This window comes from Rhodococcus huquni (assembly GCF_055231055.1).
Genome location: NZ_JBUYWE010000002.1, coordinates 344,679 through 398,544, shown reverse-complemented (window position 1 = coordinate 398,544; position 53,866 = coordinate 344,679). Strand labels below are relative to the sequence as shown.

The following is a 53,866-nucleotide window of genomic DNA, read 5'->3' as shown; positions in this document are numbered from 1 at the left end:
CGGAGAATAAGATTCGATGGTGACTGACACCGATCGCGGAGAACAAGACCGCTACGGTCGCTGGTTCCCTCCCTTCCCACCTGTCCCGGCACCGGCTTCGGCTGCCCCCGCCCCTGGTCCGGACGCTGCGGAAACGAATCCCCAGGACGCGTCCTGGTCGGATGCCGACGAAGCGACCGGGATGATGTTCTCTCCGGACAACAAGGCGCCGGCCGCCGCGAGCGACCCACGTGCGTCCCGTGATGCCCCGACCCCGACGTGGCTTTCCGCCGATCAGGGTCCGGACACCACGGTGTCCCCCCGCAAGCCTCGTAAGCCGAAGAAGCAGAAGCCTGCGAAACCACCCAAGGCAACGCCCACGCCGACTCCCGCTCCGTCGTCGGCCCCTGCTCCCACCCCTGCGCCGGAACCGGCCCCCACACCCGCTGCCGCTGTGCCGCTCGAAGCACCGCAGAGCAGCAGCGGACGAAACAAGCGGCCATTGATCATCGGAGCCGCCGCGGCCGCCGTCGTCGTGGCGGTGGGCGCGCTCGTGGTCGGCCTGGTTCTCCGACCGGACACGCTCAGCAGCAGCGACGCCGATGCCGCCCAGTCGACCGCAGCGGCGGGCGGCTTCTGCACCGAGTCCGACTCGAACGGCACGATCGTGAGCAACCAGCCGGGCGATCAGTCCAGTGGCGCCAACGCGATCCTGGCGTTCGAATACGCCTACTACGTCGAGCGTGACGCCGAGAAGGCGCGCGAGGTGGTTACTCCGGACGCCAAGGTGAGTACGGCCGACCGGCTGCAACCGTTCATCGACGACATTCCCACGAACACCGAATACTGCGCAGAGATCGAACAGACCGCGTCGGATCAATTCCTTCTGAACCTCCGGGTGAAGTCGCCGGGCCTTCCCGAGGACAAGTACCCCACGGGTGTGGGAACGACCGAGATCGACGGCAAGACATTCATCACTTACATGGGGGCACCCGAATGACCCAGACCCAGTCGACACTGACTCTCGCGCCACTCACGCTCGTACTCGGCGCGTGCGGCGGCGCAGGCGGCACCACGACAGCTCTCGGTCTCGTGAACGTGACTGCGGCACACGGTTTTCCGGTGGTCGCTGTGGACACCACGCCGGCCGGGGGTGATCTGGCCGATCGCGGTGCAGACGATCGACTGTCGAAGGGCAATCTCGAGCAGTTGGTTGCGACGTCCTCGGGCGGGCCGATCAAAGACGACGTCTTCGAGGCCTGCAGCTCCCGCACCGCCGCCGGTGCCCGCGTGCTGCAGCGCGTCGGTGAACACACGGCCGGCAATGCCGACTACGGCGCCGTCGATCTGTACCTGCGCTCGCGCGCCGTTGCCGGGGTGTACGACGTCGGGCACCGCCTTCGGCCCTCGTACCTGGCTCCCCTTCTGACCGACCCGCGCGCACCGATCGTGCTGGCCGTCCCGTGCCGGGCGGACGCATTCAATCGGATGCGCAGCGCCCTGGAAACCATCGCGAACACGCTGGGTCAGGCCGGTTTGGCACGCACCGTCGTCACGGTTTCCAACCAGGATGCGGCCGGCTGGCAGGTCGACGTGGACCTGCTCCGTGAGCACCTGGCCGGTCAGGTGTGGGGCATCGAGCAGATTCCCTACGACGAGCACCTTGCATCGGGTGTGGTGCTGAATCACAGCGCTCTCGCGCCCCAGACCGTGGCAGCGTACGAGCGCCTCTCGGCGGCGACAGCAGCGATCTCCGCGCAGTAACGTATGTGTGAACCAGTTCACACATACGAACGGAGCCGTCATGCCCACACTGCTCAACCCGTATCTCAGTTTTCGTGACACAGCCAGGCAGGCCATGGAGTTCTATCACTCCGTTTTCGGCGGCGAGCTGAACCTGAACACGTTCGCGGAGTTTCACGCGAGCGAGGATCCTGCCGAGGCGGACAAGATCATGCACGGGATGCTGACCGCAGAGAACGGCCTGGTCATCATGGGCGCGGATACTCCCGCCGGCATGGACTTGAACGTCGGAGACAACATCTCCGTATCGCTGAGCGGCGACGACGAGGCCGAACTGACCGGCTACTGGAACAAGCTGCCGGACGGCGGGAACGTGGTCATGCCACTGGGGGATGCTCCGTGGGGCGCCAAGTTCGGGATGCTCACCGACCAGTTCGGCATCAATTGGATGGTGAACATCGGCTAGCGAGCCGCAGCCTCGATCACGTCCGCTACTCGGGCGGCCGCATTGGAGTCGCCCGAGGCGAGCGTTTCCGCGAACCGGCGCGCTCGCTCTGCCGTCCCCGGTGACATCACCGTTTCGATGCCCGTCTTCAACGTCGTGCGATCGAGCTCGGCGAACTTGACGTGCGCTCCCACGCCCAACTTGGTCACCTGCACGCCCCACAGCGGTTGATCGAACGACACCGAACACACGAGGGTCGGCAGACCGGCCCGCAGACTTTCGTACGTCGTGCCGATGCCACCGTGGTGCACCGCAGCGCGGCAGTACGGGAACACGAGATCGTGGGCGAGAGGGCCGACCACCCTGACGTGGTCACCGGTCGAATGGTCGGCAACCTCGAGATCGCTCCACCCGGCACTGACCAACGCACGTACTCCGAGTTCCGCCGTGATCTCCTCGACCATGTCCAGGACGGCCGCGGTGTCCCTGATCGGCATGCTGCCGAACCCGAAATAGACCGGGGGCTCGCCGCTCTCGATCCACTCGAGCACGTCGGCATGCTCGTCTGCCAACTCCCCCACCGCTTCGCGCGCAGAGCGCGGTAGGTCCAGAAAACCCATCAACGGACGATCGTCGCCCCACTCTTCGGCCAGTCCGGGAACGAATGCCGTGTCGTACAACTGAAGTTCGGGGACTCCGTCGCGGGCCAGCAGTGACTCCACGTTGGCCCTGGTCTTGCTCAGTCCCAGCTTCGTGCGCAGTGCGTTGATGTACTTCATGAAGGCGAGGCCGCGAAGCTTCTCCGTCGCGACCCAGCTGGCACGGATCACCGGACCCGGCAGATTCCAGTCGTGAGGTAGTCCGCCCGGGAGGGTGTACAGGCTGTTTCTGCGGCACGGAAAGCTGTGCATCGTCACGAGCGGCACGTTCATCGCTTCGGCGATGGACTGGGACCGGTCCTCGGTGAGCATGGTCGAGACGATGACGTCGGCGCCCTTGCACACGTCGATCATCTCGTCGTCCATCTGCTCCGCGTACTCGGACATCTGTTTGGCGACCATCGGCATCAGCTTGAACGAACTACCCGAGGCCAGCGCCTTCTGCCCCTGCTCGGACGAGTAGAGCTTCTGCACGTCGGGGCCACACTGCCTGGCCTGCAACCCGGTTCGGGTGACGAAGTCGACGAGGTTGGGAGGCGCACCGACAACGACGTCGTGTCCCCGACCTGCCAGTTCCAGCCCCAGAGCAACCGCGGGTTGTATGTCACCGCGTGTTCCGGCGAGAGGGAGAACCACCTTCATTACCAGCCCCTTACTGCATTGTGGTACCAACCATAGTGACAGCGCTCACGCACGCAACCGTGACAGGAGCAGGCGCCCATGCCGCAACACGTGTCGGCCGTACCCACTGCCCGCGGTCGGTTGCCGCTCCTCGGGCACAGCATCTCCGCGCTCCGGGACCCGCTGGCGTTCATCAGGACGCTGTCGTCGTACGGGCCCGTCGTGCGCATCTACCTGGGTCCCACGCCCGCCTACGTCCTCACGACGCCGGACCTGATCCGTCAGGTGAGCTTCGGTGAGGCGGGCCCTTTTCATCGCGACGAACTCCGTGAAGCCATCAAGGTCATCGTCACCGGATCGGTGAACGTACTCAGCGGCAGTGAGCACGATCTGCGCAGACGAATGATCGCTCCGGCATTCCGGCAAGCTCGCCTCGGCGTGTACGCCACCGTGGCTGCTTCGGTGGCCGATCAGTGGGCGGACGGTTTCACGGACGGCGCGGAGGTCGACCTCGCGAGCGAGGCGCACAGCCTTGTCCTCGACACCATTTCGTCCACCTTGTTCACCGCGCGATTCAGCTCCGATGCCCAAGATGCCATCCGCGACAACATTCCGTGGCTGCTCGGCGAGGTGATTCGCCGTGGCGCCCTGCCCCCGCAGATCACCAAGCTGCGGCTGATCGCCAATCGCAGATTCGCGGCGAAGTCGGCGCATCTGCGGTCGGCCATCGGCAAGGTGGTCACCGAGTACCGGAATGCCGGCGAGGACCGCGGCGACGTGCTGTCCGCCCTCATCGGCCACACCGATTCCGAAACCGGTGCAACGCTTTCCGACCCCGAAATCGTGGACGAACTGATTCTCGTCCTGGCCGCCGGCGTCGGCTCCGAGGCGTCGATGCTCGCGTGGCTGATCCACGAACTCACTCGGCACCCGGACATAGCCGCGAAGGTCTACGCGGAACTCGACATGGTGATCGGCACCGATCCCGTGTCCGCCGAGCACGCCCAGTCGCTGCCGTATCTGCGTCAGGTGCTGCAGGAGACGCTGAGGTTCTGGGCTCCGTGGGTGAGCATGTTGACCGCCGGCAACGACGTGGTCGTCGGGGACGTCCCGATACCCGCGGGAACCAATGTGGTGTTCAGCCCCTTCATGATTCATCACGACGCTGCGTACTTCGACCGCCCGGAGGTGTTCGATCCCGAACGCTGGGCACCCGAACGCGCGGACGACATCGACAAGAAGGCCACCATGCCGTTCGGTGTCGGCAAGCGCCGCTGCCCGGGCAATCACTACGCCCTCATGGCTATCACGCTTCAGGCCGCGGCCCTGCTGTCGCGGTGGGAGCCGATTCCCGATCTTCGCACGAAGGTGAAGCCGTCCAACCAGGACTTCGTGATGTCGCCGTCGCGCGTGCCCGTCACCCTCAGAGCACGAATGCCTGCGCGGACAGAGCCGAGTACACAGTCACGATAAAGTGGTCGGGTCCCACGAGTTCCATTGCACCGGAACAGGATTTCGTCGGGAGCGGCCACCCGCGTCCGATGTCAGGTACGCGACCGGGAGCAGGGCCACCTGCGTCACGTCGTCGCAGGGAATGCCCAGCGCATCGGCAACCTCACGTTCGTATGTGAGGTGGGCCGTGGTGAAGCTCGAACCGATCCCCCGGCTCCGAAGCGCCACCATGAAACTCCACACCGCCGGGTACACCGAACCGTAGAAGCTCGCCAGCTGCTTCGCCGAGGCGTCCGCGGGAAGTCGACCGTTCTGGCACGCGAGAACCAGCGCGGGAACCTCGTGCAGGTGTTCCGCCAGGTAGGCGGCCGATTCGAGCTCCACCCTCTGCTGCGGGGTCGGAGTCCGTCCGGAAATGTTGTCGGCAAACCCTCTGCGATAGATCTGCGCAACGGCGTTTTTCGTATCCGGTCGATCGACGACGACGAATCTCCACCCTTGCCGATTCGATCCCGTGGGCGCATGCGATGCCACGTTCAGACATTCTTCGATCACCTCGCGCTCGACCGGACGAGTCAGGTCGAGCTTGCGCCGAAATGCCCGCGTCGTAGTCAGAGCCTCGTCGACGCTCTCCCTGTGCGATGCCGTCATGAACGGCGTTCTTCCGAGAAGTGGAGTTCGACCACGGCCAGCGAATCGCCCTGCTGCGTCACCTCACAGCGCGTCCCGGTGTCGGTCACCTGCACTGCGCACGAGGCGGGTACATCGAACTCCACGAACCCGGTGAATCGGCTGCACACCTTCTCGAGGCGAGGTATCGAACCCGTGCGCCGGCTCGACACGGCGATGCTCGCCTGCCGACCCGCCTCGATCAGCAGGTTTCCGGGCACATGATCGAGCGGGTGGTCGAACAGGCTCGGATGCGTCTGGTCCACGACCAGCGGGAACTCGGAATCGACGCCTTCGCCCACCACTACGTTGCGCGCGTTCTCTCTACCCACCTTGCGGGCGGAGGTGCGGGCTCCGCCCGGCAACGACTCCGGCGACTCTCCGAGGTTTCTGGCGGACCGGGTAGCGCGCCGTATGCCTGCCCACTCCTTCGGCGCGTGCCAGGAGAACGAGCCGTCCACCACCATCATCGGCGCGCCGTCACGTGAGATGGAGAGTTCCATCGCAACACCGGTGAGAACATCCTGGGTTCTGAAGTGGCGCAGAATCTTTGCCTCGATCACCAGATTCGCCGCGTCGACCCCGACGTTCCACACCGAACCCGGTTCGGCACTACCGTTGAAGGTCCGAACCAGGAACTGGTGATCTATCGGGACGTCGAAGTACTTGTGGATCAACGCTATCGACGCTTGACGGGATGCCTCCATCACGATCAGCGGGTCGTGTCGATCCTGCGCGTCGCCGAGATGGTCTCCGTAGTACGCGTGCATGCGCGGAAGCTGCGCGCCGACGACGAAGGTATCGCCGTCACGATCGAGCGAGGTGAGGAACACCTCGGATACCGCGATCTTGTGCACGAGACGCCGCGGGATGGTGTGCTGGTGAAGCTGTGGCGTAGGTGCGCTTCCGGTGCGCATCGGCAGCACAGACGAGCCCACCACGATCACCGCCCACGGGTCGAGCTTGGCGTCGCTTTCCCACGCATCGCGCAACAACGTCGCCCACCCGGCGTCCGTGTCGTCACCCTGGTCGTTCTCGTCCACCCTCAGTTCGCCGCGCAGCACGTCCTCGGCCTCGCCCCGCTCGAAGCTTCGCTGGGGCGTCTGCGAGTACAGGTGGTGCCCGATGTCGCGGGCCTCGGCACTGCGGTCCAGCCCCGACATCGCCTCTTCCAGGACCGTCTTGCGGGCGTCGTTTCCGAAGTAGATCGCCAGCTCACGAACGACGTCGGCGGGATCGTCCGGCGTGTGCACCATGTTGAGGAGGAAGGTGTGCAGGCCGAGCAGATGGCGCAGCTGTCCCGGCTGCCGATCGACCGGGTTGGTCGGGCCTTTCAACTCGGTGAGCAGCACGGAGGCGGGCGTCTTCGCAGTGTCGTGGGTGACCACCAGAACCAGCGAGTCGGAGATCTCCAAAAGCAGGTCGGCGAGACGGCGACGTTCGGCAGAGGCGATGTCCCACTGGAAGTACCAGAGTGCCCGCACGAGATTGCGGTCCACGCCGACCTGACGTGCGCACACCACCCGAAAGCCGTTCTCCGCCAGCCAGTCCAGTGTGGGATCCACTGCGCGGGCGACGATTGCGTCCGGTTTGAGCAACAGGATCGCGTTGCGGTGGGCGAAATCGGCAACATCCGAAGTGTATTCGGAGAGCTGCTGCAGGCCCTCTTGGAAATAAGTGTCGCGCGAGAACGCCTCACGCTTGCTGGGTGAATCGAACAGTCCGGCCGGCATCATCCAACCGCGGGTCCTGTCGATGCTGCCGTCATTCGGCATCCCTATCAGTCCCATCGGAGAGTACGACGACGACGCCCCGTGCCCCGTCTACTCTCAAGTTCATCCCCGTTCGGACGAGTTTTGTTACGTCCTTCACTTGCACCACGGTGGGAACGCCGAGTTCGCGGGCGATGATCGCGACGTGCGTGAGCGGGCTCCCTCGCTCGATGACCAGGGCGGATGCGGACGGAAGTGCCGCCACCCAGCCGGGGTCGGTGCGATAGGCGACGAGAATTCCCCCTGCGACGTCCCGAGGCTCGTCCACCACGACCGCGCGGCCCTCCACAACACCCGAGGCCGACGGCGTTCCCTCGAGAACGGCACCGCTCTCGGCCGCCTCGGTGGCTTCCAGCGGAATCCATCCTTGCTTCTCGAGCGCATCGGCGCTGAAGTCCACGCCTTCCGTGACGAAGCGCGGGGGCGCGACCAACAACGAATCCCGGGTCTTCTGAGCCTTCCGGCCGGCTACCAGATCCCGCAGCGTGTCCGTGTCGGTCGCGCCTTCGTAACACCCACGGAGTTCGTCCAGGCGCAGAAAGAAGACGTCCGAGAACTCGTCGAGGATGTCGCGCCGAACCAGATCGCGGCCGAGTGCGCGCAGCATTCGCTTGACCATGCCGAACGCCCTGGTACGACAGAACCGCAAGCGTTCTCGGTTGGCCAGCGAACGGCTCGTCTTGCTCCGCAGCTTCTCGTAGATCCGCCTCCGGACGCCGCTACCCAGGTGCTCCTCCAGATAGCCGTCGGCGTCGCCGCGCCTGCTCCGCTGAGCTTCCGGCAGCGCACTGCGCAACATCACGAAGAGGCTCGAGGGATCTTCACGCAGATCAGGGGTTTCGAGCTTCAGTTCGTCGAGACTGCGATAGCCGTAGCGGTCGATGTAGTCGTCGACCTCGGCCGCGAACTCGGTCCACTCGCTCGATTTCAATTTCTCGTAGGCCGACCCGGGATCAGTGGTGTTCACGAAATCCAGCAGCGCCGGGTCCGCGCGCACGTGCTCGGCCATCAGGCTCATTGCCCGCGCAGGCTCCGCCGATTCCACGTCGGAACCCGGGCTGACCACGGCATACGTGAACCATTCCGGCGCATTCGGCAAGAACGCCTTGGTGAGCAGATACAACAGGCCCGACGAGGTGAGGAGGATGGCGTCGAGAACCATCATCGGCCCCCAGCGGTCGACCAGATCGCGCTCCATGCGGCGATAGCGCGCGTAGACCTCGTCGCCGGTCAGCGAGTCGTAGTCGATCACGTCGTACTTGTCGTAGACCCGGTAGAAGCCCCGCATGAACTTCTCGGTCTTCTTGTCGATCTCGACGAAACGCTTGACGTAGGTCGCCGTCGTCACTGCACGGGACGCGATTCTGGCCGGCACCGACTCGAACGTGAAGGGCTTCAACGTCTTCGCCAGCGCATCGTCGACCGGCTCGTCGACCCCGAGCGCCACTTCGAGGACGCGACGGTTGAGCGGGTACCCGGGCGCGATCCCGACCATCCGATACCAGTGCAGCAGGTTGTAGTAGACGCGGCCGTGGAAGTAGCCCAGCATCACCGGGTTCCACGATTCCATCTGCCGCAACTGCGCTGCCGGCACTCGGAGTGATTTCGCGTAGCTGAGGTAGACACGCCCGTAGACGTCCGAGGCTGTAGTGAAGGTCAGAGGCGAGCTGATCCCACTGAAACTCTCGATGATGTTGGAGTTGTCCCAGATTCGGAGTTCTTCGGCCGGAACGTCCTCGTCCGCGCCCTGCAACTGCACGCCGGACAGATTCGTGGAAACACCCGCCTGCGACTCGCCCAACGTCGTCACCGGCCTGGACTGCACGATCCAGACGTCGTCACCGTCGAGCAGCCATTCGATGTCCTGCGGTGCGCCGTAGAGTTCCTCGATCCGGTTGCCCACCTCTACGAGACGACCGATCTCGTGGTCGGTGACGGCGGGCTTTCGTCGCAGGTCGTCGGGTACGTCGACCGGCACGAGGCCGTGGTTGCCGTCCGCGACGTACTGCTGTTCCTTCTCGCCGACCACACGGTCGCCGAACACCCCGGTGTGCTTGTTCACCACCACCGAATCAGCGTCGACGGCGCCCGACACGAGTCCTTCACCCAGTCCGAGGACGGAACTGATCACGATCTCTTCCCGAGAACCGGTGATGGGGTTGGCCGTGAACATGACTCCGCTCGCCCGGGCCGCGACGAATTGTTGGATGACCACCGCGATGCCGGACGACGATACGGCCGATCCACTGCTCAGCAGGTAGCGCACCGATCGCTCGGAATATGCCGATACCCAGCACCGTCGCACGCAGTCGAGGACGTCGTCTTCGCCGGTGACGTTGAGGAAGGAGTCGAACTGGCCCGCGTGCGAGAACTCCGAGCCGTCCTCGGCAACCCCAGAGGAACGGACCGCAACAATCCCGCCGCCGACCGACTCGTAGGCCGTCACGACGGCCGCCCGGACAGCCTCGGGGAACGGCGCCTCGGCGATCCCGGCGCGTAGCTCGGCTGCCAGTGCGAGCGCGTGATCGAGGTCCTCCGCATCGGCGATCTCCCCGATCAGGCCTTCCAGGTCGTGTGCCACGACGAATGCAGCGAAGGAGTCGACCCCCACCGCCGTCCATCGAGGCACCGGAAGCCCCGCCGTGCTCAGACGGAGCAGGCCCGCACCCTTGCCACCCGTTCGATAGACGTCGTCGTCGCTCCCCACCATGGCGCCACCATAACCGCGGATCGGCCGATGGGCACCGGGTTGATCGAAGACGCTCCCGGGGTGGTAAGCAGACCTGATTATGAGCAGCAGCGAAACGAGTGCCCGAGACGACGTCGTACTGGCCGTCGACGACGTGACCGTCGTGCGGCAGGGCAGGGCCCTGGTCGATTCGATCAGCGTCGATGTACGGGCCGGCGAGCAGTGGGCCCTTCTCGGACCGAACGGTGCGGGCAAGTCCACCCTGCTCGCCCTCTGTGGCGCGCGGTTGCATCCCACGACCGGAACGGTGCATGTTCTCGGCCACCGGTTGGGCCGGGTGGACATGCGCACTCTGCGCACTCACATCGGCCATGTCGATCCCCGCTCCCGAATCGAGCCTTCGATCACCATCCGGGAGACCGTCTTCAGCGGTCTGCACGCGGCGTCGGACGTCCCCAAACGGTGGGCACCCTCGGCGGAAGAAGAAGCACGTGCCGACGAGCTGATAGACGCGCTCGGCCTCTCACCTCGCTCATCCAGCCAGTGGGCTGTGTTGTCGCAAGGCGAGCGCGGCCGGGCACTCATCGCTCGCGCATTGATCACCCAGCCCGATTTGCTTCTGCTCGACGAGCCGACCACCGGACTCGACGTCGCTGCCCGAGAAATCCTGCTCGGTGTCCTCGCCGAGCTTCGGGTGCTTCGTCCCGAGCTCTCGTCCGTGCTGGTCACGCATCACCTGGAAGAGCTGCCCAGCACCACCACCCACGCACTCGTGATCGCGGATGGCGGAGTGGTCGCGAAGGGGGACGCCGAGAGCACCCTGACTTCCGAGGTCGTCACCAAGGCTTTCGACTACCCGATCCGCATCGAGCGCCACAACGGACGATGGTCGGCCACCGGGGCGGAGTCCACCTCGGCGGCCGACCATTCGTCGGCGTTGCGGCTCAGCCGCCCGCTCTCGTAGCCACCAACTCGTCGTCCGGATCGCGCGGTGCGGTCCGGTCGCCGAGCTTGGCGCCCTCGATGTCGATGTTGGGCAGGATGCGATCGAGCCACTTCGGAATCCACCATGCCGATTCGCCCATCAGCGCCAGCAGTGACGGAATGATGATCATTCGCACGATGAACGCATCCAGCAGGACACCCGCAGCCAGTGCGAAGCCCATCGACTTGGCGACGACGTCCTCTTCGAGCATGAAGGCGCTGAACACCGAGATCATGATGATCGCGGCCGCGGTCACGACGCGGGCCCCGTGGTGATAGCCGTTGACCATCGCATCCTTCGGCGTTGCTCCGTTGACGTACTCCTCTCGCATTCGGGTCACCAGGAAGACCTGGTAGTCCATCGCGAGTCCGAATACCAAGCCGATCAACATGATCGGTAGGAAGCTGACGATCGGGCCCGGATCCGAGATCAGGCCGAGCGCACCCTCCTGGAAGATCAGCACCGTGGCACCGAAGGTCGCGGCCATCGACAACAAGAATCCGAGCGCGGCGGTCAACGGCACGAGAATCGATCTGAACACGAGGATGAGCAGCAGGAACGCCGCCCCCGCCACGATGCTCATGTACGGCACGACGGAGCCGAGGAGTTTGTCGTCCACGTCCGCGTAGATGGCCGTGGTGCCCGTGACGCCGTACTGCATTCCGAACTCTTCCTGAAGTCCGGCCTCGGCACCGCGAACGTCTTTCACCAGATCCTTGGTGTCCTGGTTGTTAGGGCCCGACAACGGAATCGCCTGGAACAGCGCACCTGCGCCGTCTTCGCTCCGGGTCGGACCGACGACGTAGTCCATGTCGCCGTAGGACTCCATCTCGCCCTTCAACCGATCGAGCGCGGTATCCCTGTCCTGTTCGGGAACGTCGGCGAGATCGACCGCCACCTGAAGCACGCCGTTGCTGCCTTCACCGAAGCCCTCGGTTCGCAGTTCGTAGGCCTGCCGCACCGTGGATTCCGCCGGCGCGCTCTCCTCGCCCGGCAGACCGAGGCTGAGGTTGAGTGCAGGAGCAGCGAGCACGCCGAGCACGACAACGCCGACCACCAGGGTCAAGGCGGGTGCCTTGCTGATGAATCGAGCAACTCGCTGGCCGTTGCTGACCGACGTGTCGTCCTCCGGATCGTGCTTGGCGACGAACGGGATCTTCGGTTTGAACAGGTATTTTCCGAATGCCCCCAGCAGGGCAGGCATCAGCGTCAATGCGACCAGGACCGCGAACGCCGCCGCAATGGCACCGCCCAGACCCATGAAGGTCAGAAACTCGACCCCCACGATGCTGAGTCCGCTCAGTGCGATCACCACGGTCAGGCCTGCGAAGACGACTGCCGAACCCGCGGTTCCCACTGCGCGGCCGGCGGCCTCTTCCGGATTCTCCGAGACCACCAACTCGTGTTTGTACCGCGAGACGATGAACAGGGCGTAGTCGATCGAAAGGGCTATGCCGATCATCGAAGCCAGGAACGTCGTGAACGTGGGGATGGTCAGAACGGACGTACCCGCCATGATGAGCATGGTGGCGGCCGCCAATCCGACGATCGCGGTGATGATCGGGACGAATGCGGCGATGAGAGCGCCGAACGCGATGATCATCACGATCAGGGCGACACCCATACCCATCAGTTCGGCGGTGCCGCCCGGAGCACCTTCCTCCATCGCGATGGAGCCGCTCAACTCCACCTCGAGGCCGGCATCACGGGCAACATTTCCGGCGTCGTATGCGGCCTCGCGGTCTTCGGGAGTGATGTCCTCGAACGATGCGATGGAGAACGGAACCTCCATGAACGCGACGGTGTCGGGCTTGTCCTTGTTCAGGACGTTGAGTGGTGCTGCCGTGCAGGTGGAGGCGAAATCAGGACTCGCCCGATCCCCGGACACACACCCCATCTCCTCGGCCGCGGTGACCGGATTCTGGAGCGGCTTCTCCTTGTCGACGATTCCCAGGCCGTTCAACTCCGTGACCAGTGCGTCGACGGCGGCGCGGTTCTCCGGATCCGTCAATCGCGTGCCTTCCGGCGCGCCGATCACGTAAGTGCCGGTCACAGCATCGAAATCGAAGGCGGCGGACATGCCCGGGAAGTGCTCGTCCATGATCTCCGTCGCCCGCTCGGACGGGAGATCGGGCATCGTGAAGTTGTCTTCCATGGGTTTGGAGATCGCGGTCGCAAGGCCGCCGAGCAGGATCACCAACATGAGCCACACGGGCAACACGATCCATTTGCGCCGGAACGCGAACTTGCCGAAACGATAGAGATAGACGGACACGAGATTCCCCTCGGTTGCAGTGACACAGGCACCGACCGACCGCTGGCTCGCTCACAGTCGACCACCTGATCATCGATCCTCGGTGGTGACTTGTCATCAGGGTTTCCCCGGAGATGCGCTAGCGCCTGGACTGCCCACAAATAACAGAGCAGATGCTCTGTTATGGTCGTGTCATGCCTCGCCCCCGTACCCACGATCTCGAAGAATTGATGAACGTGGCCGAGACGCTGGCCGTCGAGTCCGGCGCCTCGGCGGTCACGGTGCGAGCGCTGTCGGACCTCACGACCGTGTCGAACGGGGCGATCTACCACGCGTTCGGTTCCCGTTCGGGTCTCGTCGGCGGGGTGTGGCTGCGTGCTGCACGGCGCCTGTTGGCTGCACAGAGCGAAGCAGTGAACGCGATCCTCGACTCACCGAACCCTGATGCAGTCGAAGGCGTGGTCGCCGCCGCCGATGCGCCCGCCCGCTTCTTGCTCGAGCACCCCACATCCGGCCAGTTTCTGTTGACCGTGAGCCGTTCCGAGTTGCTCGGGTCGCGCGAACTTCCCGAGCAGCTCGCTGCCGATCTGAGCGAGCTCGATTCGACGCTCACCGATCTGTTCGTTCGCCTGTCGCGTGCGATGTGGGGGCGCGCCGACAGGCAGTCCGTGGACGTCATCAGGGACTGCGTAGTCGAATTGCCGACTGCCCTGCTCCTCAGAGGCCGACGAACACCGGACGAGGCCACGCGCACACGCCTCTCCGCAGCCGTGCGAGGCGTCCTCGCCATCGATCTGCCCCTGACAAATTCCGACAAGTGAATGGAAGCACAGTGACCGCAAACCTCGAATACCGCGACAAGATCGCCGTTCTCACCCTCGGCGACGACGAGAACCGCTTTTCGCCCGACTGGATGGACACCGTCAACGCTCTCCTCGACGACGTCGAATCCAACGCACTCGGGCTCGTCACCGTCGGTCTGGGCAAGTTCTACTCCAATGGTCTCGATCTCGAATGGTTGGGCGCCAATCCTGATGGGGGCGAGCAGTACATCGGCAAGGTTCAGGCACTGTTCAACAGGTTCCTCACCTTCTCGCTCCCGACGATCGCGGCCGTCAACGGCCACGCCTTCGGCGCCGGCGCAATGCTGGCCATCGCCCACGACTACCGCGTCATGCGCGAAGACCGTGGCTACTACTGTTTCCCCGAGGTCGACATCAACATTCCGTTCACTCCCGGAATGGCGGCGCTCATCCAAGCGAAACTGACTCCGCAGACGGCGGTCTCGGCCATGACAACCGGGCGCCGCTACGGAGGAGCCGAGGCCCTCACCGCTGGTCTCGTAGATGCCACCGCTTCCGAATCCACGATCGTCGATGACGCGATCGCCAGGCTGACGCCTATCACCGGAAAGAACCCCGGCGTCCTTCGAACGATCAAGTCCACAATGTTCGGCGCAGCCTCCGCCGCGCTACTCGGGTAGCGCCTCGACTCGCGTCGATGGCGTGCAGAACCCGCCCGTGGTGTGCATCGATCGAAACATCGCGACGAAGCCGGTCAGCCGACCGCGCAGTTGCTCGGAGCGGGCACATCGTTGAAACGGTCGTTGAGCCACTGGGACGCAGTGCCCAGTTCCGCTATCGGCAAGTTGGCGCCGTGCCCCAACGCGCTGCCGGGCAACGCCGTCGGTATCGGCAGGTCCAGCAGTTGCACCGCGGCCCCCTTGCTGCACCAGTCGCCGCCGAGTCGTCTGACGTCCTCGGGAGGCACGATGTCGTCGTTACTGCCGGTCGCGAGCAGAACCGGCGCGGACGGCATCGAGTTGCCAAGCCTCATGGAGTCCACCACTCCGGCTGTTTCGGGATGTGCGCGTAGGACATCGGGGATCGACCGGCCGTCCACGGTGTATTCCGTGGACTTGTGAAGCCCGAACTGCCCCATCGATTCCAGCACGCATTGCCCGGCCGTGGCATTCAGCAGACCGTGACCGGCATCGTCGAGCGCTGCGTCGATGATGGGTGCGGTGGACGGGTCGGAGCTTCTCATCGAGTTCAGGTAGTACCCCATCACCCCGGTCAACAGGCTGCCGTCCAGATACTCGAGCAGACTGAACATGTCGGCCGGCGGCGCACCGACGAAAGAACCCTTGACATCGAGTTCCGGAGCGTAGGCACCGACCTGTTCAGCGGCCGCGCCGGCGGCCTGGCCGCCTTGCGAGTAGCCCCAGAATGCGACTGGGCCGGCGTCAGGAATGTCGTTGCCCGGCGCGCGCTGCGCAGCTCTGGCTGCGTCGATGACCGCCGGGCCTTCGGACCGTGGGTCGAGGTACCTGTCCGGGACGTAGTCGGTCACCACTACCGCGATGCCCTGGGTGAGAAGCATGTCGATGAACGGTGTCTCGTACTCGGCGAACAGGTCGAACGGTGGCTGATAGTGAACCCCTTCCTCGAGAAGTGAGGAGGTGCCGCATTGCGGGCCGATCCCGTGTGTGCCGACCGAAAGACTGACGAGAGGTCGCTCACCTGCGCCGCGCCATTCCGCAACGGGATCCAGGACGACACCTGTCGATGCCGTGGGTGACCCGTCGGAGTCCGTGGTGCGATACATGATGCGAGTCGCATCGGCCGGGAACGTGCCGGTGGGAGTGGGAACCGACAACAACGCGTTCATCGGTTCGCTGCGGATGACATCACCTGGCTCCCCGGCAGGAACGGGATCCGGAGCTGCGTAAAAGCCTGGCGACGGTGCTGCAGGAACCTGGGCGACACCCACCATCGACACCAGCGAGGTGAGAGCGATCAATGCTGTGGTCCGCGCGATACCGAACCTGAATCTCATTGCACTTCTCCCTCGTACCTGCGGCGATATCTGATTCCATCTCATCGAAACACGAGTACTGGTTGCATATGCCCGAACTCCGAGATTCGCCGTGCGCCCCTCCGTCGGCGACTACGTTCGAAACATGGGCAACTTGATCTTTTCCGTGATCGGTTCGCTCGACGGATACATTGCCGACGAGCAGGGAAACTTCGACTGGGCGATGCCCGACGAAGAGGTGATCGCCTTCGTCAACGCGCGCAGCGAGGGAGTCTCGACGTACCTGTACGGGCGACGAATGTACGAGATGATGGCGGTCTGGGAGACGGATCCGGATGCCGCCGCGGGATCACCCGAGTCGGCGGAGTTCGCCGAGATCTGGAAGCAGGCCGACAAGGTCGTCTTCTCCACCACGTTGGAGTCGGTCTCCACCAGCAACACCGAGCTGATGCGAACCTTCGATCCGGCCGCAGTTCGACGCATCAAGGACGACTCGGCCGGCGACCTGTACATCGATGGGCCCACCCTCGCCGCGCACGCCTTTCGCGCCGGGCTGGTCGACCGAGTCGAGATCATCGTCGTCCCGGTCATCGTCGGTGGTGGAACCCGCATCTACCCGGACGACGTGCGTCTGGACTTGGAGCTCGAGGGTGAGCAGCGGTTCACGAACGGGATGGTTCATCTTCGGTATCGATCTCGACGCAGTCCCACGTGATCGTTCGTTCACGCGGGATCGGCTCGCCGAACTCGATGTACGTCGACGGCCCGGAAGGGTTCACCGAATACCAACCCGGATAGTCGGTGGGCAGGCGGTTTGCCTCTCGGGTGACCACGCCCCGCCGAACGATGACACCTCGGGACTTCGGCACGGCCGAGCTGAACAACCACATGTAGCGGTCGTACATCAGACACCCGGACAGCGCGGTGTCGCCGATGCCGCTTGATTCAGCGTGAAGCAGAGCCGAGACATTCCGGTCCGCGTGTGCGACATATTCGTCGCGTCCGGATTTCTCCGAACGGATCTGCTCGACCTGGACGGGCACGTTCTCACTCACGAGCTCGGGAGGAAGCATGTCCGGGCCGCACCACTCGGTCGTCGCCTCGATCAGGTCCCCGACGTGCAGGCGCTCGTAGCCTGGCTCCTGATCGACGAGCATCCAGATCCTCATGGCTTCTCAGACCGGGCGGCGTGAAACGCTTCGGCACCCGCCCGGTGGTCGACGATCGGTGCCGGATATCCGCGCACCTCGCCTTCCGGCAGCTTCCACGGTGTGTGGAGATCGGGCGCCGCGATGTCACGGAGTTCGGGAACCCAACGACGCACGTACGCGCCATCGGCGTCGTAGCGCTCCGCCTGCCGTAGTGGGTTGAGCACTCGATTCGGCCTGGAGTCGTTGCCGGTTCCGGCGATCCATTGCCAGTTCATCTGATTGTTGGCGACATCCGCATCTGCCAGGTGGTGCATGAAATGTGCAGCGCCGATCCGCCAATCGAGGTACAGCGTCTTGGTGAGGAAGCTGGCGGTGATCATGCGCGCACGGTTGTGCATCCATCCCTGCGCGATCAATTGCCGCATTCCTGCGTCGACGATCGGGTAGCCCGTTCGACCGTCACGCCAGGCCTGAGCGATCCTCTCGTCGTGGACCCACCGGTCGCCACGCGGCCGGTAGTCGACCCGAGCCGATTCCGGCCGAGCCGACAGGACTTGATGATGGAAGTCGCGCCACGCCACCTGCCGAACGAAAGCTTCTGCGTCCGAGCAGTTCTTCTCGGAACTGCGCGCCACTAGTTCAGTTGGCGATACGCACCCGAAGTGCAGGTATGGGGACAGCCGCGACGTGGCGTCACCGGCCAACGCGTCGTGCTGATCCTCGTAGTCGCCGATCGGACCTGCCAACCAGTCCTTCAACAAGCGGCGCCCGGTCTTCTCCCCGCCTACCGGAAGCTGTTCGGCCACATCACCTGTGCACAGTTCCTGCTGCGTCGGCAACTGCTCCCCTTCGACCTCCGCGAGGTGAAGGGATTGCGGCTTGCGTAGTACCGGACGTTTCGGAGCCTGACTCCAGCGCCGGAAGTACGGCGTGAACACGGCGAAGTGGTCACGGCCGCCGGTCGGTGTGATCGCGCCCGGCTCCACCACCGTCACCGACAGACTGTGCACCTCGAGTCGGCATTCGTGACCATCCAGGCGGTCTCGCAGTTCGCGCTCGCGCTTCTGCGCATACGCGCTGACATCAGCGGCGACGTGCACCTCCGCCACGTCGAGGTCGCTCACTATCCGGAGCACCTCGTCGACGATTCGGCCTCGCCGCACCACAAGGCGTCCACCCATCTCGGCGAGTTGCTCGTCCAGCTGGGTCAGCGAATCACTCAGGAACCGAGCACGGTTGGGGCTCATGTCCTTACCACGGACGATCGCGTTGTCGACGACGAACAGAGGGACGACCGCATCCGCCCCGCGGTGCGCCGCAGTCAGCACCGGATTGTCGTGCACCCGAAGATCGCGGGTGAACAGGGCGATTGCGACACTCACTCGGCCGCTCCCGTGATGTTGCGGACCATTCCGCCGAAAACGATGCCATGAAACGGGGCGATCGCCTTCCAATATGCGTGGCCGGCCAATCCGCGCGGCAGAAAAATGGCCCGTTGCCGATACACGGACCCGCCGTTCTCGTCCGGCTTCACCGACAACTCGAGCCAGGCAAGTCCCGGCACGCGCATCTCGGCACGAAGCCGGAGCAGCCGCGGGCGCTCGATGTGTTCCACACGCCACCAGTCGAGTGCCTCACCGTGGTGGAGTCTGCTGGGATCCCTGCGGCCCCGTCTCAGACCGACGCCGCCCACGACGCGATCCAACCAGCCCCGGACCGACCACGCCAACGGAAATGAGTACCACCCGTTTTCGCCGCCGATCGACTCGATGACACGCCACAATGTTTCCGGGTCGGCCGCGGTACGCGCCTCACGAACATCCTCGTACAAGGAGCCGCCCGACCATTCGGGGTCGGTGGGCAGCGGGTCGGACGGCACCCTCCCCGTCGTCGCGTCCGACCATCGCGTCGGAACATCGAAGTTGCGGATCCGCGACAGCGCAAGGTCGACAGCACTCTCGTACCCGGTGAGGCCGCCTTCCGGATCGGGAATATGGTCGGCGATGTCGTGATCGTGACACACGACCTCGTGTACCAGCGACTCGATCAGCGGGATCGCGAGATCACGCGGAACAGGCGTCACCAGATTCACCCACTGCGCCGAAAGCCATGGCGTAAGAACAGGAACCGGAACGATCACCCGGTGCGCCAAACCGGCCACGTCGGCATACTTGCGCATCATGGTCAGGTAGGTGAACACTTCCGGCCCGCCGATGTCGAAGGCGCGGTTGACGTCCGACGGGAGATCGGCCGACCGAACCAGGTAATGGATCACGTCCCGTATCGCAATGGGTTGAATCCGATTCCGAACCCATCGCGGCGTGATCATCGCGGGCAGGCGCTCGGACAGATAGCGCAGCATCTCGAAACTGGCAGAACCCGATCCTATGATCACGGCGGCGCGCAGCTCGGCGGTCGGCACTCCCGAGGACCGGAAGATCGATCCCACTTCTGCGCGGGACGCGAGGTGATCGGAAAGTTCCTCGTCGTCCGGGACGATGCCCCCGAGGTACACGATCCGCTGCACGTCGGCCGCAAGCGCCGCGTCGGCCACGGTCTGCGCGCCCATCTTGTCGATGCGGACGAAGTCCTCGTCGCTCAGTGAATGCACCAGGTAGTACAGGGCGTCTTGGCCACGGAGCGCAGCCACGACGCTGTCGATGTCCGTGACATCGCCTCGCATAACCTCGACGTCGTCACGCCACGGCACTTCCGCCAGCTTCTCGGGTGTCCGGGCGACAACCCGCACCTCGTGCCCCGCCTCCAGTAGCGCGGGCACGAGGCGTCCGCCTATGTAACCGGTGACTCCGAAAACGACACACTTCATCGGCCCAACCTCCTAGCGGCTGTGGTGGCCTGCCGGACACATATTCGATCGTGCCACAGCGTGTGGTGGGACTCAGAGCTCGGCGCGGAGATTCCGTTTGAGCAGCTTACCGCTCTGGTTACGTGGTAGCTCGTCGACGAACAGCACCGTCTTGGGCACCTTGAACGGAGCGATGCGCTCCTTCAGATGCGCGGTGAGCGTCTCGGGTGTCATGTTCGGCGCACCTTCACGCAGCACCACCACGGCGGTGATCGCCTCGATCCACTTCTCGTCCGGGGTCCCGACGACTGCCACTTCGGCGACGTCCGGGTGGGTGTAGACGGCGTCTTCGACCTCCCTGGACGCCACGAGAATGCCCCCGGTGTTGATGACGTCCTTGATGCGGTCGACGACGGTGATGTAACCCTCGGCATCTCGCGTCACCAAGTCGCCCGAGTGGAACCAGCCGTCACGGAAGGCTTCGGCAGTCTCCTCCGGCTTGTCCCAATACCCGAGACACAGTTGTGGAGAGCGGTAGAGGACCTCGCCGGGCGCGCCGTCCGCAACTTCGTTTCCTTCCGGGTCGACCACTCGGGTTTCGACGAAGAAGACCGCCTTACCGCAGGAGGCGGGCCGCTCGCGGTGATCCTCGGGGCCGAGAACGGTGGCGAGAGGACCGATCTCGGACTGACCGAAACAGTTGTAGAACCCCAGGTCCGGATAGCGCTCGCGAAGTCGTTGCAACACCGTCACCGGCATGATCGAGGCGCCGTACTGCGCCTTCTTCAGTGAAGACAGATCACGCTTGTCGAGATCCGGATGGCCTGCGAGAGGTACCCATACCGTGGGCGCGAGAAACAGCGAGCCGATGTGATCGGTTTCGATCCTTTGCAGAATTTCGGGGATGTCCGGGGTCTCCATGAGACTCACCGACGCGCCCACGGACAGATACGGAAGCATGAACACGTGCATGCCCGCCGAGTGGTAGAGCGGCATGGCGATCAACGGATTGTCGGCCGCATCGAGCCCGAGAGCGATGATCGAGGACACGTATTCGTGAATCAGGCCACCATGAGTCATCATGGCGCCCTTCGGTTTCGACGTGGTTCCCGAGGTGTAGAGCAGCTGAGCAAGATCGGTGACGGCGGCAGGGCTCTCCACAACGGGTACGTCACCCACTCTGCTGTGTTCGAGCAGGGAATCCTCGGTGTCCCGTAGTGGCAGAACGTGCCGCAAGGGGAGGTCACCGCGCACCGACTCCAAGGTCGCAGCCAACGCCGGGTCGACCAGTACGACGGTGCTCCCCGACTGCGCCACCAGGTAAGTCAGCTCCTCACCGACGAGCGCGAAATTGACAGGGACGTGCACCAATCCGGCTCGTGCGCACGCCAGGAACCCGATCGCGTACGCATCGGAGTTCTTGCCGTAGGCGGCGACTCGATCTCCCGTCGCCAACCCCAGGGACTGGAGACGGGCGGCCGCGCGGCTGACCGCGTCATCGAGTTCTCGGTAGGTCCACACGCGATCCTCGAAGGTCAGCGCCGTGCGGCCCGGGAACTTCGCGGCAGACCGCCGTAGCACTCCATCGACGGTATCGGCGCGTGGATCCACAGTCATGCTCGCAGGTTATAGGACGTCCAACCATCATGGGCGGGTTTCAACGTGAGGAAGGGCTCTACCTGCGGCGACGACGCATCGCTGCCGCCTGCATGTCCTCGACGCATTCGGCTGTGCAGCGCAGCGTCGTGGAGGAGAGTCCGCGGCTCGCCAGTTCCTTCGTCGCCCCTTCTTCCGCCTCGAGGCGTGCCAGTTCCAAGCCCTCGTCGGCCGCATCCTCGTCCGTCTCGACCAGACGCCGGTACTGGAAGTTGAGAATCTCGGGCTCGTACAGAAACGCACCCTCCGGACCGAACTTGGAATCGAACACGCTGTGGCTCGACTGCTCATGCAGGAGGTGTGTCCGCTGATCTGCCGTCAATGTGGGGAATCGTCCGCGCACCGTCACACGGTAGGTCCGAATCGTCATGACCGCGTCGCCCGATCCAATGCCGCAACGGTCTCTCGGATGAGCAGGTCCGCGTCGGTGGCCGGAATTCCCGACGAGATTCGATCGGCCGTCTGATCGAGCGCCGCCCGAACGAACGTCGCCATGACCGACGTGTCGAAGGTCGTCATTTCGCCTGACGCTTGGCCTTGCTCGAAGAGTTGGACCAGTTCGCCACCGGACCTGTCAGCGCGCTCGCCATAGGACTCACTGCTCGACAGCACACGATTTCGGACGATGGCGATGAACGCCCTCGCCACTTCGGGTTCGTCTGCACAGAACTCGAGGTACGTCCTGGAGTAGCCCGAAAACCGCTCCCGACTCGAGCCCTCACCGGAAAGAACTGCACCGAGTAGGGATCCGAGCCGAGTGATCACCTGTTGCTCCACCTCGACTTCGAGATCGGCTTTCGATTCGAAGTTGCTGTGAAATGCGCCCCGCGTATATCCCGCGCGATCGGCGATCTGCTGGATCGACGTCGACGCGACCCCCTGTTCGGCGAACAGTGCGGTTGCGGCCGTTACCAGGTTCGACCGCGTTCGAGTTCGGCTTTCGACGCGACTGAGCCGCGGCCCGGCCACGGGTGTGGGTTGCGAAGACATTCCATTAAGATACCAGGCCGTATTTGGATACGACCCGGTATCTGCATGCCTGCCCGGATTCAGTCCTGGCGTTCGAAGGTGATGAGCAGACCGTCCACCCCGCCCGGCCCGAGTCGCCCCTTCACGTCTGCGGTGGTGATCGTCTTGAGTTGCCACCCTTTACCGGCGTGCTCGTTGAGGATCTTCTCGAGCTTGTCGCCGGACAGCTTTCCGCCGATCATCTTCTCGCGAACTTCCACGACTTTGTACGAGTAGGCCATTCGAGGACAGTCCTTTCGGTGGGCGAACGAGTTTCCTTGCATCCACGTCAACTGGATCTTGTATGCGTTACTTCGAGTAACGTATACTTCTGAATCAGGAACCAGGCTTCGGCGACAAAGAGGTGAGCTATGACCGCAGGGATGCTCTTCTTCATCGGACTCGTGATCTTCGTGGCGGCACTGCTGCACTCCGGATCGGACCTCGACTTCACGGGCCGCTCGGTCTATTCGACATCCAAGTCCCGCGGACGCCCGCACCGGAGACGCTTCAAAATCTGAGCGCCGCGACCTCGCAAGGCACATCGAATCGGCCTTCGAGGTCGGCCACCCGAATCTATGGTTGATCCGGTTGCGCGTCCCGCAACCACTCCGGGTAGGTCGACCGAAGGAGCAGGGATGTCCCGCACGCGCGTACACAACTTCTCGATTTCACTGGACGGCTTCGGCGCCGGCGAGGGGTACACCCTCGAATCCCCGTTCGGCCACGCCGGCCAGCGGTTGCACGAATGGATGTTCGCCACCCCGTTCTGGCGCGAACACAGCGGGACGATGACGGACAGCGTCGACGAGGTTCCGGAGGCACGAATCGGCACCCGAATCGGGGCGGGCGTGGATGACGCCTTCGCCAGACGCAATGAAGCGAACATCGGCGCGGAGATCATGGGATCCGGCAAATTCGGGCTCGCGGGCTGGCACGAAGACCCCGAATGGCGCGGATGGTGGGGCCCCAATCCCCCGTTCCACACGCCGGTCTACGTACTCACCCGGCACGAGCGCCCGCCGATGGAGATGGAGGGAGGCAACACCTTCCATTTCGTGAACGCCTCGCCAGCGGAGGCGCTCGAACTCGCCCGCGAGGCGGCAGACGGCAAAGACGTACGTATTGGTGGCGGAGTGACGACGCTGCGCGCGTTCCTCGCTGCCGGCCTCGTCGACCACCTGCACGTTGTCCAGGTTCCGATCCTCCTCGGCCGAGGCGTTCGACTGTGGGACGGACTCGAAGACCTCCAGGAGTCGTACGACGTCGAAGCGGTCTCCTCACCCAGCGGAGTCACCCACCTGACCTTCGACCGAAGTTGATCGATCCGCGTCGGTCGGGTGTGTGAGAGTCACCGAGTGGATCAACCCGGATACGACGCGCTGGCCGAGCTCTATGCCGAGACCTTTCCTTCTCCGTATCTGAGACCGATCGAGCGCCACTCCATCCATGCGTTCACCGATCTGGTCACCGAGACGGCTGCCAGCGGGCTCGTGATCGACGTCGGCTGCGGGCCTGGCGACGTGACGGCCGATCTGGCGCAGTTGGGCTTGAACGTGCTGGGTATCGATCCGAGTTCGCAGATGCTCGCGATCGCGCGGCGAAAGTATCCGAGCCAACGGTTCGAACTGGGCGACGCACACCTCTCCGACTTGTCTACGGACGAGCCCGTCGTCGCAATTTTGGCGCGCTTCAGCCTCATTCACGTGCCGCCCGAGGAAGTCCCGGCCGTGTTCGCGGCCTGGCGAGAGCGCATTCGGCCCGGCGGCCTGGTTGCCGTCGCGTGCCAGCTCGCCGATGCAGACGAAGGCACCGTCGAGTTCGATCACCGTGTGGCGCGGGCGTGGCGGTGGAACCCGGATCATCTCGCCGACCTTCTCGCCGAGGCCCGCTTCGACGAACTGTGGCGGACCATCGGCGCCCGCGACGCCGAACACCGCTTCCGGGAACTACATCTCGTCGCGCAGCACCGCGTCGAGTCGGTCTCAGACCCCTACGAGTAGGTATCGTCCTGCGCGTCTTCTGCATCTTGTTCGGCGCGCTGCCGTCGCTCGATTTCTCGCCTGCCGAAGGTAGCTCGCAGAATCTCACCTCGATCGGATACGGACGAGCCGACAGCTCCGGCAACGATGCCCAGCGAAGTGGCCAGCCAAGTGAGCTTCAGATACTCGACGACCGTCACCGGCGTCCCGACCTGCGCAGTGAAATAGTCCGGTGCGATCACGACCACGCAGGCGAGCAGGACGGCAACGAACAGCAACGCATACATGCAGAGAACGCCCGTGAGGACGGTGCCGACGGTCGCCAGGTTGTAGAGGGCCCGATCCGACGAACTCTCACGAAACTCGCGCTTCTCCCACAATCCGTTGGGAAGGATCAGCCACAGACTCATGGCGATGACGGCCGCGACCGAGATCATCAACAGGCGATCGGCCATCATGGCTGCAGCCATGATCCAGATGTTCGAGTAGAAGACGCCGAACGCAGATGCCGCACTGGCAGCACCGAGGGCCCCGGTCAGGGTCGGAATCAGACGCCACGGCCGGTTGCTCCGGATCATCCCTGACAGCAGTCGGACGCGCCCGAAGAAGGACGAGGCGACCAGTCTGTCGACCTCTGCGTCTTCGTCGGCGTTCTCACCTTGCGAGGTTTCCCAGTAGGTGCCGCGAGGAGCTGCCGACGGACGGTCGGAAGAGTCGGCGACCATCGACGACACGATCTGGGCAGCAGTCGTGACCGTCCGCCTACGGGTGAACAGGACTCCGAAGGCCGGCGTGTACAGCACACACGTCCGACCTTTGTACACCTCGGCGATCACGGGTTTGGTCGCGTACCGGTGGGGCATCTCCGAGATCACCACCGACACATCGTTCCGGTCGGCGAGCAGCCTGTCCCACTCCGCCAAGGCCGGCCCACCGTCTTCGCGAGGGGGAAGGACCGCAGACGTCTGATCGACGGCGATCTCGTCGGCCCTCTGGGCGCCTCGCTGCGCGATGAGGCTCGGGACGCGGTCTGCGACGCTCGCCGCGACACGCGTAGCGAATCCCGGATCGCTGACGATTCCGATGTTCAAACAATCTCCTCGACGGTCGTTGGTGAGCCAGTCCCGCACGCTACCTACCGGGCCGGCCCGAGCGCCCGATCAGCGCACGATGACGACGTGCAGATTGCGCGGACCGTGCACGCCTTCGACACGCTCGAGCTCGATGTCCGACGTGGCAGAGGGCCCACTGATCATGGTGGTCGGCCGCTCCGGAACGAGCTTCTGCATGGCCTCCGGCACCCCCACCTCGATGCTCGCCAAGGGTACGACGCACAGGTGCAGGTCCGGGACCAGGCTGAGCGCACGACGTCCCTGGTTGGGGCTTCCGTCGAGGAAGATGGTGCCGGTCTCGGCGCACGACACACGAGAGGCGGTCACCACGCCGTCGAGTGCCCCCAACTCGGGCCCCGGGACGTCAGGCGAGTCGACCACGACCTCACCGGTGAAGCCCGTGAGCCACGCGTCGTCCAATCCGGGCGGAATGCCCACCCGAGTCACGCCCGACCCGGCGAGCACGCGTGCGATGGTGGCAGGCAATTCGCCGGGCTCGCACTGGTACACCTCGGCCTTGTAATCGACCAGCCGGTCGACGAAAAGTTCCACCCGCTGGTCGTCGGCCATCGTTCGGCCGGTTCGGTACTCACGCGGAATGTCTGTCTGGACGGGTGGGGCGATCGCCAGCGCGTCTCGCACGCGTCCGAGAATCACGTCACGAGAACTCATCCCTGCTCCTCCGGCCTGGCGTCGTCGATCTGGGCACGTCCCTCGTCCGAATCCCACCATTGGCGGAACGTCTGCTTCGGCGGCGCCGGAATGTCACGGGCCGCGGTCCACCCGTTGAGCGGCGGAGGCAGAGTCGAGATCTTGCCCTTCTTGCCCGCCATCAGACGCCCGAGTCCAGCGGCCTTCTGCGCTTTGGTGAACTTGCCCGCAGAGGACATCGCGACCGTCGCGGCCTTCATGGCCAGCGATTCAGCGGTCATGCCCGTCTTCTCCACCTTCTGATGGCGCAATTCGACGAGCAGAGAAGGAATGTCGATCTTCACCGGGCACGCATCGAAGCAGGCCCCGCACAAGCTCGACGCGAACGGCAACGTGGAGTTCGGATCGTCCTTGTCCTCCATACCCGCGAGCTGTGGGGTGAGCACCGCACCGATCGGCCCCGGGTAGGTGGACCCGTAGGCGTGGCCGCCTGTGCGCTCGTACACGGGACACACGTTGAGGCAGGCCGAGCAGCGGATGCAGTTCAGTGCCTCGCGGCCCACCTTGTCGGCGAGGGCAGCGGTACGCCCGTTGTCCAGCAATACCAGGTGGAAGGTCTGCGGACCGTCGTCGGGAGTTACACCGGTCCACATCGACGTGTACGGGTTCATCCGCTCCCCCGTGGACGAGCGGGGCAACAGCTGCAGGAATACCTCGAGGTCGTCGTACTTGGGCAGGAGCTTCTCGATGCCCATGACGGTGATGAGTGTCTGCGGGAGCGTCAGGCACATGCGGCCGTTGCCCTCCGATTCCACCACTCCCAGGGTGCCGGTCTCCGCGATCCCGAAGTTGGCGCCCGATATGGCCACCGGCGTTGTCATGAACTTGTGTCGCAGAAACTTTCGCGCGGCCGCAGCCAGATTTCTCGGGTTGTCATCGAGATTCGGATCCACACCCGGCATCTCGCGGAGAAAGATCTCTTTGATCTCGGACCTGTTGCGATGGATGGCGGGAACGAGAATGTGCGAAGGCGTGTCGTGACCGAGCTGGACGATGAGTTCGGCCAGGTCGGTCTCGTAGGCGTGGATGCCCTGCTCGTCGAGGTGCTCGTTGAGTCCGATCTCCTGGGTGGCCATGGATTTGACCTTGATGACCTCGTCCGAGCCGGTCTCACGGACCAGATCGGTGACGATCCGATTGGCCTCGTCTGCGTCCGCCGCCCAGTGGACGACACCGCCCCTGGCCGTGACAGACTTCTCGAACTCCTCGAGCAGCTCCGGAAGACGGTTCATCACGTCGGTCTTGATGGCCGAGCCGGCATCGCGCAACGGTTCCCAGTCGGGCAGTTCTCCGGTGACCTCGAGTCGCTTTGCGCGAATGGTATGGGTGGCCTTGCCGATGTTGCGGCGCAGCTGACCGTTGGCGAGCTCGTGATGTGCTGCGTCGGGGAACGTTTCGGTGCCGCGCAGATTGCCCGATCCGTGTGGGGACCGAGGTGGGAGCGTGGGCAGTCCCAGTCCTACCGGGCTCATACGGTTGCCTCCGATCGTGGGGTGACGGCCGGTTCCACCGACGCGAGGATCTCTGCCAGGTGCACGGTGCGGGTGCCCATCTGCAGGCGGCTCATACCGCCGCCGATGTGCAGCAAGCACGAAGAGTCACTGGCAGAGCAGAACTCGGATTCGGTCGCCGCGACGTTACGAATCTTGTCGGCCAGCATGGCAGTGGACGTCTCCGCGTTCTTGAGCGCGAAGGTTCCACCGAACCCGCAACAGGCGTCCGCCTCGGGCAGCGTGACCAGGTCGATCTCGCGCACCGCCCGCAACAGTTGCAGCGGCTTGTCGCCCACGCGCAGCATCCGGAGCGAATGGCACGTGGGGTGATAGGTGACCCGGTGTGGGTAGTACGCCCCGACGTCGGTGACGCCGAGGACGTCCACCAGCAGCTCGGACAGTTCGTACGTCTTCGCCTTCACGGTCTCGACGCGCTCGCACAGTGCGGCGTTCCCGTACCGCGAAGCCACGATCTCGTGCTGGTGCCGCACCGAGCCGACGCACGACCCCGAGGGCACGACGACGGCGTCGATCGAGCTGTCTCCGAAGTTGTCGGCGAAGTTCGACACGAGGGGCAGGGCGCCAGGCTGATAGCCGGTGTTGACGTGCATCTGACCGCAGCAGGTCTGCCCGGGCGGGAACACGACTTCGTGCCCGAGCCTGGTCAGTAGCAGGGCGGTCGCCTTGGCTGCATTCGGAAACATCGTGTCTCCGATGCAGGTGGCGAACAGCGCGACTCGCATGTGGATCTCCGAAATCGTCGGTGTGGTCTGACCACAGTAGGCCATGGTCAGTGGTGTGCACCACAGAACCGTCCAGAAAAAAGAGATTCAGTCGACCACTGGATTGTGACCCACGCCATAGTGTACGTTCCTGTGGTCTGACCACACAGACTCGTTATCTGACCGACGCGCCCACAAAGCGCAATCCCGAGGAGTTCCACGTGGCAATCGAGATGCTCGCGGAGACGTTCACCCCGTCGACCAACGCCGTGGCAGGGAGCCTCACCGCTTCGGCACTGGTCGGGCTCGCCCCGCTCCTGACGTTCTTCGTCCTGCTCGCCGGGTTCAAACTCAAGGCCTGGTACTCGGGGCTCGGCGCGCTCGCCGTTGCTGCCGTCGTCGCCGTCGTCGGCTTCGACATGCCCACTTCGCTCACCGCGTTGTCGGCGGTACAGGGCATCGCATTCGGTCTGTTCCCCGTGATGTGGATCGTGGTCACGGCGATCTGGTTCTACGAACTGACCGTGGTCAGCGGACGCTTCGAAGACCTGCGGAGAGTGTTCAACTCGATCGGCCGCGGCGACATGCGCGTTCAGGCGATGCTCATCGCTTTCTGCTTCGGCGGAATGCTCGAAGCCCTCGCCGGCTTCGGTGCCCCCGTGGCAATCACCGGCGCCATGCTCATCGCCCTCGGAATGCCGGCCATTCGCGCAGCCGTGACCGTGCTCGTGGCCAACACCGCCCCGGTTGCCTTCGGCGCCATGGCCATCCCGATCACCACGGCAGGCAATCTCACCGGAATCCCTGCCACCGAGATCGCCGCCACCGTCGGACGTCAGACCCCCACACTCGCACTGTTCGTGCCGTTGCTGCTGCTCTTCCTGGTCGACGGCAAGCGCGGCCTCAAGCAGGTCTGGCCCATCGCGCTCGTCACCGGCGCCGTGTTCGCCTTCGCGCAGTTCTGGTGCTCGAGCCACTTCTCGTACGAACTCACCGACGTCGTCGCATCACTCGCCGGCCTGGCGGCAGCCGTCGTCATGCTCCGATTCTGGTCACCGACCACCCCGGACGAGCAGCGCTCCCAGGTCGAGCCCGAGCCCCTCACGGCCGACCGCGTGTTCATGTCGCTGTTCCCGTACCTGCTGGTGGTCGTCGTGTTCGGTGTCGCCAAGCTCTGGACCGTCGGCTTCGATCTCCCCGAGTGGCTTTCCCGAACGGATCGCAAGGTGGAGTGGCCCGGCCTGTACGGCAACCTACTGACCGACACCGGTGAGCCGTCCTCGAGCGCCGTCTACACATTCTCCTGGCTGTCCAATCCCGGCACCCTTCTCTTGATCTGCGGCATCATCGTCACCATCGTGTACACCGCCTTCACCAACTCCGGGCGGTTCCCGATGACGGCGAAGATGGGTGTCGCCGCCTTCGGCGCCACGCTGGTGAAGATGCGGCTCGCCATTGCAACCGTCGCGACCGTGCTGGGGTTGAGCTACGTGATGAACCAGTCCGGCCAAACCGTGGCGATCGGTACGTGGCTCGCGGGTACCGGCGCGGTGTTCGCGTTCTTCTCCCCGATCCTCGGCTGGATCGGCACGGCCGTGACCGGTTCCGACACCTCGGCGAACGCGCTGTTCGCGAAACTGCAGCAGGCCGCGGGACAGACCGCCGGCATCGATCCCACCCTGCTGGTCTCGGCGAACACCTCGGGCGGCGTGGTCGGCAAACTGGTCAGCCCCCAGAATCTGACCATCGCCGCTACCGCCGTGGGCCAGCCGGGATCCGAACCGATCCTGCTGCGCAAGGTGATCGGCTACAGCCTGGCCATGCTGTTGATCCTGTGCACCCTCGTCTACCTGCAGTCCACCCCTGTCCTGTCCTGGATGCTGCCGTAACCATCGGCCGCCCCTACCGAATAGGCTGCACTGTCATGCCGACACCCTCCACGCCCCGACGAGCGAGTCCCCGCGCCTGGGAACAGGTACTCGGCCGGCTCGAGGAAATGTTGGTGTCCGGCGAAGTCCTGCCGGGCCACCGACTGCCGGGCGAGCGCACCCTCGCCGAGGATATGGGCGTGGGTCGCTCGTCGGTTCGCGAAGCACTGCGGGTGATGGAAGCGCTCGGACTGCTGAAGACCCAGACCGGGTCCGGCCCCAGTTCCGGTGCCATGATCGTGTCGCGGCCCACCGGCGGCATGACGATGCTCATGCGGATGCAGGTTGCAGCTCAAGGCTTTCCGGTGTCCGATGTGGTGCAGACGCGCCTCGTTCTCGAGACCGAGGTGATGCAGACGCTGGCGAATCGCGCACCCACACCGGATATTTCACACGCCGTCGAGCTGCTCGACTCGATGGACGACATCGCCCTGACCGCCGAAGAGTTCCTGATTCTCGATGCCCAGTTCCACGTCGCCATGGCCGACGCAGCCGGCAACCAGGTGATTGCCGCGATGATGGCCGGTCTTCGTGCGTCGATCGAGAGCTACGTGCTTTCCGGCGTTCCGCTCGATACCTGGCCCACGACGTGCTCGCGTCTGCGCCACGAACATCGCGGTCTCGTCGAGGCAGTGGTCGCGGGGGACGCCGAACTTGCTCGAAACCGGGTGGTCGATCACATTCGTGGCTACTACGCGGAGAGTGACAACACGTGATCAGGCTTCCGCCTTTCGCGCTGTGAACAAGTACACGTGGTTCGCGAGAGTCCGCCGGACCGTCACGTCCCCGACTCCGTCCAAGCTTCGAAGGAACACGTCGAACGGAATCAGGTTGTGTGGGGACCGGTCCACCCAATGAATGAAACGGGAGACGACAGTGCGGTCGAGGTCGTAGCCGACGAGCGTGCCGCCCGGTTTGAGGACTCGAAGGGCCTCGGACACCGCATCCTCCCAATCGACCACGTGGTGCAGCATCAGAAAGCACGTGACGACGTCGAACTCACCGTCGTCGAACGGCAGAGCCGTTGCGTCGGCTTGCTGAACCCGCGCATTGGGAAACGCGGCAAGTCGCTGGGTGGCGGCCTCGGTCATGGCCGGATCGATGTCCGTGGTGGTCAGCTGCAATTCAGGCCACCGTTGCGCCATGGTCGCGGCCATCGCCCCGCTGCCCGCGCCGAGCTCGAGAAGTGACCCGGTGGGCTCGTGTCCCTGAAGGGCGGGCGGGAGCACCACACGCTGGGCGAACGCCCGCCAAGGGGCAGACCTGCAGAACGCTTGCTCCAGACCTGACATTCTCGGCACAGTCAGCCCCCCTACTTCTTCGGATCGCTACGAGAGGTCCGAGAGTAGACGACTGTCACGCTCCGTCGACGAGCCCGGCATCCAGGGCCAGCACTGCAGCGTGCGTGCGGTTTCGTGCACCGAGCTTTGCCAGGATCGAGGACACGTGCGTTTTCACCGTCTCGCGGGTGACGAACAGCGCGGCCGCGATGTCGCGGTTCTCGTCGCCGCGCACCATGGCCGCCAACACTCGTAGTTCGGTCGGGGTGAGCGGCGAGCCGGCGAGCGTGCTGCGACGCCTTGCGCCTATGAGTTCACGCACGCGCTCCGGGAAGAGAACGGAATGACCGCCGACCACGGTCCGAACAGCGTTGACGAGTTCTGCCGCGCCACTGCGCTTGAGCACGAAACCCGATGCGCCGATTCGCAGTGCTTCGGCAAGGTACTCGTCGTCGTCGAAGGTCGTCATCATGACCACGGCCGGTGCATCCTCGGCCGTCAAGATGTGCCGAGCCGCAGCGAGGCCGTCCAGCCGCGGCATCCGGATATCGAGCAGCAGTACGTCGAGATCGAGGTTCTCGACGAGGTCGACGGCATCGAGACCGTCGGAACCGGTTGCCACGACGGTGATCTCCGCCGCCGTTCCCAGAAGTGTGGTCAGGCCGTCGAGAACGATCGGGTCGTCGTCGACCACCGCCACCGCCGTCACGAGCCGACCTCTGCAGGGAGCCGCGCACGTACCGTCCAGCGCTCATCCGCGGTCTCGATGGCGATCGAGCCACCTGCACGGTCGGTCCGCGTCCGCATCGTCGTCAGTCCCATCCCATGTCCCGGCTTCGTTGGAGTTCCGGCAGTTCGGTTGTGTACGACGAGTTCGAGCTCGTTGCCGGACCTCCCGAGTTCGACGGTCACGTTGCCGTTGCCGTGCCGCAACGCGTTGGTCAACGCCTCCCGTACGACATCTTTGGCGGAGTCCGCGGACGCCGCCGAAAGGTTCTGCGGCGCAGTGCCGGAGTCGACCAACGTCGCGCCGGCCAGCTTTGTCATCGACCGAATTTCCGACTGCCAATCGGAGGTCTCGACAGTGTCCGGTTCCTGCGCCGTGAGCCGGTTGATGGTTCCGTCCAGCTGAGCCAAGGCCTCACGTCCCAGTTCCTCTACCGCGTCCAGATGCCGATTCGGTTCACTCGTTACAGCTTTGGCGGCCTGCGCTTGGACGGTCATCGCGGTCAGAGTGTGCCCGATGGAGTCGTGCAAGTCGTGAGCAAGTCCGGTTCTCCACGTCAGTTCCAGATTCGCGGAACGTAGTTCGTCGATCTGCTCCGCCGCGGTTGGAGCGAGCATGACGGGGGCGAGCCGACGTTCGGTCTCCGCAATCCCCACGAACGCCGCGAGTGCCAGGACACCCACCCCGAGCCCGATCAGGACCCGCAGTGCGCCATTCGTTTCGGTGAGGATGCCTGCGGCTCCATCCGAATCGGCCGGGACGAACAGACCTGCGGCAGTCGGGACGCCGATCAGAAGGACCGCAAGCGAGGCGGCTCCGAGCGCCATGATGGTGAGCGCCCACCACAGTCCCTGGCGGCGAGTAGGCCATTCACGGGGACGACGCGCGTCGGGAAGGTTTGCTCCCAGCAGTGACCGTGCCGCCACGACCTCGAGATTCTTCACACCAGGAGCAGTGAGCACACCGGCCACCACACCGAGCGTGAGCAGCGCGAGCGCGACGACGGCGATCAGTGTTTCTGCGCGGCCCGCACCGGAATCGGTCACCAGCGCAGAGGCGAACAGTGCCGCCAGAGCCACCAACGGCGACGCGACCGCGGCGCCGATGAACACGTGGGCACCGGCGAGTAGCAGTCGAGACACCGCTACCCGTCTTGTCGGCACGGCTCCATTGAACCTCACAGAACCTCGATATCACCTCCCCAATACGGGGGATGCCTGATCGGGGCTTTTCCGGCATTCGGGGGAAGTGTGTGGACCCCTCACCGCGGGAACGTCGAACCATGACAGAAACACTCGATTACACCACCCGCCCGGCCTCCACTCAGCGCCTGCAACGGGTGCTCACGATCGTCTCGATTCTTGCCTGCACCCCGTACCTGATCCTGAAGCTGTGCTGGCTGGTCGGGTTCCAGATCGGCCTGTCGGACGCGGCGGCGGACTGGGGAGCGACGATGTGGATCATCAACCTCGGTACCGCCTTCATGGAGGGGTACGCGCTGTTCCTCGCGATTACCTTCGTGGCGCCCTGGCGATATCGAATTCCCGGTGCCGTCGTACTCGCGCCCATGTGGATTGCCTGCGGGTTCCTGGCGATCATCGTCGTCGGCCTGCCGTTGCAAATCTTGTTGGGGACCAACGACACCGCGAACGCGCCCGAGGCTTCGCCAGGTTTGATCGAACCCTGGGTGTTCTCGATGGTCTATGCGGGCTTCTTCGTGCTGGGACTCTCCCTGATCACCAATTTCCTGCTCCACGCCCGCGAGCACTACCTCCCGCCGGTACGTCAGGCGACCGGCCGTGATTTCACGCTCCTGACCGCATCCGGGCTGGCAGTGGCTCTCATCGGACTGAAGGCGACGAGGATCGCCGAGTCGGGCCTGGCCGGATCCGGCCTCGCCGAGGCCGTGATGATCGTCGTGGCCGTGGCAGTGGTGCCGGCGTTCGTGATCGCGCAACGCCGCGGCGGCTCGATCGGCGCGGGTCTGCTGTGGTTCACCGGTGCACCGTTCTTCTCGACCGGCACGTTCATCCTGGTCTTGACGGCAGTCCCTCAAGACCTCGCCGAGATGACCACCCGCGACGCGGTCGGCGGTGCACTCTCACTGGTCCTGGGCCTACTCGCGGCTCGCGAGCTCCGCAGCATGATCAGCAGAGGAAGGTAGATCAGTTCGGCGAGTTCGACGGGAACGTGATGGTGCACGTCCCAGGAATCCCGGAGGTTCCTTGGGCGTGCACCGTCACCTTCTCGACGTCGAAGGTGGTTACGCCGGGACCGGTAAACGCCCCGTACTGTCCCTCGTCGAACTTCGACGAGCTTACGGTTCGTACCGTGCCGTCCATCATGGTGAGTTCGTAGTCGAATTGGTCACCCGGTTGCCCGTGAGCCTCGAACTGAAGGCGAAAGTCATACGGAACGTATGACGTGACTTTGGGGTCACAAGGCGCACCGTCGTTCACTTCGAGGATTCGAGTCTGCGGCGGTCGTGTCGGCTTCTTGGGCGCCTCGGCCATCGGCGATTCTTCCGAACACCCCACCAACACCGATGCCGTCAACAAGGCGCCGGACAACATCACGAATCTCCCCCGGTTCATGGCTGAGAAACTATCACCAGGGCAAACTCCTCCCACCTTCGTCGGTCATCCTTTCGGCGGACGACACATGTGAGAAGCGGTTCGATGATCGGATCATGCGCAGATCGATGATCATCTCGACGGTCTTGGCGACCGTCCTGGTCGGCTGCGGCGCACCTACGTCGGAGCAGGCGACCGAAGACACCCCGGCCGGCCCGGACGCTGTAGCCACGCCCGTTCTCGATTGGCAGCCCTGCAACGAAGCCGAGTTGCCTGCCTTCCAGTGCGCGAACATGAAGGTCCCTTTCGATTACAGCGACCCGGACGGCGAGACGATCACGCTGGCGCTGCTGCGCGAGCCGGCGCACGACCCGAGCCGCCGAATCGGCAGTGTCGTCGTCCCGGCAGGCGGGCCTGGGATGTCTGCGTTGGATGCGGCGGCCGCATTGCCGTCTGCTTCGGGCGAGGTCGCCGACCGATTCGACACGGTGACTTTCGACCAGCGCGGCGTCCGCAGGAGCAGACAGGTCGACTGCTTCGACAGCGAGGACGACCGCGCCACGTTCTGGGCCGACGTTCCGTGGCCCCCGGCTACCGGGCAAGAGAAAGCAGCACGAAAGGCAGCGGACGGACTGGCCACCCGATGCAGCAACCGAGAACGCGATCTTCTGCCGCATCTGTCCACCTTGAATGTCGCCTACGACGTGGAAATGATTCGACGAGCAGTCGGCGACGACAAACTGACATTCTCGGGCGCGTCCTATGCGACGTACATCGGCGAAACATATGCCGCGATCTACGGGGATCGTGTGCGCGCCATGCACCTCGGCTCGGTGATCGACCCACACGGTTACGCGGACGACACGGTCGGAACCCTCCACGAACGCGCAGTCGGCACCGAAGACGTCCTGAAAGAGTTCACCGCACAGTGTGATTCGTCGGATGCTTCTCTCTGCGCCATCTCGGGAAGGGCCCAAACCTCGACCGACTCAGTGCTCGACCAACTCGAAGACGGACCGATCGTCGTCGGACAAGGGACGGATTCTCTCCCGGTCCACCTGTCCGACGTCGCACTCGTCGCCTCCACCCTTCTCGGTGACCCGACCGCAGGATGGCCTGCCTTGGCCGATGTCGTCGCAGAGTTGGACGCGGGATCTGACGGCGATCCTGCGGCCGTGCAACAGATTCTCGCGGCCACCACACCTACACCCGACTTCCTCGAGTCACACATCGCGAGCGCGTGCGCCGACCATTCGTTGCCGGAGGATTCGGGACGATGGTCGGAGCTCACCGCTGAATCTGCCCAAGCAGGTGCGCCACGGTTCGGGGCGCTCTGGCTGTCGTTGACCGAGCCGTGCGCGGGGTGGCCGTCCAGCGCCGTCCGCTACGACGGACCGTGGGAAGTCGAAACCGAGACGCCGCTGCTGCTGATCAACAACCGTGCAGATCCGGTCACACCGCTGAGGTTCGCCCACTCGGCGAAGGACGCGTTGGGCGACGCACGACTCGTTACTGTCGACGGTTCGGGGCACGACACCACCAACGCCTGTACGTCTGCGCTCGTCGATCGCTATCTCGTCCATCGTGAACTACCACCGGACGGAACCGGCTGCACTCCGGACACGGTGCCGTTCGCGGCGCACTGATCCGCAGGCAGGCACACTGTGACACGTGAACGCCATGATCAGTACCGCTGTCACCCCGGGCATGGTGCGCGGCGCCGCCGACATCGAATCTGTCGACCGTGGACTTCGCGTGCATCGACTCCCCGCCTGGGTGCGTGGGCAATTCCCCGAGCCGAGGTTGCTCGCGATGGAGAGCCAGCCTTCGGGGGTTCGGCTCGTGATGCGCACCGCCGCCCGCAGGCTCGAACTCGTCTCTCACCCGAACCGGATGGCATACCGCGGCCTGGAGCGTCCGCGCGGCTGTATCGACGTGTTCATCGACGGCGAGCTGGTGAACAGCGACGTGCTGACCAGTGGCGATGTGGTCGAGATCGACCCGGCGACCGGCGAGCAGTCGTTCCACGAGGGACCATCACATACGACCGTGTTGGCCGACCTTCCCGAGGGTGACAAGCGGGTCGAGTTCTGGCTTCCTCACAACGAAGCCGTCGACCTTGTCGAACTATGTGCCGATGACTCGGTCCACGAAGACCACGTCGTCGACCCTCGCTGGGTTCACTACGGCAGTTCGATCAGCCAAGGGTCCAATACGTCGACGCCGAGCAGAACGTGGCCGGCAATAGCGGCGCGCCACGCGGGTGTGGAGCTGCGCAACCTCGGGTTCGGCGGGAACGCTCTGGTCGACCAGTTCGCGGCCCGAGTCATCAGCGCCGCCCCCGCCGACGTCATCAGCGTCAAGCTCGGCATCAACGTCGTGAATCTCGACGCGATGCATGTGCGCACCTTCGTTCCCGCCGTGCACGGCTTCCTCGACACGATCCGTGACGGCCATCCGGAAACGCCCATAGTCCTTGTCTCACCGATCTTCTGCGAAATTCATGAGGAAACACCCGGCCCCGGCGCATTCGATCCCGCGTCACTGAGCACAGGTCAGGCTCGGTTCATCGCAACCGGCAATCCCGAGGACGAGAAACTCGGGCGGATGACACTGCAGTCCGTTCGCCGTGAGATGCGCGCACTCTTCGAACGTCGCGCCGACGACCCGAACCTGCACTTCTTGGACGGCCTCACGCTCTTCGGAGAGGCCGACGCAGAAGAACTTCCCCACACGGACGCGCTACACCCCAGCCCGCCTGCTCACGAACGTATCGGCGAGCGGTTCTTCGCCTTCGCTTTTGCCGACGGCGGCCCGTTTGCCGCGGCGGTTCGCCAGGAGAAGTAGAACAGCCGCCGGCAAGAGCAGAAGCAGCGGCGACGGGCCGGAGAGAACCGCACCAACGCCGGCCCACACCGCGAGGCCCCAGGCGATGAAGGCCGGTGGAGTGACGTCGGACCGGGCCATCCACAGGACGGCCAATCCGAACAGCAGCAGCGGGAGGCCGAAGCTGTACCAGGTGAACCAGAACGAAGCGGTGACCTCGTTCATGTGGACGAGGTTCTGGTTCTGTTCCTCCCACAGAGCCAAGCCGAACCACTCGTCGGCGAACTTAGGCGCGGACTGAACAAGCGCGCCCACGCTGTGCCCCACTCCGCAAAGAGTGATCAGCCAGCCTGCCAGTGCGATCATCGGAGTTCTCCTTCAACTTATACGGTGGCGTACAACGTGACCATAGACCTATTATTCGGTTGCGTATAGAGCATTTTTCGAAAGGCAGGTCTCAGATGGGCGCTTTGCGTACCCCGCGCGAGAAGTGGATCGAGGCAGGTTTGCAGGCCCTTGCCACCGGGGGCGCCGACAGCGTCCGCATCGAGGCCCTCGCCAAAGCTCTCGGCGTCACGAAAGGCGGCTTCTACGGCTACTTCTCGGATCGAGACGACCTACTGCGGGAGATGCTCGACGCCTGGGAACGAGAAAGCGTCGACGAGGTCTTCGAGAAGATCGAGAACACGGACGGCGACCCGCTCGAAAAGGCCAGACTTGCCGGTCAGCTCACATTCTCCGACGACCGCCTGCTCCCCATCGACCTCGCCGTCCGAGCCTGGGCCCGTCGAGACGATACGGTCTCGGAACGCCTACGCCGCGTGGACAATCGGCGCATGCAACTCATCCGCGACGCCATCGGAAGCTACTGCTCCGACCCGGAAGAAGTGGAGGCCCGTAGCCTGCTTGCCTTCTGCATGGCCATCGGCGTCCATTTCGTCGCCGCCGATCACCCCGGGCACACGACACAACAAGTACTCACTCGGGCAAGTGCAATTGCCCTCGGGCGTTGATCTGAACCGTGAAAAGATGCAGCGTATGACACCGGAGCGAGCGGAGGCACAACGGTTACGCGACATCATCGCGATGCGGCACGTTCGTGACCATATCGACCGGGAGTACGCCAAACCGCTCAGTGTCGAGACGTTGGCACGGGAAGCGCACATGTCGGTCGGACACCTGAGTCGGGAGTTCCGTCGCGTCTACGGCGAGTCCCCGTACTCGTACCTGATGACTCGGCGGATCGAACGCGCGATGACACTCTTGCGTCGCGGGGACCTCAGCGTCACCGAAGTCTGCTTCGCGGTGGGGTCGTCCTCGCTCGGCACGTTCAGCACGAGATTCACGGAGTTGGTCGGCGTTCCCCCGAGCATCTACCGGCGCGACCACTCACAGGCAGGCAAAGGCATCCCGCCGTGTCTGGCGAAACAGGTCACCAGACCGGTCAGGAATCGAGAAGCGCGCTCCCCCTAGGTGTGTCTAGCGTGGAGACATGAACATCATCATTCACTACGCCTTCCTTCCGCACACCGACGGCGAAGCCGCACTTGGCTTCTACCGCGACACTCTCGGTTTCGAGGTCCGCAAGGACGTCGGCTATCAGGACATGCGTTGGATCACCGTCGGTCCGGTCGGTCAGCCCGAGACGTCCATCGTCTTGCATCCGCCGGCCGCCGATCCGGGTGTCACCGACGCGGAGCGCCAGACCATCCTCGAGCTCATCGCCAAGGGTGCCTACACCGCCGTCACCCTCGCGACGGACGACCTCGACGGACTCTTCGATCGCCTTCAGGCCGCGGGCGCGGATGTCGTCCAGGAGCCCATCGACCAGGACTACGGCGTCCGGGACTGCGCGTTTCGCGATCCCTCCGGCAATCTGATCCGCGTCAATCAGCGCGACTGAACGAGCAACGCTGATCGGGCTCATGGCGGCGGACTCTTCGGTGCGTACTGCCCGATGATCCATCGGCAGATGGCCTCCACGACGTAGGTGCGTTCCTCGTCGTCCAGCGCATGTCCGGCCGGGATGTCGTGGTACCGAGCCAGGCAGGTGCGGCAGCACGTGGCCGTCGCGTGCTGGGCGACGAAGACCGGGTGACCGCGGTACGGAGTCTGGCGTCCGTCGTTGCGAGGCTCTGCCGGCACCAGCCTGCGGTCGATGAACTGCTCAGCGTGCCTGCGAACAGTGACGATTCCTCGGAGGTCGACGATTGCGCGATCACGACCCCGGAGCCGGAACTTGGCACGGAAGGCGTGCCGTCCGATCCGCTGCAGTCGCGCGTCCAGGTCGTCCATCCCCACCTTTCTACCGCGACGGCAGTGGCCGTTGCATTATGCAGGCATATACCTGCATAATGGTGTCGTGGACGCAGACGCAGTATTCAAAGCACTTGCCGACCCCAGTCGCCGGCGGCTACTCGACATGCTTCACACGAATTCAGGATTGACGTTGAACGAGCTCTGCGCAGGCTTGGATATGCGCAGGCAATCGGTGAGCCAGCACCTCGAACTCCTGGAAGCGGCCCATCTGGTGACCGCGGTACGCGACGGACGCCGAAAGCTGCACTACCTGAATCCGGTTCCGATTCACGAGGTTCGGAGCCGTTGGATCTGGAAATTCGAGGACGACCGATTGGATGCCCTCGACACGATCAAACAACGCGCGGAGGAGCCGAGCATGAACGTCCCGGATTACGTCTACACCACCTACATTCGCGCCACCCCGGAGCGCGTGTGGGACGCACTCACCGATCGCGAGCTGACCAGCCGATTCTGGGGTCATACCCAGGTGTCCGACTGGACGGTCGGGAGCAGAGTCGACCACGTCCGAACCGATGATTCCGGCATCTCGGATGTCGCGGGAAACGTCATCGAGGTCGACCGGCCGCACCGGCTCGCGTTCACCTTCGACGACCCTGAACGCGTGGCCGACCCGGCCTTCGAGGGGAGCCTGGTCACCTTCGACATCGAATCTCACGAGGACATCGTCAAGCTGACCATGACTCACACCCAGATCAGAAGCGACGACGACCGTCGGTCCTTCGCAGAGGGCTGGCCCGCCATCCTCGCCAACCTCAAGACACTCCTAGAGACCGGAGATGTTCTGCCACAAGCGCCTTGGGAGTTTCACGCGGAGGAACGAGCCGCGAACATGGCCGCGAACGACTGAGGTCAGTCCTCGGGAAGCTCTTTGAAGGCCTTCTTCGTATTCCGATACCACCCAAGTCCTGACACCGGGCGCTTCCATCGACCCTGCATCTCCTTCAGGGCGGGCTCGTGCGCGGTGTCGCCCTTCTCCACCATCTCCTTCAGGTGACTGTCCTGCGCGTGGATGATGTCGTCGGCCTTGTCTGCGCTGAACGCGGTATCGCACGGTCCACCCAGTTGCTTGCATGTCATCGTTTTCATGCCTGCAACGCTAGGCGGGACCAGGCCGTCTTCGCTTCTCGATTCCTGATCGGTTTCAGGAATCATTCGAACCATCGCCGGCCTGAACCGCCCGCTGCATATCGTCCAGGAAGCCGTCGATCACCCTGAGCTGCTCCGGGGTGTACTTGTCGATTGCGGTCGAGGCATTCGAGATCGTCGGACCGAAGAACTCTTGGCCGAGGCTGATCGCTTCGGGCGTCACCCGAATCACGACCTTCCTTCGGTCCTTGTCGTCACGCTGACGACGCACGTGACCCGCCTTCTCCATTCGATCGACGAGCGCGGTGATCGAGGCGGAGTTGAGGTGAAGTTGCTCCCTCAGCCAGGTGGGAGTTGCCTCGTGACCATTACGTTCCGCATCGAGCAGGCAGATCAAGGCCCTGAGGTCGGTTGGGTGCAGGCCATGCGTTCGCGCGAATTCGGCACCGAGAAGATGCAGGTCGACCACCAGCGCGCGCAGCTGATGCACGGTGTTCAGCGAGTCCATCACGATCTCCCCTGGGTCGACAACGGTGTTCCGAGATCGTACTATCTCGACATACCGAGTATCTCGATGCATCGAATTATCTGACCTGGAGTTCGGATGTCGTTGAAGACTGTCGAATTTGCCGATACAGCCGAGGGCGCCGGCTTCTACCGGGCCTACGATCGCGTCCTCGGAAAGTGGCCGGTGGATGTCACCGGTATCGATCTGCCATCCGACTTCGGGACGACCAGGGTGAACGTGTGTGGCCGGTCCGATGCGCCACCGATCGTTCTGCTACCCGGCGCCGGAGCAACATCGACAGTGTGGTTCGCGAACATCGGCACCCTCGCGGAGCACTATCGGGTCTACGCGGTCGACCTCATCGGTGACGTCGGACGCAGCGCGGCGGATGGTGAACAAGTGCGTACGACGGACGACCTCGTTCGCTGGCTCAGCACCATCACAACGGCGGCTGGTCTGACGGAGTTCGGTCTCGTCGGCCACTCGTATGGCGCGATGATTGCGCTCGCGTACGCACTGCGTGAACCGGAGCGTGTTCGAAAGTTGGCGCTGCTCGACCCGAATTCCTGCTTCGCCGGCATGCGGGCGGCGTACCTCGTGCATGCCCTGCCACTCCTGTTGCGTCCCAACGAAAAGCGCCAACGCGCCTTCATTTCCTGGGAGACCGACGGACAGGGTGTGGATGAAGACTGGCTCGATCTCCTGGCACGGGGAGCTGCACACTTCCCGAAGTCGAAGATCGTTGTTCCCAAGCGCCCCAAACGAAATGACCTGCTAGCCCTTCGCGCCGACACGACTGTGATTCTCGCTGCAGAGAGCAAAGTGCACAACAGTGCACACATCGCCGCGGACATTGTCGGCTCGCTGCCCCGCATTCGCTCTGCCGTCGTAGCGGGGGCAACTCACCACACGATGCCGATGACACCCGCAGCCGAGGTGAACGACATCTTGATCGATGCCATGTCGCCTCCTTGGGCACTCACAAGCGAAGCCTAAGCGTTGATCCGAGCCATGGCCTGCGCGGTTTCGTCATCAGTCGTCAGCGTTTCAGCGATCTGCGCTCCCACCATGTCGTGAATGGCCTTCAAGCAGGTGATGTGCTCGCCGAGACGGTCTACGAACTGCTTAGTCGTGTCGGACAGAATCACCGCAAGGTCGTCACCACAACCGAAGTTGCCGAGCGGCAGTAGGGACGTCTGCTGGCTCATTGTGTCGCGAATTGCAATTAGGTCAGCGATAGCGACCTTGCATGCGGCGGCGCAATCCTGGGCCACGCTGGGATCCAGAACCAACTCGCCGGCCTTCGCCCGCCCTGCAAGCGACATCAAGACATCCACCCCGGACGTTTCACCACTCATCTCGGAAGTCCTCCCCCTGTCAGTCTTTGATTCCATCGAAACCTTAGCGCCTCAATTGGGCATGCCAGCAACCAACGCATCGCCGACCCTGACTGCCCACTCACACATAGGCGTGGTGTCTTTGGTGAAGCCGCCCCGCGCAACCTGCATCGACATCACGCCCCCACTCTGAAATGGCACCACCAGCCAACAGAATGTTCCTGGCTCGTCACCCTCCTCACGATGGGTGAAACCCTGCCGGCCAGACACCGTCACATCTCGAAAATCGATGTTGCCAGGCCCATTACGGAATTGGTCGACAGTCGCAGTTGCCGAAGCGCTGACTATTACTCCGATGTCGTCGTTCTTCCATTCGCAGCTCTTCCATCCCGGCTGGCCGGGACCCAGGGACCCCGGCCCCTCGGTCGCGGGATCCAAGGCCGCCTGTCGCAACGCCTCATCGGGAAGCGAACACGGATCCCACGGCTCTGCTGCCGCCGTTGTCGTCGGAGCCTCCGAGCCCCCGCTGTCGCTGCACCCCACCGCGCCGAAGGTTGCCGTAACCAGCAGCGCTGCCGCACCCGCGGCTACTCGGATCGTCTTCATGCGCTCATCCTTTCACCACCCTCGTGCGCGGCTGACGAGTGTGGGGACTCCTTAACCGCTCACGGGCGAAGCCTGTCTCCGTACACTGACCGCATGTCAGCGGATCGGGGACCGACATTCGACGGCGTCAAGATCGGGCGGCCGGCCACCGGCGCACTCATCGACGCCGGCCACTCGTCCCTGTCCGACCTGCCAGACGATCTGGACGGCCTCGCGAAATTGCACGGCGTAGGCCCCAAGGCCATCCGCCTTCTGAAAGAAGCGCGCGAGAACAACTGACGACCGTGAGAGGGAGTTGAACGCGATGAACACCATTGCACGTGCCTCGACCGTAGGAGCCGCTATGGCGTGCCTCGCCGTCATCGGCGCCGGAACTGCGGCCGCGGACGACGAGCCGAGAATCCCGCCTCCGGCCCCGACGTTGACCGTCTTCGCCGCATCCTTGGGCGCCAACACCTATTCGGCCGTCGTGAATGCCGAACCGAATCACGTGTGCAAGAGCGCACCGGTCGGAGTTCCGATCGGTGCCGCCGACGACTACGGACAGGCAATCGTGAATCCGATCGGTCTTGCCGGGTTCAGCGCCCCTCGAACCGATCGCGATCAAGCGACCATCACCTGTGGGGCGCAGTTCTCGGAGTGGAGCGACACGGGCTCTGCCCCGGTGTTCATGCTGAATTGACAGGCGGCTTCACAGATCCAACTCGACATCCGAGCACGCCATGCTGTTGCAGACCGTGACTCGCTCCAACTGCGGACCGTCGAGTTCCCGCTGCGTGATGCCGTTCAGCTTGGGCGTGACGCACGCCCGACACAGCCCACGCTCGCAGCCGGTAGGCACGCGGATCCCTGCCTGGGTCGCCGCTTCCAACAACGTGGTTGCACCGTTGATCTCCACCGAGCTTCCGCTACGGCGGAATCGGACGGTGTAGCGAGAACCGTCATCCACTGGACGTTCCAGCTCGGGCGGGGTGAACGATTCTGCATGAAACCGGCTTTCGGGCAGGCCGAGTTCGCTCATCCACCCGCGAGCGCGGTCGACCATCTCCGGCGGCGCGCAGACATAGGTTTCACGATCGTTGGCGTCGCAGACGTTGTGCCGGATGAGGTCGACCGACAGTCGGCCCTGCTCGACGTCACTGTGCCGCGAAGGCGCGCTCGTGAACAGATGCAGAGTGACCCCGGATGTGCGGGCGAGTTCTCGTAGCTCCCGCTCGAAGATGATCGACCGATCGTCCTTGTTGAAGTAGAGCAGCACTGCGTCCGAATCAGTTGCCTCACGGACGATCCGACGGAGCACGCTGATGATCGGCGTGATGCCGACGCCGCCGGCGATGAACAGCGACTTCGGCGCTGCGGCTTCCAACGCGAAGTCGCCGGTGGAGCTGGGCACGCCGACGAGGGTCACGTACTTTCCAGCTCGGAGTTCGTCGTTGAGGCGGTTCGAGACCCGCCCGTCGTGAACACGTTTTATGCAGATCTCCAGCATGTCCGAGGAGTCGCTGTCGTGAACCAGGCTGTATTGGCGGACCAGGTCGTCACCACCGACCTCGGCCCGAATCGACACGAAAGCGCCTGCTTCCCAACGAACATCGTCCCAGCCGCGCGGCTTCTGTAACTGCACGGACATAGCCGCACCGTTCACCGCAGGCTTCGCGGATACGACCTTGACCTGCGCGTTGTGGAACCGTGGCTTGTTCAGATACGGCGCTTCCGGCAGTGCCCTGTAGACGGCGCCGTAGGCGAGCCGGCGTGCGAGCGAGGCCGGGTGCGCCAGCAACTTTCGTGAGTGACCGAACTCCGATTCACCGACGGGGGCGGACAGACGCGTCAACGTCTTCGCAACGAGCGGCACCGTGTCCAGCAGTGGCGTCTCGTGGTACGGCAGTCCGTGCTTCGCGGCGATCGCCCGCACTTCGGGTGCAATTTCACGTTGCTTCGTCGGCGGCAGGTCCGGGAAGAGGTGATGCTCGATATGGGTGTCGAGGCCACCGTAGAAGATATTCATGCCGGGACGGTTCTCGAATGGCACCTCCTCGAGCAGGATTCGCTCGAGGGCGTCGTCCAGTCGAGGGCTGGGCAGGAAGTTTCGGGTCGCCCGGATCTGCCGTTCGTAATATTGGTCCGCGGTCTCGTCCGGGCCTGGGTCGGCGAACAATTCCAGTTCTCCCGCGTGGTGTTCGATGAAGACGAGGAACAGCACGGACATGTACCCGCTCACCCCACCGAGATAGTTTGTGAGCAACGCCTGCGGCAGCCTCGAACCTGCGGCCCGCGGTTCACGCACGTACCGGCGTTTCGCGTCGCGGACGGCGAGTGCGGCCGGTGAACGCAGCGTGTATCCGCTGAAGAACTTTCGTCCTTCGACCTTTCGTGCCACGTTCGCAAGAAAGAACGGCGCCGCCTGTGGCGCGAACGCCGCGAGAGCCGACACGATCGCCGTCTGCGCCACGTGATGTCCGTACCAGTCCTGGCCGGCCAATCCGCGCATGATGCTGTAACCGAGGTCGTGGTCCTTGTCGACGATGTTGGTGTTCGGGTGATGCCCGACGTGGTGCATCGTCTTCCAGTGGTCGACATCGACATTGAAGTCCCACCGGTACCGCTCGGAGTGGTAGTCACCGTTGTTCGGAAGATGGTCGTAACTACCGTGAATGATGTTGTGGCCCAGTTCCGAAAACTGCATCAGCCGGTACAACATCTCCAAGGCCGCGGCGCGACGAATCGCGTGCGGTCCGCCGTCGCGCAGCAACTCCAACCGGCGCGCATCGATCGCCTGACCATAGGCGGTGACATTGCGGATATGTGCGAGGTCGCGGTCTCCCACCTCCGACTTGGCCCGTGCGTAGAGCGCCTGCAGTTCGTCTGCAAGTGTCGGCTCGGCTTCGCCTGCAGGTTCGGTGCGAACATCAGCGGTCATTGTCATAATGACGACGCTAGCCAGTACTTTCACGCAGATGAATGGTCCTTTCGGGCAGACATTTGGTATTTTCGGACAATGAAGTCCTCGCCCGTGTGGGCGGTGCCGCGGGGCACGGAAGGCGTCCGCATCATGCTCGAAGGCGGCGCCGAGCACGGCCTGTCCGCAGCCGAGTGTCTGCAGGGCACGGGCATCACCGAACGCGATCTCGACGACGAGAACGCCGAGATCTGGGCGCATCAAGAGTTCGACGTGATCCGCAATATCCTGGGCCGGCTCGGCGACCGCCCAGGTTTGGGCATCGAGGTCGGAAAGCATTCCACGCTCGGCCGAACCGGCGTGATCGGCTTCATGCTGCTGGCCGGCCCCACGTTTCGGGACGCGGCGGAGCGCGCGATCCCGTATCTCGCACTGTCGCCCACCCACCTGCGCTTCTCGATCGAGACCGATGACGACCATGCGTACCTGGTGGGATCGGACGACGAACTACCGGCAGACATCAGGCCGTTCGTCGTCGAACGGGATATGGCCGGACTGGCGACCGCATTGCGTGGCGGGCAGATCGACTTGACGCCGATACGTCTCGAAACAGCACTCGAACCGGCGCGCGCCACTCTGCTCGCGAAGGAGTGGGGTATCGAATCCGAGTCGGTTCGTCGACACCCGGCCGGGCACAGGCTGGTACTGCCGCTGTCGACACTCGACCTACGGTTGCCGCAGGCGGACGCGAACACGGCGCGCATCTTCGAGAGCCAGTGCCAGGAAATCCTCGGTCGCCGACTGGCTCGGGTCGGGGTTACAGGGCAGGTTCGCAGCAGGCTGATGCATGAGCCGGACGGTTGGCCGTCGATGGACACCGTCGCACAGGAACTGCACCTCGACCCGCGCACGCTGCGCCGCAACCTGGCGCGGGAGGGCGCCTCTTTCCGCGCGCTTCTCGACGAGGTGCGGCGCACACGCGCCATCGAACTGCTCTCCCGAGATATTTCGGTCGCGGACGTCGCCACACGATTGGGATACGCCGAGACTGCGAACTTCACCCACAGCTTCACACGTTGGGAAGGTATCGCGCCCAGCTACTTTCGAAGACTCGGGCGCGACGGAGGCACTGACTCTGGCCGTTGACCGCCCCGTGCGTGCGCAGCGAGTGTGGGGACTCGTTACCCGCTCACAGGGGTGAACGGACCCGAAATTCTCGAGGTTCGGCAGCACGGCAACCACTGCGATCGTCATACTGAACCGACAGGTCCGCCACTGATCGTCGACGCCTGCGGGCCTCGTCGACGCAAGGAGTTCGGCCATGCGTACCTTCGCCGCGACGGCGGTCATGACACTGTCGTTGATGATGGCCGGTGCCGCCCTCGCCCACGCGAGTCCGCCATCGCAGCCGCCGACCCCGCTATGCGTCATAGTCGGTGGGCCGATCTATGTGATCCAGCAAAGTATCGACCCCTTGGGCCTGTCCCAAGAACCTCTGGCCGTGGCCCTGCGAAATCTGCAAGCTCAGGTCTGTTTCCGGTAGATGAGAACCGTCGATAGGAGCGAACTGTGAAGTCGATCAACCCGTACCTGAACTTCAACGGCAACGCCGAAGCCGTCTTCACCTTCTACCAGTCCGTGTTCGGTGGTGAACTCCAGATGGTTCGCTTCGCCGACATGGATACCGGCGACATGGAAATATCCGACGAGCAAAAGAACGGCGTCGCACACGTCGCGCTGCCTCTGGGCGACAGTGTGCTCATGGGGTCCGACGTCCCGGAGCAAATGGGCGCAGTCACGACGGGCAACAACTTCGTGGTGTCGATCGAAGCCGACGGCGCCGACGAAGCGGACCGAATCTTCGCCGGGCTGTCCGACGGCGGTGAGCAGACCATGCCACTCGGCCCGGTCGAGTGGGCCGAGCGGTTCGGCATGATCACCGACAAGTTCGGCATCCAGTGGATGGTCGGCTATACCGGGAAGGTCGAGTTCAAACCCTGATTTGGACTACGGGTACGCGATCGCAAAGTTGTTGAACAGGTTCGTATCCCCGTTGGAGGTCGTCCCGTAGAACGCCATCGGAGTCATCGACATCTGGCAGTCGATGTAGTCCGCCTTAGCTGATTCTCCCGGCTCGATATCGCCGAGCTCCACATCATCCGGAAACGTTCCCAACACGGGCTTCACCGTGACACCTTCTGCAGTTTCCGTGCCCACATTCTCGACCAGGACTGCGCAACCGAGCGAGTGTGTTCCCTTCGACAACTTGATGTCGGGGCCGTCTCCACCGAGTGAGCCCGTCGGCTGGGCGAATGCGGTCGCGCCGCCGGCGCCGACCAGCCCGAGAACCATCACAGAAGTTGCCAAAGCACGCTGAACGTTCTTCATACCAATCCCCTCTCGCGAGTCTCCCCAACCCAGTCCCGGACGGTACCCGAGAAGGAATCCGGGCGCCGGGGAACACGCTCGCCGGGTTCAGCCCTGCGAATCGAGAACCGAGTCCACTGCTGCATACAGCGCTGCAGTTTCTCTTTCCAGAATGGGCTGGTCGGTGGGCAGGGCCCGCTCGAGCGAGAGACCGGAGAGCACAACGTTCACGAAGGCCGCATGCTGCGCGGTATCGCCGCCGGAAACAACGCCTTCCTTGGCGAGAATCGTGATCCAATGTTCGACCCGGCGCTGGCCCTCGTTGGCCATGGCCGAGTACGCCGTCCGAATCTCGGCGGTGGGCTCCGGGGCGACGAATGCCTCGTAGAACTTGCCCCAGGCCTGACGCGCTTGTTCGCCGACCTCCGCGGCCAGGACCTGCCGCAGACACTGAACCAGCCTGTCACGAGGCGGAACCGACGTGTCGTGAATGATGTGGTCGTCGGGCGTGACCGCGTCGTAGATGGTCTCGAGCACCGCGTCACGCAGCGCGCGCTGCGTCGGAAAGTGGTGACGCAGCGACCCCATGCTCACTCCGGCGCGTGCCGCCACCGTTCGAACACTCAAAGCCGACGCCGGATCCTCGCCGATCATCTCGCAGGCCGCGATGATGACCTTGGCCCGCGAGTCGAGAGCGCTATGCGTTTCCGCCATCCGTAAACTCCTCACCAATACACCGTGCTAGCACAGTGTGCTAGATTCCTCTCACCGACAACAACAGTACAGCGTGCTAGTGGCTGTCGATCCCCGGCCAGTGGAGGTGATGATCATGTTCGACCAGATGAAACAGCGGCGTGCGGCGAGCCGTGTTCGGACGGGGGACGGGCGCGCATTGCAGCGCTTTCGGTGGTGGCAACTGCCGGGGCGCGCGTTGTTTCACCTTCGCCTCACCGATTCCACAGGGCGTGAGGTGGCGTATGCCGTGGACGTCCGTCACTGGCAGAACCAGAGTTCGGGCGACGTGAAGGCCGACCTGTACCGCGACGGCAGACACGTTTCCTACTCGAAACTGCCGGCCGCACTCCCTGTCGAGGGCGGCACGATTCAGGTGGCGATGAGCGGCGCCGGCCTAAAACGCTGCCACTACGTGACCGCCAATGGCACCGAGCGACAACTGAGCCCGGACCCCGCCTCAGCAGAGGGTCGCCACGCCCGATTTGCCCACAACCGCCCCGTCACGAGCCGAGCGATCGGCGTCTTTTCGGTGATCATGCTGCTCATCGGCGTCGCCCTCCTCGTGCTGCAAATCGCGGGACCGATATCCCAGATCCCGCCGATCGCCGATTCGGTCGGCATCTTCCACTCCCCCGTCGACCTACCGGTGTGGCTCAACATCGCGTTGGGTGTCGGCGCTGCGATCGGCAGCGTCGAACGGGCCCTTCGGCTGCGTTACCACTGGCTACTCGACGGCGCCGGCACCTGACCGGCGTCGGAAAAGGAATCGCATGACATCCCACTTGTTCGGCCCGGCGGTCGTAGCGGTCGCGGTGACGGGTCTGCTCGTCGGCTGCTCGCAGGCCCCTGCCCAGACTGAAGCAGAGCGCTCGACGGAAGTGCAGTGGCATGCCTGCCCCGATGGTGTCGAGAAACCAGAGGACGGGCCGTCCCGATTGCAGTGTGCCACTGTGCCGGTGCCGCTGGACTACGCCGATCCCGATGGCAGACAGATCGACATCACGATCTCCCGGCTGCCGTCCGAGAACCCGGTCGCGCGACGAGGCGTGTTGCTGCTGAACCCGGGTGGGCCGGGCGGAACCGGTCTGGATCAGCCCAAGTTCCTTGCGTCACTGGGGATGCCGCAGAGTGTGCTGGACAGCTACGACCTGATCGGCATGGATACCCGCGGTGTCGGGCACTCGTCGGCTATCGGCTGCGGATTCACCGACGACCTCGAGTACTACGGTGCGGTCCCGCCGTACGCATTCGACGACAACGCATTCGCCGAGCAGGCGACAACCGCCGAGGAGGTCGCCGAACGATGCGCAGCCAACGACGACGGACGGCTACGTCATGTGACGACGGCAAACATGTCCCGTGACCTGGACCGGATACGGGCAGCGCTCGGTGAGGAGAAGGCCAGCTTCCTCGGCTACTCCTACGGTTCCGCACTGGGTGCCGCGTACGCGTCGATGTTCCCCGAGAGTTCCGACCGGATCGTGCTCGACAGCAATATCGGCGACACGCACCTCGACCGCGACGGGATGCGCAGGTACGGCCGAGGTATGGAAGAGACGTTCCCGGACTTCGCGAAATGGGCAGCCACGCAGCATGATCGATTCGGACTGGGTCGCACCCCGCAAAAGGTGCGCGACACCTATGTCACCCTCGCCGAGCGACTCGACCGAACTCCAGTGGACGGGATCAACGGCCGAACGTTCCGCCTGGTCACTTTCGTGACGCTGTACAACCCGGCGTCGTATGAGACAGCCGCGCAGACCTGGCAATCCTTGCTCGACCCCGCCGAGGCCGAACCTTCGCCGGAGCCCCCGGCGAGCGGGGCGCTGTCGCCGCACGACAACACTTGGTCGGGGTTCCTCGCGGTGACATGCAACGACGTCGAATGGCCCGACGACGTCGCCACCTATGAGCAGGCCGTGGCCGACGACCGCGCGACGCATCCGCTCTTCGGCGCGGCCGCCGCCAACATCATGCCCTGCGCGTATTGGAAATCCGACCCGATCGAACCGCCGGTAGACATCGAGAACGAGGGGCCGACAAACGTTCTCATCGCCCAGAACCAACGGGACCCCGTTACACCGCTTCGTGGCGGCGAGCTTATCGACGAAAAGTTCGGCGAACGATCCCGACTACTGACCGTCGACGGCAGTGGTCATGGGGTCTATGTTCTCGGAAAGAACCAGTGCGCCCAAGACGTCATCACCGATTACCTGGTCGAAGGAACCATGCTCGAAGCGGACACCACCTGTCCACCGTGAGCCGAACAGGAATCAGTTGGCCGCGAGCTGATTGACGAACCACTGCGTGAGGATCTTGTCGACAGCCTTGGCCGCTGGCAGCTGCGGTGCCGGCTCCAGTCCGGGTTCCTCTGCCAGCGGGTGCGCCAGATCCGGCACGGTCGTCAACTGGACCGTGTTCGGGTCGCCATACTGCTCACGAAGCGCGTCGACGAGAGCGGCGGCGTCCGTCCGGAACGCCGGGTGATCCCGCTCGCCGCTGACGAGAAGCAACGGTGGTCGCGTCGTCAGACCTCGGGCAGTACGGGCAACAAAATCGAGTTCATCGGCGGTAGTGCGAGACTCCTCCGTCCACGGATATGGCTGCCCTGCCTCGGTCTCGATCAGCGCGACCGCCGACCGGATTCGCACAGCCGGATTGACCAGGGCGACCGCGTTGATCGGGACGTTTCCCGAGCTCAGCACCTCGAGGGCGACAGATCCACCGAGCGAACCACCGAGCACACACACCGGCCCGTTGCCGACGGGGAGTTGGTCGCGCAGCGCTGCCAATGCCGCAGGGAACTCGTCTGCAGCCTGGTAGAGAAACGGCGCCAGATATGCCATCAGCGCGTCCTTGCGGATGAGTTCCATGACGGCGTCGAACCCGTTGCCGACCATGCGCACGCCACACATCGGCATGCCCAGATGCACCCGCCAAGCCGGCACCCCCGCCATGGGCAACGCGGCGGCGAAGGCGGCGTCCGTGCGAGGAGCGTCCAGCATGTGCCATGTGACGATCAGGGGCGCCGAGACATCGGTGACGCCGGCCGGTGGCAGTGCCGTGTACGGCACACCCGCCGCAGTGCCGGTGATGGTTTCCATCACTACCTCCCCTGATCGTGGGCCTACCAATCACAGTAGGGGTTTCACCTCATCACGTGCTCGATACGATGCACACGACGCCAAAGGTCATCGAGGGGAACGCAGAATGGAGCTTGCCGACGAGCAGCACCGACCTGCGCTGCGTGTTTCGGCGCTGTATTGCTACCCCGTCAAAGGGTGTGCGCCCGTCTCGCTACTCGAATCTGCTGTGACGTCAGCGGGACTCGAGCACGATCGCACTTTCGTGATCGTCGATGCGGACGGAAAGGCGTGCACCCAACGCCGGCACCCGACCCTCGCCTTGATACGCCCCCGAATCAGCAGCGGTGGCAGCCAACTCGAACTGCACTATGCCGGAAGCGCACCAATACGATTCGCCACTGCTACTACTCCCGAACGTAGCCGCGTCGACCTGTTCGGCGTCACCTACGAAGGACTGGACCAAGGCGACGCTGTTGCGCATTGGCTCTCGGCACGTCTGGACCAACCCAGCCGACTGATGCGAGTACCACCCGACCACCAGCGGATCACGGACGGCCTGACACCGGGTACGTCCGCATTTGCAGACAGCGCACCCATCCATATTCTGTCGGCAGCATCGCTCACGCTGTTGAACAGCAAGATGGTCGACAAAGGTTCTCCACCACTACCGATGGAGCGCTTTCGTCCCAACATCGTGATCGACGGTGTCGAAACCCCGCATGTGGAGGACACGATCCGGCGCGCCCGAATCGGCGACGCTGCATTGGGATTCGCGAAGCCGGCGATCCGTTGTGTCGTCACCACGGTGGACCAGGCACTGGGAACGAAGACTGGCCCGGAACCGCTGCGGACGCTGGCCA

At 64.1% G+C, this 53,866-nt stretch carries 60 protein-coding genes (1 of these 60 running past the window's edge); 29 read left to right on the top strand and 31 right to left on the bottom strand.

What is annotated here, in order from left to right; translation table 11 throughout:
• Positions 1-19 precede the first annotated feature (19 nt).
• From ACZI8R_RS05490 to ACZI8R_RS05480, 3 genes are read left to right on the top strand one after another with little or no spacing between them, the layout of a single operon-like run.
• Positions 20-979, top strand: coding sequence for a DUF8176 domain-containing protein (locus ACZI8R_RS05490; RefSeq protein WP_463378561.1), 960 nt, complete (start codon positions 20-22; stop codon positions 977-979).
• Entirely contained in the window at positions 976-1,743 is a 768-nt protein-coding gene (locus ACZI8R_RS05485; protein WP_463378560.1) for a hypothetical protein, read from the top strand. Before ACZI8R_RS05490 ends, ACZI8R_RS05485 begins: the two co-directional genes overlap by 4 nt.
• Positions 1,744-1,783: 40 nt before the next feature.
• Positions 1,784-2,188 carry a VOC family protein gene (locus tag ACZI8R_RS05480; RefSeq protein ID WP_463378559.1) on the top strand — a complete coding sequence of 135 codons (405 nt, stop codon included), beginning with the start codon at positions 1,784-1,786 and terminating at the stop codon, positions 2,186-2,188.
• Here ACZI8R_RS05480 and ACZI8R_RS05475 read toward each other — a convergent pair.
• Entirely contained in the window at positions 2,185-3,468 is a 1,284-nt protein-coding gene (locus tag ACZI8R_RS05475) for a glycosyltransferase (RefSeq protein WP_463378558.1), read from the bottom strand. The genes ACZI8R_RS05480 and ACZI8R_RS05475 overlap by 4 nt on opposite strands.
• A gap of 78 nt (positions 3,469-3,546) precedes the next feature.
• Between ACZI8R_RS05475 and ACZI8R_RS05470 the strand changes: the two genes are divergently transcribed.
• Entirely contained in the window at positions 3,547-4,920 is a 1,374-nt protein-coding gene (locus ACZI8R_RS05470; RefSeq protein WP_463378557.1) for a cytochrome P450, read from the top strand.
• Here the strand turns inward: ACZI8R_RS05470 and ACZI8R_RS05465 are convergent.
• Genes ACZI8R_RS05465 through ACZI8R_RS05455 form a run of 3 tightly spaced genes read right to left on the bottom strand, consistent with a single transcriptional unit; the run spans position 4,912 to position 10,050 of the window.
• Entirely contained in the window at positions 4,912-5,550 is a 639-nt protein-coding gene (locus ACZI8R_RS05465; RefSeq protein WP_463378556.1) for a nitroreductase family protein, read from the bottom strand. The two genes, ACZI8R_RS05470 and ACZI8R_RS05465, sit on opposite strands and share 9 nt — an antisense overlap.
• Entirely contained in the window at positions 5,547-7,343 is a 1,797-nt protein-coding gene (locus ACZI8R_RS05460) for a ScbA/BarX family gamma-butyrolactone biosynthesis protein (protein ID WP_463378555.1), read from the bottom strand. Before ACZI8R_RS05460 ends, ACZI8R_RS05465 begins: the two co-directional genes overlap by 4 nt.
• Positions 7,333-10,050, bottom strand: a complete 2,718-nt coding sequence (locus ACZI8R_RS05455; protein WP_463378554.1) for a phosphoenolpyruvate synthase — start codon at positions 10,048-10,050, stop codon at positions 7,333-7,335. The genes ACZI8R_RS05460 and ACZI8R_RS05455 overlap by 11 nt, the downstream gene beginning before the upstream one ends.
• Before the next feature lie 79 nt (positions 10,051-10,129).
• On the opposite strand from ACZI8R_RS05455, the gene ACZI8R_RS05450 reads away from it, so the two are divergent.
• Entirely contained in the window at positions 10,130-10,993 is an 864-nt protein-coding gene (locus ACZI8R_RS05450) for an ABC transporter ATP-binding protein (RefSeq protein WP_463378553.1), read from the top strand.
• On the opposite strand, the gene ACZI8R_RS05445 is transcribed toward ACZI8R_RS05450, so the two are convergent.
• Entirely contained in the window at positions 10,974-13,289 is a 2,316-nt protein-coding gene (locus ACZI8R_RS05445) for an MMPL family transporter (protein WP_463378552.1), read from the bottom strand. The two genes, ACZI8R_RS05450 and ACZI8R_RS05445, sit on opposite strands and share 20 nt — an antisense overlap.
• A gap of 173 nt (positions 13,290-13,462) precedes the next feature.
• On the opposite strand from ACZI8R_RS05445, the gene ACZI8R_RS05440 reads away from it, so the two are divergent.
• Both ACZI8R_RS05440 and ACZI8R_RS05435 read left to right on the top strand, forming a co-directional pair.
• Complete coding sequence (locus ACZI8R_RS05440) at positions 13,463-14,089, top strand: TetR/AcrR family transcriptional regulator (protein WP_463378551.1); 627 nt, start codon at positions 13,463-13,465, stop codon at positions 14,087-14,089.
• A gap of 11 nt (positions 14,090-14,100) precedes the next feature.
• Positions 14,101-14,751, top strand: coding sequence for an enoyl-CoA hydratase-related protein (locus tag ACZI8R_RS05435; RefSeq protein WP_463378550.1), 651 nt, complete (start codon positions 14,101-14,103; stop codon positions 14,749-14,751).
• A 74-nt stretch (positions 14,752-14,825) separates the two neighbouring features.
• Here ACZI8R_RS05435 and ACZI8R_RS05430 read toward each other — a convergent pair whose 3' ends face one another.
• Positions 14,826-16,106: a lipase family protein gene (locus tag ACZI8R_RS05430; RefSeq protein WP_463378549.1), complete on the bottom strand. Its 1,281-nt coding sequence runs from the start codon at positions 16,104-16,106 to the stop codon at positions 14,826-14,828.
• Between the two features lie 124 nt (positions 16,107-16,230).
• Here ACZI8R_RS05430 and ACZI8R_RS05425 point away from each other — a divergent pair, with 124 nt between their 5' ends.
• The gene (locus tag ACZI8R_RS05425) at positions 16,231-16,800 is read left to right on the top strand and encodes a dihydrofolate reductase family protein (protein ID WP_463378548.1); all 570 of its coding nucleotides are present in this window, start codon (positions 16,231-16,233) and stop codon (positions 16,798-16,800) included.
• Here the strand turns inward: ACZI8R_RS05425 and ACZI8R_RS05420 are convergent.
• The 7 genes from ACZI8R_RS05420 to ACZI8R_RS05390 form a co-directional block, all read right to left on the bottom strand.
• Positions 16,748-17,254 carry a hypothetical protein gene (locus tag ACZI8R_RS05420; RefSeq protein ID WP_463378547.1) on the bottom strand — a complete coding sequence of 169 codons (507 nt, stop codon included), beginning with the start codon at positions 17,252-17,254 and terminating at the stop codon, positions 16,748-16,750. The two genes, ACZI8R_RS05425 and ACZI8R_RS05420, sit on opposite strands and share 53 nt — an antisense overlap.
• Complete coding sequence (locus ACZI8R_RS05415; RefSeq protein ID WP_463378546.1) at positions 17,251-18,618, bottom strand: cryptochrome/photolyase family protein; 1,368 nt, start codon at positions 18,616-18,618, stop codon at positions 17,251-17,253. Before ACZI8R_RS05415 ends, ACZI8R_RS05420 begins: the two co-directional genes overlap by 4 nt.
• Positions 18,615-20,063: an SDR family oxidoreductase gene (locus ACZI8R_RS05410; RefSeq protein ID WP_463378545.1), complete on the bottom strand. Its 1,449-nt coding sequence runs from the start codon at positions 20,061-20,063 to the stop codon at positions 18,615-18,617. The genes ACZI8R_RS05415 and ACZI8R_RS05410 overlap by 4 nt, the downstream gene beginning before the upstream one ends.
• Before the next feature lie 72 nt (positions 20,064-20,135).
• Complete coding sequence (locus tag ACZI8R_RS05405; RefSeq protein ID WP_463378544.1) at positions 20,136-21,659, bottom strand: acyl-CoA synthetase; 1,524 nt, start codon at positions 21,657-21,659, stop codon at positions 20,136-20,138.
• 58 nt (positions 21,660-21,717) lie between these two features.
• Positions 21,718-22,068, bottom strand: coding sequence for a DUF6204 family protein (locus ACZI8R_RS05400; RefSeq protein ID WP_463378543.1), 351 nt, complete (start codon positions 22,066-22,068; stop codon positions 21,718-21,720).
• Complete coding sequence (locus tag ACZI8R_RS05395) at positions 22,065-22,688, bottom strand: TetR/AcrR family transcriptional regulator (protein ID WP_463378542.1); 624 nt, start codon at positions 22,686-22,688, stop codon at positions 22,065-22,067. Before ACZI8R_RS05395 ends, ACZI8R_RS05400 begins: the two co-directional genes overlap by 4 nt.
• Before the next feature lie 59 nt (positions 22,689-22,747).
• The gene (locus tag ACZI8R_RS05390; protein WP_463378541.1) at positions 22,748-22,948 is read right to left on the bottom strand and encodes a DUF4177 domain-containing protein; all 201 of its coding nucleotides are present in this window, start codon (positions 22,946-22,948) and stop codon (positions 22,748-22,750) included.
• A gap of 129 nt (positions 22,949-23,077) precedes the next feature.
• Between ACZI8R_RS05390 and ACZI8R_RS05385 the strand changes: the two genes are divergently transcribed.
• The 3 genes from ACZI8R_RS05385 to ACZI8R_RS05375 all read left to right on the top strand — a co-directional run bounded on the left by ACZI8R_RS05385 (position 23,078) and on the right by ACZI8R_RS05375 (position 24,709).
• A complete protein-coding gene (locus ACZI8R_RS05385) occupies positions 23,078-23,227 on the top strand; it encodes a hypothetical protein (RefSeq protein WP_463378540.1) in 150 nt (49 codons plus the stop codon).
• A gap of 117 nt (positions 23,228-23,344) precedes the next feature.
• Complete coding sequence (locus tag ACZI8R_RS05380) at positions 23,345-24,028, top strand: dihydrofolate reductase family protein (protein ID WP_463378539.1); 684 nt, start codon at positions 23,345-23,347, stop codon at positions 24,026-24,028.
• 36 nt (positions 24,029-24,064) lie between these two features.
• Positions 24,065-24,709, top strand: a complete 645-nt coding sequence (locus ACZI8R_RS05375) for a class I SAM-dependent methyltransferase (protein ID WP_463378538.1) — start codon at positions 24,065-24,067, stop codon at positions 24,707-24,709.
• Here the strand turns inward: ACZI8R_RS05375 and ACZI8R_RS05370 are convergent.
• The 4 genes from ACZI8R_RS05370 to ACZI8R_RS05355 form a co-directional block, all read right to left on the bottom strand.
• Positions 24,700-25,779, bottom strand: coding sequence for a hypothetical protein (locus tag ACZI8R_RS05370; RefSeq protein ID WP_463378537.1), 1,080 nt, complete (start codon positions 25,777-25,779; stop codon positions 24,700-24,702). The two genes, ACZI8R_RS05375 and ACZI8R_RS05370, sit on opposite strands and share 10 nt — an antisense overlap.
• A gap of 69 nt (positions 25,780-25,848) precedes the next feature.
• Positions 25,849-26,472 (bottom strand): LutC/YkgG family protein, encoded by a 624-nt coding sequence (locus tag ACZI8R_RS05365; protein WP_463378536.1) that lies wholly within the window; start codon positions 26,470-26,472, stop codon positions 25,849-25,851.
• The gene (locus ACZI8R_RS05360) at positions 26,469-27,983 is read right to left on the bottom strand and encodes a LutB/LldF family L-lactate oxidation iron-sulfur protein (protein ID WP_463378535.1); all 1,515 of its coding nucleotides are present in this window, start codon (positions 27,981-27,983) and stop codon (positions 26,469-26,471) included. The genes ACZI8R_RS05365 and ACZI8R_RS05360 overlap by 4 nt, the downstream gene beginning before the upstream one ends.
• Entirely contained in the window at positions 27,980-28,747 is a 768-nt protein-coding gene (locus ACZI8R_RS05355) for a (Fe-S)-binding protein (RefSeq protein ID WP_463378769.1), read from the bottom strand. Before ACZI8R_RS05355 ends, ACZI8R_RS05360 begins: the two co-directional genes overlap by 4 nt.
• 200 nt (positions 28,748-28,947) lie before the next feature.
• On the opposite strand from ACZI8R_RS05355, the gene ACZI8R_RS05350 reads away from it, so the two are divergent.
• Both ACZI8R_RS05350 and ACZI8R_RS05345 read left to right on the top strand, forming a co-directional pair.
• Positions 28,948-30,615: an L-lactate permease gene (locus ACZI8R_RS05350; protein WP_463378534.1), complete on the top strand. Its 1,668-nt coding sequence runs from the start codon at positions 28,948-28,950 to the stop codon at positions 30,613-30,615.
• Positions 30,616-30,650: 35 nt separating this feature from the next.
• A complete protein-coding gene (locus ACZI8R_RS05345; protein WP_463378533.1) occupies positions 30,651-31,370 on the top strand; it encodes a FadR/GntR family transcriptional regulator in 720 nt (239 codons plus the stop codon).
• Here ACZI8R_RS05345 and ACZI8R_RS05340 read toward each other — a convergent pair whose 3' ends face one another.
• The 3 genes from ACZI8R_RS05340 to ACZI8R_RS05330 all read right to left on the bottom strand — a co-directional run bounded on the left by ACZI8R_RS05340 (position 31,371) and on the right by ACZI8R_RS05330 (position 33,824).
• On the bottom strand, positions 31,371-31,946 hold the full coding sequence (locus ACZI8R_RS05340) for a class I SAM-dependent methyltransferase (protein WP_463378532.1): 576 nt from the start codon (positions 31,944-31,946) through the stop codon (positions 31,371-31,373).
• A gap of 64 nt (positions 31,947-32,010) precedes the next feature.
• Positions 32,011-32,643, bottom strand: coding sequence for a response regulator (locus ACZI8R_RS05335; protein ID WP_463378531.1), 633 nt, complete (start codon positions 32,641-32,643; stop codon positions 32,011-32,013).
• Entirely contained in the window at positions 32,640-33,824 is a 1,185-nt protein-coding gene (locus ACZI8R_RS05330) for a sensor histidine kinase (protein WP_463378530.1), read from the bottom strand. The genes ACZI8R_RS05335 and ACZI8R_RS05330 overlap by 4 nt, the downstream gene beginning before the upstream one ends.
• A 119-nt stretch (positions 33,825-33,943) precedes the next feature.
• On the opposite strand from ACZI8R_RS05330, the gene ACZI8R_RS05325 reads away from it, so the two are divergent.
• The gene (locus ACZI8R_RS05325; protein ID WP_463378529.1) at positions 33,944-34,825 is read left to right on the top strand and encodes a hypothetical protein; all 882 of its coding nucleotides are present in this window, start codon (positions 33,944-33,946) and stop codon (positions 34,823-34,825) included.
• Position 34,826: 1 nt separating this feature from the next.
• On the opposite strand, the gene ACZI8R_RS05320 is transcribed toward ACZI8R_RS05325, so the two are convergent.
• A complete protein-coding gene (locus tag ACZI8R_RS05320) occupies positions 34,827-35,255 on the bottom strand; it encodes a hypothetical protein (protein ID WP_463378528.1) in 429 nt (142 codons plus the stop codon).
• 95 nt (positions 35,256-35,350) lie between these two features.
• Here ACZI8R_RS05320 and ACZI8R_RS05315 point away from each other — a divergent pair, with 95 nt between their 5' ends.
• A complete protein-coding gene (locus ACZI8R_RS05315) occupies positions 35,351-36,880 on the top strand; it encodes an alpha/beta hydrolase (protein WP_463378527.1) in 1,530 nt (509 codons plus the stop codon).
• A 34-nt stretch (positions 36,881-36,914) separates the two neighbouring features.
• The gene (locus tag ACZI8R_RS05310) at positions 36,915-38,081 is read left to right on the top strand and encodes a GDSL-type esterase/lipase family protein (RefSeq protein WP_463378768.1); all 1,167 of its coding nucleotides are present in this window, start codon (positions 36,915-36,917) and stop codon (positions 38,079-38,081) included.
• On the opposite strand, the gene ACZI8R_RS05305 is transcribed toward ACZI8R_RS05310, so the two are convergent.
• Positions 37,977-38,426: a DUF6463 family protein gene (locus ACZI8R_RS05305; RefSeq protein ID WP_463378526.1), complete on the bottom strand. Its 450-nt coding sequence runs from the start codon at positions 38,424-38,426 to the stop codon at positions 37,977-37,979. The genes ACZI8R_RS05310 and ACZI8R_RS05305 overlap by 105 nt on opposite strands.
• Before the next feature lie 95 nt (positions 38,427-38,521).
• Between ACZI8R_RS05305 and ACZI8R_RS05300 the strand changes: the two genes are divergently transcribed.
• The 3 genes from ACZI8R_RS05300 to ACZI8R_RS05290 are packed head-to-tail and all read left to right on the top strand — an operon-like array spanning position 38,522 to position 39,963.
• Positions 38,522-39,073: a TetR/AcrR family transcriptional regulator gene (locus tag ACZI8R_RS05300; protein WP_463378525.1), complete on the top strand. Its 552-nt coding sequence runs from the start codon at positions 38,522-38,524 to the stop codon at positions 39,071-39,073.
• Between the two features lie 25 nt (positions 39,074-39,098).
• Positions 39,099-39,533: a helix-turn-helix transcriptional regulator gene (locus ACZI8R_RS05295; protein WP_463378767.1), complete on the top strand. Its 435-nt coding sequence runs from the start codon at positions 39,099-39,101 to the stop codon at positions 39,531-39,533.
• A gap of 19 nt (positions 39,534-39,552) precedes the next feature.
• Positions 39,553-39,963: a VOC family protein gene (locus ACZI8R_RS05290; RefSeq protein ID WP_463378524.1), complete on the top strand. Its 411-nt coding sequence runs from the start codon at positions 39,553-39,555 to the stop codon at positions 39,961-39,963.
• A gap of 20 nt (positions 39,964-39,983) precedes the next feature.
• Here the strand turns inward: ACZI8R_RS05290 and ACZI8R_RS05285 are convergent, their stop codons facing one another.
• Positions 39,984-40,355 (bottom strand): DUF4186 domain-containing protein, encoded by a 372-nt coding sequence (locus ACZI8R_RS05285; RefSeq protein WP_463378523.1) that lies wholly within the window; start codon positions 40,353-40,355, stop codon positions 39,984-39,986.
• Positions 40,356-40,422: 67 nt separating this feature from the next.
• Here ACZI8R_RS05285 and ACZI8R_RS05280 point away from each other — a divergent pair, with 67 nt between their 5' ends.
• On the top strand, positions 40,423-41,229 hold the full coding sequence (locus ACZI8R_RS05280) for an ArsR/SmtB family transcription factor (protein ID WP_463378522.1): 807 nt from the start codon (positions 40,423-40,425) through the stop codon (positions 41,227-41,229).
• Positions 41,230-41,231: 2 nt separating this feature from the next.
• Here ACZI8R_RS05280 and ACZI8R_RS05275 read toward each other — a convergent pair whose 3' ends face one another.
• Positions 41,232-41,468, bottom strand: a complete 237-nt coding sequence (locus tag ACZI8R_RS05275) for a hypothetical protein (protein ID WP_463378521.1) — start codon at positions 41,466-41,468, stop codon at positions 41,232-41,234.
• A 55-nt stretch (positions 41,469-41,523) separates the two neighbouring features.
• A complete protein-coding gene (locus ACZI8R_RS05270; protein WP_463378520.1) occupies positions 41,524-41,976 on the bottom strand; it encodes a MarR family winged helix-turn-helix transcriptional regulator in 453 nt (150 codons plus the stop codon).
• A 96-nt stretch (positions 41,977-42,072) separates the two neighbouring features.
• On the opposite strand from ACZI8R_RS05270, the gene ACZI8R_RS05265 reads away from it, so the two are divergent.
• Positions 42,073-42,972, top strand: a complete 900-nt coding sequence (locus ACZI8R_RS05265) for an alpha/beta fold hydrolase (protein ID WP_463378519.1) — start codon at positions 42,073-42,075, stop codon at positions 42,970-42,972.
• Here the strand turns inward: ACZI8R_RS05265 and ACZI8R_RS05260 are convergent.
• Both ACZI8R_RS05260 and ACZI8R_RS05255 read right to left on the bottom strand, forming a co-directional pair.
• Positions 42,969-43,334 carry a hypothetical protein gene (locus ACZI8R_RS05260; protein WP_463378518.1) on the bottom strand — a complete coding sequence of 122 codons (366 nt, stop codon included), beginning with the start codon at positions 43,332-43,334 and terminating at the stop codon, positions 42,969-42,971. The two genes, ACZI8R_RS05265 and ACZI8R_RS05260, sit on opposite strands and share 4 nt — an antisense overlap.
• Before the next feature lie 51 nt (positions 43,335-43,385).
• On the bottom strand, positions 43,386-43,919 hold the full coding sequence (locus ACZI8R_RS05255; protein WP_463378517.1) for a DUF3558 domain-containing protein: 534 nt from the start codon (positions 43,917-43,919) through the stop codon (positions 43,386-43,388).
• A 93-nt stretch (positions 43,920-44,012) separates the two neighbouring features.
• Between ACZI8R_RS05255 and ACZI8R_RS05250 the strand changes: the two genes are divergently transcribed.
• Together ACZI8R_RS05250 and ACZI8R_RS05245 are read left to right on the top strand one after the other, a co-directional pair.
• Positions 44,013-44,198: a helix-hairpin-helix domain-containing protein gene (locus tag ACZI8R_RS05250; protein WP_463378516.1), complete on the top strand. Its 186-nt coding sequence runs from the start codon at positions 44,013-44,015 to the stop codon at positions 44,196-44,198.
• 25 nt (positions 44,199-44,223) lie between these two features.
• Positions 44,224-44,601, top strand: coding sequence for a hypothetical protein (locus tag ACZI8R_RS05245; protein WP_463378515.1), 378 nt, complete (start codon positions 44,224-44,226; stop codon positions 44,599-44,601).
• A 9-nt stretch (positions 44,602-44,610) separates the two neighbouring features.
• Here the strand turns inward: ACZI8R_RS05245 and ACZI8R_RS05240 are convergent, their stop codons facing one another.
• A complete protein-coding gene (locus ACZI8R_RS05240) occupies positions 44,611-46,845 on the bottom strand; it encodes a fatty acid desaturase (protein WP_463378514.1) in 2,235 nt (744 codons plus the stop codon).
• Positions 46,846-46,917: 72 nt separating this feature from the next.
• On the opposite strand from ACZI8R_RS05240, the gene ACZI8R_RS05235 reads away from it, so the two are divergent.
• From ACZI8R_RS05235 to ACZI8R_RS05225, 3 genes are all read left to right on the top strand, one after another.
• Complete coding sequence (locus ACZI8R_RS05235) at positions 46,918-47,964, top strand: AraC family transcriptional regulator (RefSeq protein ID WP_463378513.1); 1,047 nt, start codon at positions 46,918-46,920, stop codon at positions 47,962-47,964.
• Positions 47,965-48,139: 175 nt separating this feature from the next.
• Positions 48,140-48,361 carry a hypothetical protein gene (locus ACZI8R_RS05230; RefSeq protein WP_463378512.1) on the top strand — a complete coding sequence of 74 codons (222 nt, stop codon included), beginning with the start codon at positions 48,140-48,142 and terminating at the stop codon, positions 48,359-48,361.
• Positions 48,362-48,387: 26 nt separating this feature from the next.
• Entirely contained in the window at positions 48,388-48,819 is a 432-nt protein-coding gene (locus ACZI8R_RS05225) for a VOC family protein (RefSeq protein ID WP_463378511.1), read from the top strand.
• Between the two features lie 6 nt (positions 48,820-48,825).
• Here the strand turns inward: ACZI8R_RS05225 and ACZI8R_RS05220 are convergent, their stop codons facing one another.
• Together ACZI8R_RS05220 and ACZI8R_RS05215 are read right to left on the bottom strand one after the other, a co-directional pair.
• Positions 48,826-49,206 carry a hypothetical protein gene (locus tag ACZI8R_RS05220; RefSeq protein WP_463378510.1) on the bottom strand — a complete coding sequence of 127 codons (381 nt, stop codon included), beginning with the start codon at positions 49,204-49,206 and terminating at the stop codon, positions 48,826-48,828.
• Positions 49,207-49,293: 87 nt separating this feature from the next.
• Positions 49,294-49,899: a TetR/AcrR family transcriptional regulator gene (locus ACZI8R_RS05215; RefSeq protein WP_463378509.1), complete on the bottom strand. Its 606-nt coding sequence runs from the start codon at positions 49,897-49,899 to the stop codon at positions 49,294-49,296.
• Positions 49,900-50,014: 115 nt separating this feature from the next.
• Between ACZI8R_RS05215 and ACZI8R_RS05210 the strand changes: the two genes are divergently transcribed.
• Complete coding sequence (locus ACZI8R_RS05210; protein WP_463378508.1) at positions 50,015-50,668, top strand: hypothetical protein; 654 nt, start codon at positions 50,015-50,017, stop codon at positions 50,666-50,668.
• Positions 50,669-50,690: 22 nt separating this feature from the next.
• Positions 50,691-52,181: an alpha/beta hydrolase gene (locus tag ACZI8R_RS05205; RefSeq protein WP_463378507.1), complete on the top strand. Its 1,491-nt coding sequence runs from the start codon at positions 50,691-50,693 to the stop codon at positions 52,179-52,181.
• A 12-nt stretch (positions 52,182-52,193) separates the two neighbouring features.
• On the opposite strand, the gene ACZI8R_RS05200 is transcribed toward ACZI8R_RS05205, so the two are convergent.
• The gene (locus tag ACZI8R_RS05200; protein ID WP_463378506.1) at positions 52,194-53,024 is read right to left on the bottom strand and encodes an alpha/beta hydrolase family protein; all 831 of its coding nucleotides are present in this window, start codon (positions 53,022-53,024) and stop codon (positions 52,194-52,196) included.
• A gap of 106 nt (positions 53,025-53,130) precedes the next feature.
• Here ACZI8R_RS05200 and ACZI8R_RS05195 point away from each other — a divergent pair, with 106 nt between their 5' ends.
• Positions 53,131-53,866 carry the 5' portion of an MOSC domain-containing protein gene (locus tag ACZI8R_RS05195; protein ID WP_463378505.1) on the top strand. Its footprint extends 122 nt past the window's final position, so the window shows 736 of its 858 coding nt (coding positions 1-736); its start codon is at positions 53,131-53,133; its stop codon lies beyond the right edge, outside the window.

What these genes read in the sequence shown, in the direction of transcription:
- ACZI8R_RS05405 (WP_463378544.1), bottom strand. Translation starts at nt 21,659, where the DNA reads ATGACTGTGGATCCACGCGCCGATACCGTCGATGGAGTGCTACGGCGG.
- ACZI8R_RS05230 (WP_463378512.1), top strand. Translation starts at nt 48,140, where the DNA reads ATGCGTACCTTCGCCGCGACGGCGGTCATGACACTGTCGTTGATGATG.
- ACZI8R_RS05460 (WP_463378555.1), bottom strand. Translation starts at nt 7,343, where the DNA reads ATGCCGAATGACGGCAGCATCGACAGGACCCGCGGTTGGATGATGCCG.
- ACZI8R_RS05275 (WP_463378521.1), bottom strand. Translation starts at nt 41,468, where the DNA reads ATGAAAACGATGACATGCAAGCAACTGGGTGGACCGTGCGATACCGCG.
- ACZI8R_RS05345 (WP_463378533.1), top strand. Translation starts at nt 30,651, where the DNA reads ATGCCGACACCCTCCACGCCCCGACGAGCGAGTCCCCGCGCCTGGGAA.
- ACZI8R_RS05255 (WP_463378517.1), bottom strand. Translation starts at nt 43,919, where the DNA reads ATGAAGACGATCCGAGTAGCCGCGGGTGCGGCAGCGCTGCTGGTTACG.
- ACZI8R_RS05480 (WP_463378559.1), top strand. Translation starts at nt 1,784, where the DNA reads ATGCCCACACTGCTCAACCCGTATCTCAGTTTTCGTGACACAGCCAGG.
- ACZI8R_RS05315 (WP_463378527.1), top strand. Translation starts at nt 35,351, where the DNA reads ATGCGCAGATCGATGATCATCTCGACGGTCTTGGCGACCGTCCTGGTC.
- ACZI8R_RS05355 (WP_463378769.1), bottom strand. Translation starts at nt 28,747, where the DNA reads ATGCGAGTCGCGCTGTTCGCCACCTGCATCGGAGACACGATGTTTCCG.
- ACZI8R_RS05385 (WP_463378540.1), top strand. Translation starts at nt 23,078, where the DNA reads ATGACCGCAGGGATGCTCTTCTTCATCGGACTCGTGATCTTCGTGGCG.
- ACZI8R_RS05240 (WP_463378514.1), bottom strand. Translation starts at nt 46,845, where the DNA reads ATGACAATGACCGCTGATGTTCGCACCGAACCTGCAGGCGAAGCCGAG.
- ACZI8R_RS05470 (WP_463378557.1), top strand. Translation starts at nt 3,547, where the DNA reads ATGCCGCAACACGTGTCGGCCGTACCCACTGCCCGCGGTCGGTTGCCG.
- ACZI8R_RS05285 (WP_463378523.1), bottom strand. Translation starts at nt 40,355, where the DNA reads ATGGACGACCTGGACGCGCGACTGCAGCGGATCGGACGGCACGCCTTC.
- ACZI8R_RS05250 (WP_463378516.1), top strand. Translation starts at nt 44,013, where the DNA reads ATGTCAGCGGATCGGGGACCGACATTCGACGGCGTCAAGATCGGGCGG.
- ACZI8R_RS05290 (WP_463378524.1), top strand. Translation starts at nt 39,553, where the DNA reads ATGAACATCATCATTCACTACGCCTTCCTTCCGCACACCGACGGCGAA.
- ACZI8R_RS05430 (WP_463378549.1), bottom strand. Translation starts at nt 16,106, where the DNA reads ATGAGATTCAGGTTCGGTATCGCGCGGACCACAGCATTGATCGCTCTC.
- ACZI8R_RS05300 (WP_463378525.1), top strand. Translation starts at nt 38,522, where the DNA reads ATGGGCGCTTTGCGTACCCCGCGCGAGAAGTGGATCGAGGCAGGTTTG.
- ACZI8R_RS05410 (WP_463378545.1), bottom strand. Translation starts at nt 20,063, where the DNA reads ATGAAGTGTGTCGTTTTCGGAGTCACCGGTTACATAGGCGGACGCCTC.
- ACZI8R_RS05425 (WP_463378548.1), top strand. Translation starts at nt 16,231, where the DNA reads ATGGGCAACTTGATCTTTTCCGTGATCGGTTCGCTCGACGGATACATT.
- ACZI8R_RS05400 (WP_463378543.1), bottom strand. Translation starts at nt 22,068, where the DNA reads ATGACGATTCGGACCTACCGTGTGACGGTGCGCGGACGATTCCCCACA.
- ACZI8R_RS05210 (WP_463378508.1), top strand. Translation starts at nt 50,015, where the DNA reads ATGTTCGACCAGATGAAACAGCGGCGTGCGGCGAGCCGTGTTCGGACG.
- ACZI8R_RS05340 (WP_463378532.1), bottom strand. Translation starts at nt 31,946, where the DNA reads ATGTCAGGTCTGGAGCAAGCGTTCTGCAGGTCTGCCCCTTGGCGGGCG.
- ACZI8R_RS05205 (WP_463378507.1), top strand. Translation starts at nt 50,691, where the DNA reads ATGACATCCCACTTGTTCGGCCCGGCGGTCGTAGCGGTCGCGGTGACG.
- ACZI8R_RS05235 (WP_463378513.1), top strand. Translation starts at nt 46,918, where the DNA reads ATGAAGTCCTCGCCCGTGTGGGCGGTGCCGCGGGGCACGGAAGGCGTC.
- ACZI8R_RS05450 (WP_463378553.1), top strand. Translation starts at nt 10,130, where the DNA reads ATGAGCAGCAGCGAAACGAGTGCCCGAGACGACGTCGTACTGGCCGTC.
- ACZI8R_RS05475 (WP_463378558.1), bottom strand. Translation starts at nt 3,468, where the DNA reads ATGAAGGTGGTTCTCCCTCTCGCCGGAACACGCGGTGACATACAACCC.
- ACZI8R_RS05305 (WP_463378526.1), bottom strand. Translation starts at nt 38,426, where the DNA reads ATGATCGCACTGGCAGGCTGGCTGATCACTCTTTGCGGAGTGGGGCAC.
- ACZI8R_RS05215 (WP_463378509.1), bottom strand. Translation starts at nt 49,899, where the DNA reads ATGGCGGAAACGCATAGCGCTCTCGACTCGCGGGCCAAGGTCATCATC.
- ACZI8R_RS05395 (WP_463378542.1), bottom strand. Translation starts at nt 22,688, where the DNA reads ATGTCTTCGCAACCCACACCCGTGGCCGGGCCGCGGCTCAGTCGCGTC.
- ACZI8R_RS05265 (WP_463378519.1), top strand. Translation starts at nt 42,073, where the DNA reads ATGTCGTTGAAGACTGTCGAATTTGCCGATACAGCCGAGGGCGCCGGC.
- ACZI8R_RS05310 (WP_463378768.1), top strand. Translation starts at nt 36,915, where the DNA reads ATGATCAGTACCGCTGTCACCCCGGGCATGGTGCGCGGCGCCGCCGAC.
- ACZI8R_RS05455 (WP_463378554.1), bottom strand. Translation starts at nt 10,050, where the DNA reads ATGGTGGGGAGCGACGACGACGTCTATCGAACGGGTGGCAAGGGTGCG.
- ACZI8R_RS05325 (WP_463378529.1), top strand. Translation starts at nt 33,944, where the DNA reads ATGACAGAAACACTCGATTACACCACCCGCCCGGCCTCCACTCAGCGC.
- ACZI8R_RS05200 (WP_463378506.1), bottom strand. Translation starts at nt 53,024, where the DNA reads ATGGAAACCATCACCGGCACTGCGGCGGGTGTGCCGTACACGGCACTG.
- ACZI8R_RS05295 (WP_463378767.1), top strand. Translation starts at nt 39,099, where the DNA reads ATGACACCGGAGCGAGCGGAGGCACAACGGTTACGCGACATCATCGCG.
- ACZI8R_RS05365 (WP_463378536.1), bottom strand. Translation starts at nt 26,472, where the DNA reads ATGAGTTCTCGTGACGTGATTCTCGGACGCGTGCGAGACGCGCTGGCG.
- ACZI8R_RS05465 (WP_463378556.1), bottom strand. Translation starts at nt 5,550, where the DNA reads ATGACGGCATCGCACAGGGAGAGCGTCGACGAGGCTCTGACTACGACG.
- ACZI8R_RS05220 (WP_463378510.1), bottom strand. Translation starts at nt 49,206, where the DNA reads ATGAAGAACGTTCAGCGTGCTTTGGCAACTTCTGTGATGGTTCTCGGG.
- ACZI8R_RS05320 (WP_463378528.1), bottom strand. Translation starts at nt 35,255, where the DNA reads ATGAACCGGGGGAGATTCGTGATGTTGTCCGGCGCCTTGTTGACGGCA.
- ACZI8R_RS05245 (WP_463378515.1), top strand. Translation starts at nt 44,224, where the DNA reads ATGAACACCATTGCACGTGCCTCGACCGTAGGAGCCGCTATGGCGTGC.
- ACZI8R_RS05390 (WP_463378541.1), bottom strand. Translation starts at nt 22,948, where the DNA reads ATGGCCTACTCGTACAAAGTCGTGGAAGTTCGCGAGAAGATGATCGGC.
- ACZI8R_RS05420 (WP_463378547.1), bottom strand. Translation starts at nt 17,254, where the DNA reads ATGAGGATCTGGATGCTCGTCGATCAGGAGCCAGGCTACGAGCGCCTG.
- ACZI8R_RS05360 (WP_463378535.1), bottom strand. Translation starts at nt 27,983, where the DNA reads ATGAGCCCGGTAGGACTGGGACTGCCCACGCTCCCACCTCGGTCCCCA.
- ACZI8R_RS05380 (WP_463378539.1), top strand. Translation starts at nt 23,345, where the DNA reads ATGTCCCGCACGCGCGTACACAACTTCTCGATTTCACTGGACGGCTTC.
- ACZI8R_RS05270 (WP_463378520.1), bottom strand. Translation starts at nt 41,976, where the DNA reads ATGGACTCGCTGAACACCGTGCATCAGCTGCGCGCGCTGGTGGTCGAC.
- ACZI8R_RS05260 (WP_463378518.1), bottom strand. Translation starts at nt 43,334, where the DNA reads ATGAGTGGTGAAACGTCCGGGGTGGATGTCTTGATGTCGCTTGCAGGG.
- ACZI8R_RS05440 (WP_463378551.1), top strand. Translation starts at nt 13,463, where the DNA reads ATGCCTCGCCCCCGTACCCACGATCTCGAAGAATTGATGAACGTGGCC.
- ACZI8R_RS05485 (WP_463378560.1), top strand. Translation starts at nt 976, where the DNA reads ATGACCCAGACCCAGTCGACACTGACTCTCGCGCCACTCACGCTCGTA.